We start from the raw sequence: 57671 nt of genomic DNA, 5'->3' as shown, positions 1-57671 counted from the left end.
AGGCACCGTCGGTCGCTTTACAAAGCACCCATGTATCATCTTGGGTCGCGTACAAACCAATCAATCCTTGGTTATCTGCCGATGCCATCGCCGACCAAACGGTCGTTGCGGCGTCGAGTCCACCCGAACTCACTTCGCATTCGAACATGCCAGCCAATTGGGCGATAATTTGTGCGGATGAGAACCGTGTCGTGCCGCGAAGCAAACGATGCGTCGGCAATACGATCATCCCTGGATCGCTCATTCCGACTAGCATCGTCATCACGTAGTTGCCGGGGTGATCGGCGGGCAACTCTCCCATCTCTTCGGTTAGAAATTCTTTATAGTTGCATGCGGTTTCGTAACGATGGTGTCCGTCGGCAACGAACATCGGTTTATCTTCCATCAACTTGCTAACCTTGGCGACTACTGCCTCGTCGGTCACGGGCCAAAGCACATGCTTGACATCGAGATGGTCGATTGCTTCGACAGGCGTGACTCCCTTGGTCGCTTCGTCCAGCAAAGTGATGACTTCGTTTTCAGGGTCGGGATAAAGGCCAAAGATCTGGCTGTTGTTTTGCTTGGTCGCTTTTGTCAATTTTAGGCGATCGACTTTCGCCTTGGGGTGCGTTTCCTCGTGAGGATAAATGTTGCCTTGGCCGAACGGCTGCAACCTCACGCGGGCCATGAATCCACGACGGTTGAAAGTCTGTCCATCGATGGTGAATTGTTGATGATAGACGTAGTAAGCCGGCGCTTCGTCTTGCTTGAGCACCCCTTCGCTTTTCCACTGCTGGACGAACTTGGCTGCACGCTCGTATTTTTCGTCGCCGCTGTCGCCGGGTTCTGGGCGATTAAGAATGATGCGAATGACGTTGGCGGCATGTCGCTTATACAGTTGATCTTGCAGCTCCGGGTCGATCACGTCGTAGGGCGGCGCGATGACGTCCGAAATCGATCCAACGTGGTCCATGTTATAGCGAACGGCGGAAAAGGGGGCGGTTTGTGGCATTTTGATTCAAAACATTAGGGCTGGGGAAGTTAGGTGCAGTAGGATACGAAAAAGGGGGCGTTGATAACAGGAGTGCTGGCGCGAGTCGCCGAGTTATTGCTGGTCACGCCATGGGCGACTTGTTGTATAACCGGCGTCATTGCCCCCTTTTTGTAACATGTTCAAAGCAGCCACTGACGCGACGAGTTAAACGAGATGCGAAACTTTTTCAACTACCTCGTCGACGCGGTTCGCCAGCCTCGTGAAGAACTGACTCGTCGACAACACCAACTTCGTTATGCCTGGGAATTGACGGCACACTGTATTCGGCAATTGATCCATCATCGTGCGGAAGGGATGGCGGCCGAATTGACCTACCGGACCATCTTTTCGTTGATTCCGGTCGTCGTACTGGGGTTGGTGATGTTTCGGATCGTCGGAGGGCTCAGCGATGTGCGACAGGAAGTCGAAGACGGTCTCTATTCGTTCTTTGGCGTCCCCGAGATTCCCGGTGCCTACCAGAGTACCGAGGATATTCTTGACGAATCGGCGTCGGAGGCAATGGATGAATCGGAGGGTATACCGTTTGCCAACGCAGAGCCGGCCGAATTAGCAGAGCCGGCCGAATTAGCAGAGCCGGCCGAATTAGCAGAGCCGGCCGAATTAGCAGAGCCCGCCGAACTAGCAGAGCCCGCCGAATCAATAGAGCCGGCTGGCTCTGCTGAATCGGATAGCGTACCAGTGGATCCGTCGTCGTCATTGGAAGAGATCAACCATGAGTCAAACAGTAGCGAGGCCAACGACATCGCCGCGGAGTCCAGACGGCAAGCGCGTGCCGGAATTCGCCGGGCGCTTCATGAAGCAACTGTGAAGATTGCATCATTGGACTTCGCATCCATCGGCGTGATCGGGTTGCTGCTGTTTATTTACGCTGCGATAGCGTTAGCCAACGCAACGGAATCGATTTTCAATTTGATCTTCGAAGCACCCACGCATCGACCGATTCACATTCGCATCGCGATTCATTGGTCGATCATTACGCTTGGCGGCGGATTGTTAGCGATCAGTTTGTATTTGTCTGGGCAAGCAGTCCAGTGGGTCGCTGCGATCGGTTTGGGGACGAATGTGCAAGTGTTCTTAAGTCATTGTTTGTCGATTTTAGCTGGTTGGGTGTTGTTGTTCTTGCTCTATGCGTTGATGCCTAACACGCATGTGTCAGTCCGCGCTGCGGCAATCGGGTCGTTTGTCGGTGCGTTGCTTTGGGAAGCGGCCAAGTTCGGGTTCCAGATCTATGTGGTCACTGCACTGCCGTATGCGGCTCTCTATGCGTCACTCGGACTGATTCCGTTGTTTCTGTTTTGGATTTATGTCACATGGTGGATTTTCTTATTCGGGTTGATCTTGACCCATACGCTACAAACGCTCCGGGGGCGTCGACCGAGCCGGAATCAATGGAACGAAGGGGGGATATTGCCGGGTGATCCTGATTGGATGTTGCCGATCATGATCGAGGCAGCCGAGGCGTTTGAGAAAGGAGAGACGATCGATTTTCAAGAATTGGCGGATCGATTGGGGCTTGGCGGTGGGGTGGTCAAAGAAATGGTCCAAAAGTTGGTTGACGCTGAAATGCTTCGCCACGTTTCCAAGGGGGCCGATCAGGACGATTCGTTGACGTTGGCCCGACCAGCGGACAAGATTGATTTGGGCGAGATTCTACTTTTGGCACACCGAGCCAGCCCGATCAGCGATCATCCGGCATGGAAAGCAATGGAGACGCTCAAACAGGCCGAACGAGACGCGGCAACTGGGAAAACATTGGCTTCCACGATGAGCTGACGAGCTGGTGACCTAGTGAGGCGTTTCAAAAAGAGGGCTAATCCGCTCTTGGAATGCGGTCGGAGTCGAAAACAGAAGCGTCCAGAGTCCAAATCAATGGGTTGAGAACGACTTCATGTAAATTCCCCACAGGCATCCCACAACGCCTCGGACGCCTTTTGAACCAAGGGCCCCTTTTGTAACACGGGCCCCATCCAAAACGCAGGCTCCATCCAAAACACGGGCTCCATCCAAAACACGGGCTCCATCCAAAACACGGGCTCCATCCAAAACACGGGCCCCATCCAAAACACGGGCCAATGGTGGCCACAATACTTGCACGCACCGTCGGAGGCTCTATGATCAAGGGTTCCCGCGGTTGTTTCATTCATCGGGCCCGATCAATCCACTGGAACGCGACACCATGATGCTCCCCGAAATCCTACTGGCTAGCTCACTTGCTTCGGTTACTTCCTTCACTCTTTCGCTTGTCGGTCAAACGGGGCCGATGCAGGTGGTCACGTTGGCTGGCCTCTTGTTCGTCCTGTTTCTCTTAGCGATTTTAGGGTTCTTTTTCGTTCGCTACGGAAAACTTTGGTTCCAAGCTTACATGTCGGTGGCCGACGTTAGTTTGGTCAGTTTGATTCGGATGCATTTTACCAAAGTGAGTCCGCAAGTAATTGTGCAGGCGAAGGTCATGTCCGCCCAGGCTGGATTGAGCATTGATCGTCGCGATGGCATTAGCACGCGGCGTCTAGAGGCTCACTACTTGGCTGGTGGCAATGTGATGAACGTGATCCATGCGATCATCGCAGCTCATCGGGCTGAGATTCCCCTTGACTTTGACCAAGCCGCCGCAATTGATTTGGCTGGCCGCGACGTGCTTGACGCAGTGCAAACGAGTGTCTATCCAAAAGTGATCGATTGCCCCGACCCAAGCCGAAGTGGGAAGACAACCCTCAGTGCAATCACTCGAAACGGAATTGAACTCCGCGTGCGTGCTCGGGTCACGGTGAGGACCAACATTGAACAATTGATCGGCGGTGCCACCGAAGACACGGTGATCGCGCGAGTAGGCGAAGCGATCATCAGTTCGATCGGTTCGGCGGAAGATCACTTTAAAGTGCTTGAGAATCCCGACCTGATCACGCGAGTGGTCTTGTCACGGGGCCTTGATGCTCAAACCGCTTTCGAAATTGTGTCGATCGACATCGCGGATATTGATGTTGGCGAAAACATTGGTGCTCGATTGCAAAGTGATCAAGCGGAAGCGGACACGCGAGTCGCCCGGGCTCAGGCCGAACGACGGCGTGCCGAAGCGATCGCCGAAGAACAACAGATGAAAGCCAAAGTGGCCGATAACCGCTCGCAATTAGTTTTGGCCGAAGCGAAAGTGCCAATGGCGATGGCCGAAGCGTTTCGCGGCGGGCGGATCACCGCTCCGGGTAGTCGCTCGTAGACGTCGCTCGCAATGATTCGAAAATCGTATCGCGTCAAGTTTTCCAGTGGCGTCGGTGAAGACTTGGCGGGGATCGTTGATCGTCCTGATACGTCCCAGTCGGTTCCGGTGGTTGTGTTGAGTCATTGTTTCACTTGTAGCAAAGACTTAAAGGCAATTGTTCGTATCGCGCGCGGGCTTTCCGAGCATGGTATCGCGGTGCTGCGATACGACATGACGGGGCTTGGTGGCAGTCGTGGCGACTTTTCGCAAACCAATTTCTTGACCAATCTTGATGATTTGCGGGCAGCAATTGAGTTTGCCCAGTCAGAATTGGGCATGGTCACGACTCTGTTTGGTCATAGTTTTGGTGGTGCCGCTTCGCTGGCGATCGCTGGTTCGGATTTGGATATTGACCAACCGACGCGATCCAATCTTCGTAGTCTCATCTCGCTTGCCGCTCCGAGTGATACGGATCACTTGGCAGACCGTTTGGTGCGGATGAATCCGGCAATTGACAGCGAAGGGGTTGGCGATGTGGTGATTGGCGGCCTCACTTGGTCAATCCGCAAGCAAATGGTTGACAACTACCGCCACTACGATCTGACTCGCCTGATTGCGCGGGTTGCCATTCCGACGATGTTGTTTCAATCGCCGCAAGACGACATTGTTGGTTTTGAACATGCCATTCGGATCATGAGCTTGATCAATGTGCCGGATAGCAACGTGCCGGATAGCAATGTGCCGGATAGCAATGTGCCGGATAGCAATGTGCCGGATAGCAATGTGCCGGATAGCAATGTGCCGGATAGCGAGACAAGGCAAAGTGGAGTGGATGGGGAGTCGTTGGCCTCGTTGGTATCGCTGCCGGGCGCCGATCATTTGCTCACCAGCGATCCACGAGACATCGATTTTGTGATTGGCGTCGCTGCGACAATGATTCAACGGTATGCGTAGTTGGCAGTCACAAACGGCGAGAATCCGGAAATCCCCTGCGCTATCGTCAAAGCGACGACGCGTCTCTTTTAGTGGTCCGATGACGTTTCGGCTGGGTATCTCCGGAAAATTCAATTGGGGATTTGCGAAAGCATTTGCAAAAATCCGGCCCTTGAAGGCAATCTATGATGCTCCGTGCGTCAGATCTCGATAATCTGTAGATACCTCACTATGACGAGGTGAGGTGAAGTCTTTATGATAGTGTTGGACAAGCACGCGACGATCGCGGGCGGGTTGGCTCGGAGGGGGGAGTTTTCGATGATGTTAGCATCACACCCTCAATCGTCATTCCGCTAGCTTTTCCACGAGGTTTCCCCGGTGGGAGAAGATCGATGAATCGATCAACACAATCAACACAGAACATAGTGACGCCGCGCAAAGTAATTTGTATCGGCGATCCGATGACGTTACCGGCGGACATCCCCGAAGAGGATCTTGTTCTAGTCGATGGCTCCACAGCAGTCGTCGACCAACTTGAAGACCCCGCAATTGACGGCGTCTGGATCTCTCGCGAACAATTACCTCAGGTCAGTGAGCTTCGGGGAATCTCGCAAAGTGGAATCATGCTCCGCGATATGCCCGAAGGAGTTGCCCTTCTTGACTCGGACTTGAGAGTTTTGTGGGCGAATCGGCGGCTTTTGAAGTGGGCTGCCCGAACGGAGTCGCCGATTGGGATGAACTTCTACGAAATGCTTTCGAATCCCGAGATCATGGGGCCTGATTTTTGCCCTTTCCACACAGCACTGGCGACTGGAGACGAGAGCAACAGTACACTGCACACCGAAGATAGCCGCTATTTCCAAGTCCACGCGGCACCGATGATGCATCCCGACCACAGCCGCCAATTGGTCGTTACGGTGAACGACATCACCGAAGAGATCCTTCAGCAACAGAAGTTGGCGGCAATCCATCAAGCCGGTCGTGAGTTGGCGGATTTACGCCCCTCCGAAATTTTCATGATGGAAGTCGACGAGCGAATTGATCTTCTCAAAGAAAACATCCGACATTATTTGAGCGACCTGCTGAACTTTGATGTCATCGAGATTCGCCTGCTCGAACAAGCCACGGGCACCTTGATGCCACTTCTTAGTGTCGGAATTGATCAAGACGCAGCCGACCGCCAGCTCTTTGCTCATCCTCAAGGCAATGGTGTGACCGGCTACGTGGCGGCCAGTGGTGTCAGTTATATATGTCACGATGTCGTCAACGATCCATTGTTTATTCCGGGCGTTGCCAATTCACGCAGTTCTTTGACAGTGCCGCTGATCCTGAACGACCAAGTCCTTGGCACGGTGAACATCGAGAGTCCCGAAGTCGACGCGTTCGGGGATAGCGATCTGCAATTCCTCGAAATCTTTGCTCGTGATATCGCGTTCGCACTGAACACGCTGGAATTGTTGGTAGCACAAAAAGCGAATACAGCCCAGCAAAGCTGTGACGCGATTCATAGCGCGGTGGCGTTGCCAGTTGACGAAATTTTGAACGACGCCGTCAACGTGATGGAACAATACATCGGTCACAGCAGCGAAGTAACAGACCGGCTTCGCCGCGTACTTCGAAATGCTCGTGACATCAAGCAAACCATCCAACAAATCGGCCAACGGATGACGCCATTGGAAGCGGTCCCGGTTGGCGTTCATTCGCCTAATCATACGGCACTTCGTGGCAAACACATCTTGGTGGTCGACGCGGACGACCAAGTTCGCGAGGATGCCCATGAGTTACTCGAACGGTACGGCTGTATCGTTGAAACAGCTCACGAGGGTGACGAAGCGGTCTTGATGGTTCGTGGCAGCGACGATCCAAGTCACTACGACGTGATCATTAGTGACATCAAGCTGCCCGATTATAGTGGCTATCAATTGATGCTGCGTTTAGGCGAATTGATGAAGTACGTGCCGATGGTTTTGATGACCGGATTCGGTTACGACCCAGGCCATTCGATCGTAAAAGCGCGCCAAAACGGTCTTCATGCCAAAGGGGTGCTGTTCAAGCCGTTCCGACTTGACCAACTTGTCGACGTCGTTAAGACCATTCTTGAAGACACTGCCGAAAAGAAGAATTGTTCCAAACCGACCGAGTAAAAACTCACTCTTAGTCGGCTCAAATGAGCCACTGGAACACGCTTTCACGGTGCTTTCACGGTGCTTTTGCGGGGCTTTTGCGGGGCGATCAATGCCACGGCAGTGCCGGTGTTTTCGATATCGCCATCTTCTCGCGGACGTCATCAGGAATTTCAATGACCTTGTGATTGCGAAGGTCAACGTAAACCCAACGTGTTTGAACCTTGGCTAGAACCGCATTGTCTGCTGGCCGGCAAATCAGTGTTTTTCGCGTCGATGCGTAGCGTTGAATCTGGCTTACCCATGTTCGTACAATCAACTCGTCGTTCGCGAATGCCGCAGCCCGGTAGGTGATTTCGTGTTGCCGAACGACCCAACCGAGGCCCTCGGCGGCCGCTTCTTTGGCGTCCCATCCGATCGCCGCGGAATGTTTGCCGGCCGCCCAAAGCGTCCATTGCAAGTACCGCAAATTATGCACGTGTTGTTGGGAATCGATCTCGTTGGGATCGACTGTGTGGGAAAGGTCAAAAAACGATAACATTCGAGAAGGCAGTCCAATTGAGGGAAAAAGAGAGTTTTACCCCCCCCTGGTCGAGTGGCTATGATAGGGAGGGTGAAGCAATTCAATAAACGAGGTATGCAGTTCAATGAAAACAAACTCAACAATATCGTCACCCTCCGTGCACCGTACAGGTCGCAACCCTAACGGTATAATTCGCCATGTGGGGATGTTGATCGGTGCTTTGGCCTTACCTGTTCTTTTGTCGTCCTGCGGTTTTGCAGATCAACCCAATCCATCAAAGCCAATTCAAGGAGCATCAACTTTGTCTCAGACGAATCAGCCGACTCAATCGGTTGCTACGGTAGCCGGTGGTTGTTTTTGGTGTACTGAAGCAGTCTATGAACGGATCGCGGGTGTTGGTGATGTGGTTTCCGGCTATATCGGCGGCCAGGTTCCCAAGCCTAATTACACCCAAGTCTGCACGGGCCGAACAGGGCATGCCGAGGCAGTTGAAGTTTACTACGATCCGAGCGTTCGATCTTACGAGGAGATCCTAGAGATCTTTTTCAAAACACATGATCCAACCTCGCTCAATAGGCAAGGAAACGATAAGGGGACTCAGTACCGTAGCGCTATCTTCTATCACGATGAAAAGCAAAAAGAGATTGCCGAGAAGTACATTCAAAAACTGAACGATTCAGGTGACTTTGACCGTGACATCGTAACAACGCTTGAGCCAGCCACCAAATTTTACCCCGCCGAAGAGTATCACCAAGATTACTTTCGTCGAAATCCAAACGCGGGTTACTGCCGAGCGGTGGTACGGAACAAGGTTCGCAAAACAAATCGAACCTTCGGTGATATGCTGAAGAAGTGAGTTATTGAGTGGATGAATCCACCCAGTAAACTTTCGCGGTGGAATGCCTGTTACCCCCTAAGGGGAGTGAACGGTTGTGCGAACGCGATGCGGTGTAATTCAATACTGGACGCATTTGTGAATGTTTACTGCGTTTTGTCGCAGAAGCGCCACCGCAATCGTCCGAAATGGGCCGATAAGTTTACTGTCAGGGAGTCGACAAGCGTTTGGGGCAAACGCTTGCGGACATCCTGAACCTCTTCTCGTTTCAGTGTGGGGCGAACAGATTCGGAACCATTTTCGCTAGACGAAGATGGAATCCTGGATCTGCGAGAATGAGGAATTGACCGATCCGTTTCTTATTTAGGAAGCGGCTCGGTTTTTTTTTTTCAGCCCACCAGCTTCAGGTTTTTCTGCCATGTGCTGCCTTTCCGACGTTAAAATGAAGGGGATTGCCCACGATTTAGCTAGGAAGATGCGGATGACGAAACCTCTTGTATGTATCGTTGATGATGAACGAGCTGTGCTCGATGTAGTCAAACGGATGATTCAATCGGGGGGTTATGATTGTCGTTGTTATCAAACGGCTAACGAGCTACTTGATGCTTTTGATGAGTCGGTTGACTGTGTGGTGACCGATCTCAAGATGCCAGAGATGGATGGCGCGGAGCTTCTTGAAAAAATTCGTGAACTGGATCGGTTGGTGTCGGTCGTTGTGCTAACTGCACATGCCGATATTCCGACGACGGTAAATCTGATGCAGCAAGGTGCCGTCTCGCTGATCGAAAAACCGGTGGATGCGAATCAATTGCTCTCGACCGTCGACAAAGCAATTGAGCTGACGCGAGCTCAGCGACGGTTGCGGAGCGAAGCCAACGATGCTCGACGTCGTATTCACAGTTTATCGGCAAATGAACTCGACGTGCTTCGCGAAATGATCTCGGGTGCGCCGAACAAAGCGATCGCAATGAGACTTCAAATCAGTTCACGAACACTCGACCGTCGCCGTCAACACATCCTCGAAGTGATGAAACTTGACTCGGTTGCCGAATTAGCGACCGTCGTTGCACGCTACAACTTGCTTGATGACTGACACTCTTTGTCGCGTTTCCCCCTTTTTTGAGTCAGGAACACTTGTAGCATCGTTCCAGTATCAGTCGATGAGGCACGGACGACACCGTGGTATTGTTCGACAAGGCCGTGAACCACTGCCAATCCAAGCCCCGTCCCTTGCCCAACAGGCTTGGTGGTGAAGAATGGCTCAAACATCTTTGTCCGCTTGCACAGGATCGAGCCCCTGCCCAATATCGGTAATGGACACAACGGCATACCCATCTTGGCAAGGTGCAAGTCGCATGCATTTGGCTTGCTCACCGGTCAACGTTTGCGTGTTGATCGTGATCTTTCCTCCCTCGGGCATCGCATCGCTTGCATTGGAAACGAGGTTAAAAACGATTTGTTCCAATTGAGTTGGATCGCTTTGGACCCAAATGGGATCGGCGTGGAAACAAAACGGAATTTGGGTCTTCTTCGGTACCATTCTCCTTAACAGGTTTTCAATCTCGCCAATCCCTTTTATTCAGATCGATCGTATCTGCGGCCAGGGGAACTCGGCCACTGAATGTCAGGAGTTGCATTGGTCAATGCCGAGGCACGTTCACCCGCGTCGCGAATCGCTCGTAGTGACCCTAAAGATTGTTCAATATCCACTGGTTCTTTGCTCGTGTTTTTACCTCTCTGTTCGGCTTGTGTGAGCAGTTGGCTGCATTCGCCCAGGATCACCATCAGCAGGTTATTAAAATTGTGGGCAACACCGCCCGCTAAACGGCCGATCGCTTCCATCTTTTTGACTGACAATTCTTATCACGTTGTTCGATCAGATTCGTCTCGCCATCTTTCAGTTCTTGAATATCGGTCGATGTCCCGTACCAACACTCGATTTGGTCGTCCTCGTCGCGAATCGGGATGCCACGTGAAAGGAACCAACGATACTCGCCATGGATAGTCGGTAGCCGATGTTCGCGTTCATACACCGTTCGATCTTCCATACATTCCTGCCAAACCGTCGCTTCTGCGACAAAATCATCGGGGTGGACGAATTTTTTCGGGATGATCAAACGACAGCGATTCAAGCAACTCCAGACCTTGCTTATGGCGGTACAGCAAATGGCCTACCGGGTCGGTGATCCAGACGACTTGGTGCATGGCGTCGGCAGGACTTCGGAGTCGCGAAGCACTGGCTTGTACCGCTTTTTGAACTTGCTTTCTCACAGGCCAATTACCCGTTTTTACTACAGGGGTCAAAAATATCGAAAAACTCCTCACTTTCGCTCAAGTTTTTCTCTTTCGTCATGTCGTTCATTTTTGTTATTGACGGCCTATCTGCTAAGAGTCCCTAGTTCGTTCCTCGCCCGGAAAAAGGCAAATGCTTACTTCGAAACGCATTTCAATCACATTGACGTTCTGTTTTTGCGCCCTTTCGATTCCATCCGTGACGGCCGCGCCCCCAGAATTTCTCCGCATGTTTCGTCCTTCACCGAAAGTCGAAGCGGATGCATCGGCCGAGTACTTGCTCAGCGAAGAAGATGGGCCATGGATGATACTGGCATCCACTTGTGTCGGCGAAGGCTCCAAAGCAAGAGCCAAGCGATTGGCATTGGAGATTCGCAGCGAGCTAGGCCTGCCTGCTTACATTTATCTTGAACGATTCGACTTCACCGGCGAGGTCAATAAGCACAATTCTGGCAATCGTCATCAACGCTATGCAAACTCGTACCAATATGAAGCTTACGCGGTCTTGGTGGGCGAATATGACCGAGTTGAAAACGAAAACATCGACAAAGACCTGCAAACACTCAAAACAGCACGATTGCCGATTTTCTCCGACAAAGAAGAAGTGGAAAAGGAAACCAGCGGCATCAATCCAGTGACTTCCGTTAAGGCGATGAGCCAAAAGCTGCTATCCATCCGCAAAGACAAAACACTTGGTCCGATGGCGAGTGCCTTTGTGACGCGCAATCCGATGTTGCCCGCGGAGTACTTTGATGCTCCCGAAGTCGATTCCTTTGTTCGTCAACTGAACGAAGACAAAGACTACAGCCTGCTCGACTGTAAAGCCAAGTACACCGTTGTGGTCGGAACCTTTGAGGGTCTCGGCACGATCGTTGATGGCAAGAAAGAAAAGGAGTTCGAGCCGAGCGGCAAACGGCTCGATAAATTCGCCGCCGATGCGGACAAAATGTGCAAAAAACTTCGCGCCGACGGCGTTGAAGCATACCAATTCCACGATCGTACTCGGTCGCTCGTTACGGTAGGTGGTTTTGCATCGCTCGGCCGCGAGCTTCCCGACGGGCGTTTCGAGTATGCGATGGACATTCGTCAAACGATCGAAAAATATCGAGCCTTCAATTCGCGTGTTGCTCGCTACGTTCCCGAGCGAAACGGCGTTGCCGTCAATCATGCCGCGATGATCCCCTTCGACATCAACCCCGCCCCGATCGCCGTCCCACGCGTTTCCAAACGTAGTTTGTACAACGGTGCTCTAGGAATGCGATAAGCTCACCAAGTCGAATCGGCAATCGATTTCCGCATGTGGAGTTTTCACATGCGGATTTTTCGTATGCTAAGATAAGTGACGGGCTCTGGTCGGTTAGCCAAATATCACTCGGGGAGCATGTCGTGTCACGATTCACAACGCGTATACTCTTTGCCATCGCAGCGGTTTACGACTTTGCGATTGGCTTGGTTTTCCTTTTGGCTGGGAAACAACTCTTCGACGCCTCTGGTATCCCTCATCCTAGTCATTGGGGCTACGTTCAATTCTGTTCGCTGATGCTAATGGTTTTTGGAACCATGTTCTTTAGCATTGCCAAAGATCCCCATCGCAATCGCAATCTCATGCCTTATGGGATGCTGCTAAAAATTAGCTATGTTAGCATCGTTAGCTATTACTGGGTAATGATTGGTTGTCCCTTTTTGTTCAAGCCATTTGTTCTGATTGATTTTGTGATGCTCATTCTCTTTGCAGTTGCCTATTATCGCCCTGCGGAAAAGGATGCTGCAGCCACTTTCACTACGGACGTCCTTTGACAACACTCAATTGGTATTTCGGATGGGCCCTTATTGCTTCCGCTTTCGGCACCGGGGCCATTATTGGTCTCTTTTTCCATCGCGAGGACTTTTTCGGCGGATACGGTTCGTTTCGTAGACGTCTCCTTCGACTCGGGCATATCGCCCAAGCTGCACTCGGGATGATGAATGTCCTCTTTAGCGTTTCGACGCCGACGACCGGATTATTGGAAACGCAAATTGCCTCGTGGGCGTTCATTATCGGCGGCATTGCGATGCCGACGGTCTGCTTTTTGACCGCTTGGAAGAAGCCGTTTCGGCACTTGTTCTTTATTCCCGTCGTCGCTCTTTTCATCGGCGTCATCCAAACCTTACAAAATGGGCCACCATGAAGATTGGATTCCTAGCATTGAGTGGCTTACGGGCACACGATGCGAAACTGTTGAAACTTGGACTGACCCTTCCCGGTGTGATCGAACGAGGGAAAGTGCTCTCGGCATTGCCAAGCTTGGGACTCCTGTACTTAGCAGCGGCGACTCCCGCAGGCCACGAATTGCATTATTTCGAAGCGGAGCGAGATGGAAGCGAGCCGACCGAAGTCTACGACTGTGACCTAGTTGCCATTAGTACGTTCTCAGCCCAGGTCTTTGAAGCCTACGCGATTGCGGATCGCTTACGAGCTAAGGGGGTGAAGGTTGCGATGGGGGGATTACACGTCACCGTGGAACAAGGGGAAGCACTTGAGCATGCGGATTTTGTCTTTCTGGGCGAAGGCGAACAAATGTGGAGCGAAGCGGTCCCCGAAATCGAGGCCTCAACAACGCGGCGGGTTTGGGACGCACGGGATTCACCGCCAATCAGGGTCAGTTCGCTCCCCGTTCCTCGCTATGATTTGTTGGCCAACCGCCCTTACACTCGCTTTCCCGTCCAAACGACACGCGGTTGTCCGTGGCGCTGCGATTTTTGTGCGTCCAACGTCATGCTGTCGCAACCGTATCGCAAACGTCCGGTGGCAGATGTCATACGGGATATCCGAGCGATCAAGCAAATTCAACGTCGACCATTCGTCGAGTTTGCAGATGACAACACTTTCGTCGACCACCAATGGGGCAAGCGTCTATGCCGCGAATTGATTCCTGAGCGAATCAAGTGGTTTACGGAAACGGATATTTCGGTGGCCGACGACGATGAACTTCTCGCGTTGATGCGTCAGGCGGGTTGCAAACAAGTTCTGATTGGATTGGAAAGCCCGGAACCAAAGTCCCTTGACGGTATTGAGCTACGCGCCAATTTTAAATCGCGTTACCAGGGTGACCCGCGAGAAGCGGTTAAACGAATCCAATCGCATGGAATCACCGTCAATGGCTGCTTCATTCTCGGGCTTGATAGTCAAAGCCCTGCGATATTTGAACAGGTTTTGCAGTTCGCTAACGAAACCGGAATTTGGGATGTGCAAATAACAATACTGACGGCCTTCCCAGGCACCCCGCTCTACGACCGATTGCTAAAGGATGGCCGGATTTTGCAACCGAGACGATGGGATCGATGTACTTTGTTTGACGTGAACTTCGAACCTTTGCAAATGTCAGTCGACGAGCTTCGAAATGGGATCTACTGGTTAGCCGAGCAATTGTACACACGGGAAGCGATTACTCGCCGTCGTCGATCCTTTCTCAATGCACCTGCCCCGCAAACGTGACGGTCGGGGATTTGAAAACAATCGATAGCGAGGCGGGCAAATTTGGGTCACGGATCAAAACGAGGTGCTGAATGTTTGGCCGAGCGAATCGATTTTAGCCTCGCTTGCATTGACCGAACGCGATCGGGATGATGGCTAGCGACATTGTGGCGTTGCCCGATGTCAATCGACAAATCATACAACTCAACGGCTTGGTCATCATCGGCATTGTAGAGGTGCTTGGTTTCCCATTTTTGATTTGGTTTTCGGTGGTATCCCGTTTTCGAATCAATCAACAACCAGTTTTCTTCGCGGATTGCATAAGCATTCTTGTAAGTGTTATGTACGTGAGCGGTTCGAACCAAATTCGAATCGCCTCGGATGATTGGCAGAAGGCTATGGGAATCTTCCGCTGCATCCTCGGGCAACGCGTAGTCAATCGCATCGGCTAAGGTCGCCATGATGTCGATTTGTGACGCCAAACTATCCGATACCGTTCCTGGTTTGGTGACGCCGGGCCAGCGAATCAAAAACGGAACGTGATGCCCTCCTTCGTAAATGTCGCGTTTGAGTCCACGGAAAGGTTCCGCTGACCAATGGTCGTAGGTTGCATCGCGAACGTATGCGTAATTCTCGGGCCCATTGTCGGCACTAAAGATGACGATGGTGTCGTCGGCTTGGCCCGATTCACGCAGTGCATCTAGCAGTTGACCGCACGCATTGTCGGTTTCGACAACAAAATCGCCATAGGGGCCCGCTTCTGATTGCCCGTCAAAAGCATCGTTGGGAATGATTGGCGCGTGAGGTGATGGAAACGCAAAATAGAGAAAGAACGGTTTGTCATTGTCCTTTTGAGCATGAATAAATTCGACACCACGATGTGTGATTGTAGGGAGGCATTGGTAAGGATCCCAATCCGAAGCCATTGGGCCTGGGCGACATTCCCAGCTACCTTCTTTGATGGGTCTCCATTTGCTTGTGTCCAGCATCGCGTCGGGAGCTTTGATAACCCGATCATTTTGGATCCAGCAATACGGAGGAAAGTTGATGACGGTGTCACCAAAGTACGAATGAAAACCGTGAGCCAGTGGTCCACCGGGGATTGCCTTGTCCCAATCAAACGCTTCGGGCGGATAGCTTTTCTGCTTTGATCCGCTCACCGTGATCGGCTTGGCATTGGGTTTTTTTATTGCATCCCAATCCCAACCAAGATGCCATTTGCCAATCGCGGCGGTCGTATATCCGTAGGCCGTCATCATCTCAGGCAAAGTTAACCGTTTGTCGTCAAAAACGGACTTGCCAAATGGGCCGACAATTTCATGAAAGTCACGCCAATGATACCGCCCCGTCAACAAGGCATATCGGCTTGGCGTGCAGATGCCCGAGGATGAGTGGCCATTGGAGAACCGCATCGATTGCCGTGCCAAATCATCCAAATTCGGTGTTGGAATTTTTGAAGCAGGATTCTGAATACTCAGGTCTCCGAATCCCATGTCATCGGCGTACAAGACAAGCACGTTCGGAGTTGATTTTGTCTGTCGGGCAAACGGCGGTCGATAGACACGCACTGCGGTAATTGGCGTGTCGGAGTCTGCGATAAGGGTCAACGTATGCTGACCATTGGAAATACCTTGGATCAACCGAACCGTTGATTCCCGAGTCGGATCCGGATTCGCTTTTGCTATGAAGTGGTCATTGAATTGGGGAACCACATCGAATTGAATGACGGCGTCAACGGTAAGTGGCTTTTCAAAAACCTTTCGGCAATAGGCGAGGTTCCAATCTCGCGGTTCAATTTTCAATCGACCCGAATTGGAGACAAACGTCTCTGTCGCAGTCCCTTCGCCATCATCGCCTGAGACCGAACCCGTCACCGTGAAACGAAATTGGTTGTAGTCGTCTGAAGCTTCGGTGATTCGGATCGACCATGTTTCGGGGATGACCGGTGATGGGCCACGTTGTATCTGCAAAAGGCATGGCCAATTCGTGCCGAGATATCCGCTCGTTTTGGTCATGCAGTATGCATTGGGAAAGTCACTCGGATTTCGGTTGTCTACCAAGACTTGAACTTCTCTTGGTTCGCCTTGATTTGCAGTAATCACGTCGACTCGATTGCCCTCGAACGGAATCGTAAGTTGACCTCCGGTCCAATCGTTTGAGTTGATCGGAATCGTTGTCACTCGATCATCCTCTACCACCGTGGTCCCAGGCGTATACTGCAAGCCTGAGTTGACTATCTCGGCCATAAGATGGTTTCCGTGTTCGTTAAGATGTACACCATCGCGCAGCAAGTCGCGGGGTGTGAGTTGGTTGTCCTCTAAGTACGTTTTCCATACTGATCGTTGGTCAAGCAAGCCAACATCGTATTTCTCGGCCAACCCAGGCAAAAATACATGATTGAACCACGGAGCCCAATTCGCAGGTGTTAAGTTTGCAGGGTCTTTTTCTTCATCCAATTTTCCGTTGCGTTGAAAGTGATCGTTTTGAAGCAGAATGTCAGCGGTGGTTTGTTCACGCACTCGACGTATGATCGCTTCATAATCGCGATGATCCCCGTAAACGTGAAAGACCAAAAGATCAGGATAGAAAGGATACAGATCGGCTTCAGCAGTCTTGCTAAGAATCTGGGATGAATGGCCTCCTATCGCACGGTTCTCGATCTCCAAGTCCGCATGAGGGAAACGCTTCCGAAGATCATCGGCAACCGCGTGTGACCAATCTTGTTCGGTAATCGATTGACCATAGAACAATACTTTGACGTGGTTCCGTTTTTCAGCTGTGCTTTCAGCCATTAATGACAAACTGCGCTGTAGCGTTGACGCTGCTCCGCGGACAGTTTGCAGGTTCGTTGGATTGGGGAACTCTTGCGATTGTGCCGGATTCTTTCCAACGAACGAAACAGCAAGCATTAGAAGCAGAAACGCAGTTTTTTTCATCAGTTGGAATCCAAATTCATGTGGAAACAAAAGGTTCTTGGTATGATGATACTCGGATCACTCACGCTAAGCACCTGCCCCCCTCTCCTGCCTCATGCTCTCTGCTATGAACCGATCATTGATTGCTTTTTTACTTGCCGTACTTTCTTGCACGATTGCTTATTCTGAATCGATTGGCACCAGCGACTTGTCGGCTTGGCGCCAAAGCAAGAGTCCTTTGAGCAAGCAATGGCAGCTAGCCAAAAACGTGCATTTGAATCCTGACGATTCGTCTCAACTCGTTGCCGAGGCGGGAACCGGTGTCCTCTATAGCAGTGGACGAGCAGACTACTTGCTTTCAAAAGCGGACTATGGCGATGTCCAATTGCATGTTGAGTTCTATATCCCCAAAGGATCGAATTCGGGGGTCTACATGATGGGACGCTACGAAATTCAAATCTATGACAGCTTTGGCGTTGCCAAAGCTGCGTACCCAGGGATCGAATGCGGGGGAATTTATCCCCGACACGATGGGCAACGTGGAGCATACGAAGGACATTCCCCAGCCAAGAATGTAAGCCGAGTCACAGGCCAATGGCAAAGTTTCGACATCACGTTTCGTGCACCTCGATTCAACGATTCAGGAGAAAAAATCGCTAATGCCTGTTTTGTGAAAGTCGTTCATAACGGTGAACTCATTCACGAAAATGTGGAAGTTACCGGTATGACGAGATCTGGAATGTCGAAACAGGAAACAGCCACGGGACCAATACGACTGCAGGGCGATCATGGCCCGGTCGCATATCGAAATCTGAAAGTCACGCCACTGACAACCGATCAAGATGCTGCGATTCAAAAGAGTGTTTCAACTCGATTGGAATCAGTGGTTCCTGCTGATTCTTCGCTGGTGCTTCTCGAAGGACGCTCGGTGCGAAGCGAAGATGGATCTGTCAAAATTGCATACCCAGGGACGAAGATCAAAGTGGCATTCGTTGGGCCACAACTATTGATGAAGTATCAGGCGACCAGCGATTCGGTCTACGTTGATGTGATTGTCGATTCCACCGACACTCAAAGGATTCAACTCCGTAGTGGCAAGCACGAGCAAGTGCTGTTTAGTGGTTCACCAGGTGAACATACCGTTGAGATTCACAAACGTACCGAAGGTTGGCAGGGGATTTTGAAAGCAATCTCATTTGAAGCGTCGACGGGGCATTTCGTGGCACCGATGCCATTGCCGAAGCGAAAATTGTTGTTCATTGGCGACTCGATTACCGCCGGAGCCTCCATTGATATTTTGCCCGATGATCCGGCCACAGGCGACCATCATTCCAACGGGCGTCTCGCTTATGGCCGCGTTCTCGCAGACCGTCTTGGTGCCCAATGTCATTTGATCGCCTACGGTGGACGTGGGCTAATTCGTGATTGGCAAGGGATGACAGAGACAAACAATGCGCCACAGTTTTATGAGTGGGCGCTTTCGGACGACGCCAATTCTTCGTGGGATGCAACTCAATACGTGCCCGATGCTATTTCAATTTGTCTCGGTACGAATGATTTCAACCAAGGCGTTCCTGACGAAGCAACCTATGTAAAGGCGTATGTTGATTTTATTAGACAACTGCGGCGTGATGCGCCCGACGCACACTTGTTCTTGTTGAACTCGCCCATGTTCGGCGACAATGAAAACCGCAAAAAATTGAACCAGTATATCGAAAAAACAATAGCAACCTTGGGCGAATCGAACATCACAAAAATCGACGTCCGATACTACCCTGGCCGACCGGGCGTGGATGCTCACCCGGTTGCGCCAGAGCATGTCAAGATCGCGGACGAACTTGAACCCGTGTTTCGACGTGAACTGAAATGGTGATTCGATCCATTATCGAACGATTCGCATAGCACGCTGTTTGGTTTTTCAAAAAGCGAAGCCGCCTTCATAACTCTCACCTTGCTAACGGGAATGGTCATGGTATACCGAACTGCTCGACGACAATTTGTGAAAGCCTTTTCAACGGCTGCGATCGCTCCCCTGGTTATCCCGGCTTCGGCGCTGGGACGTGACGGGCACACCGCTCCGAGCGAGCGAATCGTGATGGGCCAAATCGGTAGCGGTGACCATGGATCGGGTTGGAATATGGATCGCATGTTTGCCAACGAGGATCAGCAAGTCTTGGCTGTCTGTGATGTCGACTCTAACCACTTGGCCCATGCCGAAACGAAAGTCAACAAACACTACTCTAGTAAGTTGGGCAGTGACTACCGTTGTAAGGCGTATTCCGATTTCCGGGATCTCGTCAATGACAAAGATATCGATGCAGTGCATGTTGGCACGCCCGATCATTGGCACGTTATCGCTGCACTTGCTGCACTGAAAGCTGGAAAGCACGTTATCTGTGAAAAGCCATTGTCCCTAACGTTAAGCGAAGGTCGTATCTTGGCGGACGTCGCCAAGCAATCGGGAAAAGTTTTTCAAACGGCTTCAGAAAACCGGTCGATCGAGTCCTACATTCGGATGGTCGAACTTGTCAAAGCAGGAGTATTTGGCGAGATCAAGCATGTCAAAATTTTGTTGCCACCGAGCAATCGCCATCGGCAAGCAGTCGATCCGACCTTGGGCAAGCCACCATCGGGACTCGATTACGAGATGTGGCAAGGGCAAGCCACCGAGATGCCGTATTGTGAGTCTCGTGTCCATTACAATTTCCGTTGGCATCTTGCGTATTCGGGAGGTGTCATCACGGATTGGGGTGCCCATATGATTGACCTCGCTCATTGGGCAACCGGCAACGAATTGACCGGTCCGGTAGAGATCGAAGGCAAAGGCGAATTTCCGCCCCGCGATGGGATATGGAACACGGCAACATCGTTCAAAGTCAACTATCGTTATCCTTCGGGGCTTACGACCGAGCTATTCACAGACGCTCCGGGGTTAAAGTTTGAAGGTACCAATGGTTGGATCCTATCACGAGGTTGGCGAGGTCCCGTGAAGTCGAACCGGCCTGAGTTGCTGGAAACCGTGCTGCCAGAAGAAAAGCGGCTACGGCGACCTCGAACCGACGGCCAAGGGGGGGAACACATGGACTTTTCCGATGCGATCAAAGAAGGCCGACAAGCTTACGCACCGGCAGAAATTGGACACCGCACCATCTCGGTCGCACACCTTGGTAACATTGCGATGCAGCTTGGTCGCAGGCTGCGGTGGGATCCTGACCAAGAAAAATTCGCTGATGGCGATGCAGCGGCTACAGCGATGCTTCGTCGTGAACAGCGTGAACCTTGGACGATCGACAATGTTGATTCGTGGATCAATGTCGGATGATAGCAGGATGCTTTGCTGATTCCGTCATCAAGCAAATTGGGCGTTAAGACGCTGCGTTGAGTTCTCGGGAACAGTGTCAGCGTTGATCATGTAGGCACAATGTTTGCACGCAATTTGATGCGTAAAACCGATTTGGGTTTTACGTGCGTTTGTCCTATTCGTGTGCTATGTCGGATTTAAAGTGTGCGGCATTAGCGCGCAGAGTGGTTGCGGAAAACCATGACTAGTTCATACAACGACGTCTTATTGAGGGGCTTGATTTCAACAGAGAAGCTCATTGAGGCTCTTTGTGATTCGAGTTCCTACTCTCGTGGCGATGGTGAGTTGGTTGTGGTTCACCAAACGCACATTTCGTGGGTCTTCTTGGTTGGTCCGTATGCGTACAAGGTTAAGAAGCCGATTGCCACGGCATTCTTGGATTACACGACCCTTGAAAAGAGAGAGCACTTTTGCCATGAGGAACTGCGTCTCGATAGTCGTTATGCAAAGGATCTCTATTTGGGCGTCGTTCCGATCACGCTAACCGATGGCAAGATCAGGGTGGAAGGCGATGGCGAGCCAATCGAGTTTGCCGTGAAGATGCGTCGCTTCGCAGACGATGCTTTATTGAGTGCACAGTTGCGATTGGGAAAACTCACCTTTGCAAAGGTAAAACAGCTTGGCAGGGTTGTGGCCGAGTTCCATCATCTGGCGAAGGTGTCCGGTGCCGGTGAGCCGTGGGGGAATCCGGCTAGTGTGCGTCGTGATGCATTGGACAATTTTGATGCTTTGTGGAGACGGGAAGAATCGAGCTCCGTTCTTGGTTTGCCGGGGAAAGCCTGCGCAGGTTTGTCTCGGCAGCCGGAGATCGTAAACGAGATTTTGCAGTGGAGCGAGTCATTCTTTGATCAGTATGAGGATGAGTTTCAACAGCGTGTGGAAAACGGATTCATTCGTGAGTGCCATGGGGATTTGCACTTGAATAACGTGATCGCTTGGCATGGGCGATTGATGCCATTTGATGGTATTGAGTTCAACGATTCGTTCCGATGGATCGATGTGCTGAGCGATGCGGCGTTCTTGGCGATGGACTTTTCAGCATTTGGGCATACCGAATTTTTCCATCTATTCGTCAACACGTACTTGGAACAAACTAACGACTATGGATCACTTGCACTGTTGCGTTGGTATTTGGTCTATCGGTCGCTGGTACGTGCAAAAGTGGCATCAATTCGCGCCGATCAAGCTGGGCAATCGGATGCCCAGCGAGATGAAGAATTCAAGATTCGCGATCGCTACATTGATTTGGCCGACCAGTTTACGCACATTCAGCGTCCGACGTTGTCAATCACGCACGGAGTTAGCGGAAGTGGAAAAACGACGCTTTCCGAAAGTCTGATCACACAAGCAGGAGCGATACGAATTCGGTCGGACGTGTTTCGGAAACAAGAAGTGGGACTTAGCCCGATTTCACGCCCAGATCCCGAGCAGGTTGAAGAACTTTATTCGAATTCCGCTAGGGAGTCGACTTACTGTCGACTTCAACAAGCCGCGCGCGGTATCCTAAGAGCTGGATATAGCGTGATTGTTGATGCGACGTTTTTGAAGCGTCAACAACGTGATGCGTTTTACGAATTGGCCAGAGACCAAAACGTTGCCTTTCGCATTTTGGATTTCCCCGTTGAAGAATCAACTCTGCGACAACGTGTCGCAGAACGCGCGCAGCACAACGAGGATGCATCCGATGCCAATGAATCCGTATTGGAACAACAACTTCAATCGCAAGAGTTGCTCACGGACGAAGAACGCACTTACGCCATCAACACGCCTGCCCTTTTTAAACCCGTGTTGTAATTAAGCGGATACTCATTTTTCCCACCCCGTCTTTGGTCCGAACGAACATGCCGATTCGTAATCTAAGAAAGATTTTTGCAGCGAAAAGTGTCGCCATTATTGGTGCGAGTCAGCGCCCTATGAGTGTCGGGAACACGGTGATTCGCAATTTAATCGCGGGCGGTTATCAAGGCGAGATCTATCCAATCAATCCGCGGTTTGACCAAATTGAAGGCGTTCGGTGTTACCCATCAGTGCCGGATTTACCTTCACCCGCTGATTTGGCGGTCATTTGCACAGCCGCTGCCTCGGTTCCGGAGGTAGTCCGTCGATGTGGCAACGCAGGCGTTTTAGGGGTGGTCATTCTGTCGGCCGGTTTTCGCGAAATCGGTGAACGCGGCATCGCACTCGAACAAGAAATTCTTGAGGTAAAGAAACAGTTCGAAGGAATGCGAATCATCGGGCCAAACTGTTTGGGCATTATGTCCCCGCATTCGGGTTTAAACGCCAGTTTTGCAGCCGATTCGCCGATCAAAGGACGCGTCGCTTTTATTTCTCAATCAGGTGCACTTTGTACCGCTGTGTTGGATTGGGCCATTGAAAAGCAGATTGGTTTTTCTCACTTCGTATCGGTTGGAAATATGCTTGATGTCGGCATCGCCGATTTGATCGACTATTTCTCGATGGATCGTTGGACCGATTCGATCATTCTTTACGTCGAGTCAATCACGGATGCTCGCCAATTTATGTCGGCATCGCGAGCGTTTACACGTAGCAAACCGATCATTGCTTACAAGGCAGGCCGGTTCGCTGAATCGGCACGCGCTGCTGCATCACACACGGGTGCCATGATGGGGGTGGATAGTGTTTACGAAGCCGCGTTTGCCCGAGCGGGAATCATACGCGTTTTTGATGTGGACGACCTTTTCGATTGTGCTGGGTTACTTGCACGCCAAAAGGAATCGAAAGGACCACGGTTGGCGATCATCACCAATGCGGGTGGACCAGGCGTGATGGCAACTGACGCGCTATTGCAGCGCCAAGGGGTGCTCGCGAACCTATCCGATGCGACCATGGAATCGTTAAACAAATCGTTGCCTCGGCCTTGGTCACATGGTAATCCCATCGACGTGCTCGGGGATGCACCGCCAAAGCGATACGGAGACACCATCCAAACGGTTCTTGCCGATGGAAATGTGGACGGTGCGTTGGTCGTGTTGTCGCCACAAGCGATGACCGATCCGATGCAAACCGCCGAACAAGTCATTCAGGCAGCCAAGACTTCTAGCAAACCCGTTTTGACGGCTTGGATGGGAGGCGCAAGGGTTCGTCCGGGACGCGAGCTTTTCCATTCTGCCGGAGTGCCGGCTTACGCAACGCCAGAGAAAGCAGTGTCGGCGTTCATGCACTTAGTCGAGTACTCGCGTCGGCGTGAAATGTTATACGAGACACCGCGATCCATTCCAATCCGATTCAATTTGGATTCTCAGCGTCTCGAAAGCGTAATGAATTCGATCGAAACCGATGGCGCGAGCACGCTCAGTGAAGTCGCATCCAAGACGCTGCTTGAAGCTTACCAAATTCCTACAACGAAAACCTTCATCGCTCGAAACAAAGAGGAAGCCGTACGGCTTTCCGAGCAAGTTGGCTATCCAGTGGTCATGAAAATTTTCTCGCCCGAAATTACACACAAAAGCGATGTTGGCGGAGTCGTGTTGAATCTAAGCACGGCCGAGGACGTGACGGAAGCCTTTGATCGAATCACCACTGATGCAAAACAAAAGGTCCCCGACGCTCGGATCGATGGTGTCACGATTCAGCAGATGATGGCGCGGCCCTACGGTCGCGAATTGATTGTCGGCGCAAAACGTGATCCAGTGTTTGGCAGCGTCTTGATGGTCGGTGCCGGTGGAACGATGGCCGAGATATTACAAGACCGTGCGTTGGAGCTTCCGCCGCTAAACGAAAGACTCGCCCGGCGGATGTTGGAATCACTTCGTGCGTGGCCGATGCTTCAAGATTACCGTGGCAAGCCGAGCGTGGACGTTGATAAATTGGTGGATGTGCTGATGCGAATCAGTTATCTCGTTGCCGATCATCCCGAAATCTCGGAAATCGATGTCAATCCTCTCTTGGTCACACCCGACAATGCGATTGCGCTCGATTCACGCGTCATTCTTGATCGCGAATCCGCGAACCAGCAAACGACGCCCTATTCACACTTGGCGATTCGTCCGTATCCATCGGACTTCATTAAAGATTTATCGCTCGACGACGGGACACAGATGTGCTTGCGGCCAATCCAGCCCGAGGATGAGCCACTATGGTGCCGATTGGTGGCATCGTGTTCGCCCGAGACAATTCAGATGCGTTTTCGTTATATGTTCAAAGCGACGACTCATGAAATGGCAACGCGTTTTTGTTTCAACGATTACGATCGTGAAGTCGCAATTGCCGCCGAAACGCAGATCGATGGTGAGTCCGTGTTTGTTGGAGTCGGACGATTGGTTGCTGATGTAGATCACCGCGAAGCGGAGTATGCAGTGTTGGTCAGCGATCAGTGGCAGGGGCACGGGCTTGGCGGCATCTTGACCGACTATTGTCTTGATCTTTGCAAGTCTTGGAACATTCGCCGTGTGGTCGCAGAAATGTCGCCGTCGAACAAACGGATGATTGATATTTTCGCCCACCGCGGATTTGAACTCGACCGCACGGTCGCATCCGATGTGGTGATTGCACGAAAACAATGGACGTGAGGCATGCGATAGAGGCTTTCCCTCGTAGGGATCGGAGCTTACCAGATCATTTTGATTCCTACGTGTAAACCGTGCCAAGTGATGTCATGGTAAAAAGGTTTTTGTAGTGCTGCGTCGAACATCGATTGTTGATCGGATTGCTCTAATGCTCCGACAGCATCGGCCAGGAACAATCCTTGGTAGGCGATTCCAACTGACGCCCATGACGCGACCCAAGCGTGCGCTCCAATTTCAATGTCTACCAATGAAGTGTTGGTGTCGCCTTCGTAGTCGAAGGTAATGTTTTGGGCGATCGCTTTACCCTCGACTTCGTTGTTCAGAGCTGCGTACTTGCCGCAGAAATAGACGCGTGCACTGCCGTTGGTCCACAGGGTTCCTTCGCCGCCGACTTGAAATCCGAATGCGTCGTTGTGCGATTCTGCGTAAAATCCCAAGCGAGTGCCGGTACTCAATTCAGCGGTTCGTAACACGTCAAAGTTTTCGTCGAGTTTTAACCATCGAACACCTGCGGACAATCGCAACCGTGGGATGGGGCGATAGCCGATCATCCATTCAGCGGAATCGAGGTCCGATTCTAAAAATATCGAATAGCTTGACTGGGGACTGGTTGGCGTTCCAGCATAAAAATGGGGATATAAATTGGTCGACAAGTCCCCTGGAGTGCCGATGACTGATTCGCCAACGGTTCCTCCGACGGAGAAAAACGAAATCCCCGTGTCGAGCCCCTGAACGTGACGACTGAGATTGAATAGCGTTGCGGAAACTCGGTAGCCCAGCTTCATCTCTGGATCGAGTGCATCGCTGGTTGCAACGACTTCGGAACTATCATTGGTAACAAGAGCAAATGCATCGGAGCTCGAACGTATCAGTCCGAGAAAGCCCACGTCGGCACCAAAAACGGGCTCGTAACAGTACGGAGCTGGTAAATCGAGGTTGTGGAAATTGTTGATTGCTGGTTGGTATTTCAGTGACGAGTCGCGGTGCAATTCACCCTCGGTTTGTATTGGGCTTCGCTCTGCGTACCTCCATTGGCCAAAAACGGACGTGGAAAAGGAGGTCAAAAGTGCAAAGATAATAGCGGAAGTTAGGGTTTTGATGAGTCGATCCATCTTTGAACACCTTGGTGGATTGGACGATCCTTGTCACAACGTATACAAATGAAGGGACAGCGTTATGGTCGGTTTCGGGCAATAATACGAATGCTCTGAACGGTATTATGAAGTGGCCTGGAACAATTGCTATCATGACTGAGATTATTCACTACGACCGTCACCACTCAGCGGTTCCAACCGAGACTGGAGAACATCGTTGCACGTTGCGATGACAATCGCCGGTTCGGATCCCTCCGGAGGTGCCGGTTTACAAGCGGACCTGAAGACCTTTCACCAACATGGTGTCTACGGCATGTCAGTAGTCACCTTATTGACTGTTCAGAATACGCAAGCAGTAAAATCGGTGGAACTGCTTCACCCCGAATTCGTTCTCGCCCAACTCGACGCGGTCCTGCAAGACATTCCTCCATCGGCGGTGAAAACGGGGGCGTTGGGAAATGCGGAAATCATCCGCTCCGTCGCAGAGCGTGTCGCCAACGCAGAGTTTCCGTTGATTGTGGATCCGGTGATGATCAGCAAGCACGGTTCCGTGTTAATCGATGATCAAGCCATTGAGACGTTGCGGTCAAGCTTGCTGCCGCATGCGTGTTTGGTCACGCCCAATTGTTTTGAAGCTTCCCGATTGACCGGCATGAATGTGAGTTGCCTTGACGAAATGGAAAGAGCCGCTGAAGCGATTGTTCGAATGGGAGCCAGGAATGTTCTGGTCAAAGGCGGCATTGAAGGCGACCAATCGGTCGATCTTTTGTATGGCTTGGGAAAATCGCTTCGGTTCGCTTCGGATCGTTTAGACACAAAGAACTTGCATGGTACAGGCTGCGTTTTGTCGGCTGCTATCACGGCAGGGTTGGCCAGTGGTCTACCCTTGATTGAGGCGATCGACGCAGCCAAACAATTTGTCAGCGCGGCGATTCGGAGGGGGGCGGGCGTCGGCGAGGGAATTCAGCCGGTCGATTTTCACACAGAGACGAGGCGATTTCGAGAACATAAAACTGCTATCCAGAGTCACAATCGATGACACTTTTCTATTCCGATCCGCTTTTTCAAGAACATGAAACGGGCGACCATCCGGAGAACGCGGGGCGTATAATGCCCGTTCTTCGGTATCTGCATTTTGTGTCTCTCGATGCCATTTGTAAACGCCCTTCGTGGGATGCTGCATCGCCAAAGACGTTGATGATGGTACATACGCCCGAGCACATTCAGGCGGTCGAAAAGATGGCCATGGAAGGTGGTGGGCAACTTGATCCAGACACGGTCGTGAGCCGCCGATCATTCGACGTTGCATGTAAAGCCACCGGAGCGGTGGTCGACGCGGTCCAACGCGTCATGCAAGGGGAAAATACGAATGCGTTTTGCTTATCGCGGCCTCCGGGGCATCATGCACTCGCTGACCAAGCGATGGGATTCTGCTTGTTCAACAACATCGCTGTCGCTGCTCGCGTCGCAACCGAAAGGCTGGGACTCGACCGAGTTCTGATTGTCGACTTTGATGTTCATCATGGGAACGGAACGCAAGCGATTTTTTATGACGATCCCAAGGTCGGTTTTTTTTCGATGCACCGTTCCCCGTTCTTTCCGCATACGGGGTTGAAAGATGAAACCGGGATCGGTGCGGGTGAAGGAACCACTCGCAATTTGCCGATTGCGTTCGGTACCTCTCGCAAAGATCAACTCGAACAGTTCACCGATTCACTCAGCGATTTCGCGGACTTGATATCGCCCGAATTAGTGTTGATCAGTGCCGGTTTTGACAGCCATCGCCTCGATCCGGTCGGTTCACTGGGGCTCGAAACCGAGGATTTCACCGCTTTGACCGACGCCGTGATCCGGATCGCGCAAAAGCATTCCGAGGGGCGAATTGTGAGCGTACTGGAAGGCGGCTACAACCCGTTGGTGTTGGCGGAATGCGTTGGCCATCACGTCGAAGAATTAGTGCAAAACGATTGACTCACGATTACGGCAATGCTTGCTGCAATCGGATCCATTTGCATTCAAAGTTGAGTTCTCGTCTCTGCGAGTGGTTCATTTGTCCGCAGACATCTCGGAAAGCACGGTTAGCTCAACAGGCTTGGCATCGCGAATCTTGCGAGCCATATTGCGGATTTTTTCGTTGGGTTGGAATAGTTCTACCAATTCTTCTGTCACATCGATCGTTTCAACATCGGATCGAAGGTAATCGCATTCCCTGACAATTGCCACAAGCGAATGTTTTGTGGCAATGTCTGCCAGTTGATCTGTGACGGGCGCAAGAAGGTCGCCAACGGGCACATGGGCAAACCCTTGAAAATGCAGCAACCGTTGCCGTTTTTTTCCCCATGCGTTCAATCGCTTCACAGCTTCCTCGTCCCCGTTCTTTTTCGCAGCATCGAGTTCAACCATTTTTTCGGCGACAGGATTATGGGGTGATGCGGCGTAAGCGACCGCAATCGAGCGGTTGTCATAAGTTCCAATTCGGATCTTAGCGGCGTCAGGCTCTTGCCCCGAAACGCCTGAAACAAACGACAAATTCATGGCGAACATGGTCAACAGCATTGGCAGAAATCGCATCGAAACGTCTTTCTATAATGTGAAAGGTAAGGAAACAGTAACCGATATTTTGCGAGAGCCCAAATAGAGCAAGACGGTACGCAACATTCCATTCAAATCGTAGGAAATAATGACTTTGGCGTCTTCTATGCGAACGCCAACGCCGCCGGTTCACTCCGTTTGTGCTATTCCGGATAGCAATGTTATTGCAGATACGGATTGTACTGGACGTCTCCGCTGTTATGCCGAACATTGGTGCGTCGAACTGGTGTTGGTGACTTTGCCGGGAGCGAGACGGGGCGGATAGGATCGATGGAATCGTCGCTCTCAAGCCCTGTGTGTTTCTGAAGCCATTTCGCGGCAGTTACAAATCCGACTTGGGGGATATCGAAATGGTCTTCCGAATCGACTTCGGTGATCTCGCTTTCCGATCCAATTGCCTGACCCATTCGTTGGACCTCGGATGAACGGACGATGCGGTCATTGTGACTGTGGATCAATAGGCATGGCACCTGGATCCGATCGCTGTGTGACATAGGAACGGACCGACGGACTTCTGTCACCAATTGGTCAGGGTCTTCCACAGGCCAACTCCGTATGAGTCGTCCAATCGAACTATCCATTTTGCAGGCAGGTGCGAACGCGACACATCCGCGGATACGGGTGTCATGGGCAGCCAACAGCAACGCCTGCTTTCCGCCGCTGCTATGTCCGATCGCATACATCTTCGTTTTGTCGATCTCCTCAAAACATCGCAACGCCCATGTGATTGCATTGCGTGCATTGACTAAACCCGCCTTGGACGCAACGTATTTTCGTGCCAATTCCGCCATCTCTTTGGGCGGAGTCTGCGGTGTTAGTGCTTGGGCGCCGCCGTCGGTCTCGTAGCACACTACTGCGAACCCCATTTGAACGTAGGGCAGCATTTGCATTTCGTCCTGTTGGGTTAATTGCATTCCGGCAAACAATGGCGATCCAGCGGGCGTGTATACCAAGCACGGAAGTTTAAGCTGCGGCTTTTTCGATGGCATCAAAACGACAACCTGACTCGCCTCACCTGGTTGACCAAGTTCGACAGGAAGGGAGACGTTGAAACGCAATGCGGTTGAACCCGCCATTGCCTTGCCCGTTGGCCGTGACGGCATTTCAGGGAGTGAAACCGATTCAACGGAAAACGGTTCGATTGGTGTCGTCGGAAGGCATCCCGAAAACGTCACGATCAAGAGCCCTAAACAAGTGACTGAGATCGTATGAAGATTCCGAGTACGGTGAGAATGCGGGAAAAGCATGTTGCTAGTCTTCCGATAGCTGATGGCCCAAACATGGTCGATTACGAGTCATCAAGGCTACGTCACGCTACATTGTGCACGAGTGGTGGGCGACACCGAAAAAGTCCGTTGAGAGGGGCGTCCGTCCGATCAAGAGGATTCTCAGGATTCTGACAATTACAAATAGAGCCAAACTTGTTTCGGAGTTTGCGCAACAAGCGTCAATGTAGGGCCCTCTTATGTGTCTGTGTCGGAATTCGCGGCGGGCATCTAGAAGGAAACCGCTTTGCGTGTGACCCACAAACCAACTTTTTTGCCGGTGTATGGATGGCACCATAGGCCAATGAATCCTACACCCGTTATCGCTGGAATTGATGTTTTCATGACACGATTCTAGCGACCAACGGTAGCGGGCGAACGCACTCCGAGCGGTAGCTCGCTACGCTTGTGGTCGCACCGCACTACACCGAGTCGAGTCGTGAATCGAGCAATTGGATGTCATCTTCTTCGTCCTCGGACTGCAGATCCCGAAGGGCAAGATCAAACGCTTGCGGGGATTGGCTGACGGATGAGTTTGGATTGGTCTGCGAACGGTTCATTTCATTGATCACCATCAAAGCATCTAATGCCGTGACATGACCGTTGCCGTCAACGTCCAAATGACTCCACTTTTCTTGGGACGCTGTTTCTTCGCCTGACGTATTGTTGGTTGACCCGCTGAGATGATTGATCACCAGTAATGCGTCCATTGCCGATACGACACCGTCGGCATTGGTATCGGTTGCCTGCAACGCAGAGACGCCAACAATACTGCTGAAGTTGCTTGCACCGCTCGGAGTGATCAGTTTCAGTTCAGCCTCGGAGGTCGTTCGGCCTAGTCGAGCAAGCAGCACATCGGCGTTGGATACGATTTGATCACGATTGATATCGTAGGGACTGGTAGAGTCCACCGTGGTACCGCCAGCGGTTCGATTCAAACGAATCTTCAAAACATCCGCGTTGCTGACCGAGGTATCGTCCGTACTGTTACCGACTTCGCCAGGAGCATTGCCAAAGTAGAACACGTCGGGAGTTTCCAACGCTGTGTTCTCGTTGGCCTTGACCGTGACTTGCAACCACTTTCCTACAACGGCTTTATCGGGCAGCGTCAAGGTAATTCGGTCGCTGCTATTAGCCCCCTCACCGGTACGCCTCGAAAAACCAGGAACGATTTCCAGGTCCGTGAACGTGCTGGTGTCGCTATCGTTGCCCACACGCAATGTGAAATCATCCGCTGACAATCCACTCGCAGGCAGGTTGGCGATGTCAATTATGATCCCGTTTACGCCGCGACTGTAACTAGTGTAGTTTGCAAAGCTGGCATTTTGACCTGGTAATAACGCCTGTTTGTCTGATGCGATTGCACCTTCATCGGCGGTGTTCGCAGCGGAATCATTCCCGTCGAAATCGCTGTTGTTGTAAAACAACAATCGACTTTCTATCGTCGCGGGTGTAGGCAAATCGCCCGTTCGAGTAATGATGATACGCGTCGTTGCGAAGCGATCGTTTGTTCCCCCTTCTGCGGTGAAGGTTAATGAAAGGGATCCGTCGGATACCGCGACACCATTGGCAAATGTGTTCAAGTATTGGTTAGCGTTGGTGGACATACTTGTTGACACAACGGCACCAGCTTCGGCCGAAACGACCATGTCGTCCATCGCGTGGTTGAGGTCTCCCACCGTTACCAACACGTCATAAACGCCATCAGCAACTTTGTGTTCCAATGTCATCGAGCCACTGGTGATGAAAATTCCATCACGGTTTAGTCCATTCGCTCCAGGAGCGCTACCGTTATCGATCGATGCCACGGAACTGGTGAAATAGATATCACCATTGACCTTGTCAGTGAGCGGCACATAGGTGGAATCAAAAGTAGACAGCCCATAAGGTTGCACATCGTAGCGATAACTCGTTTGGGTCAGGTTAACGACCGTGGGATCCTCGAAAACGTCTTGTTGCGTCAACACGATTCGGGTGACCGCCCAAGCTGGATCAACTGTATCGGCGTCTCCGAATTCCAAATTCAATTGACCATCGTAGACATTGACGTCGACTGTGAACGTTGTGTTCGTGCCAATCGGCCGATCAATATCCGAGGCCAAGGTCACACCTTCGCCACGCACAAACATGTTGTCCAATGCGACGATTGGATCACTCATGTTCAATGTCACACGATATTGCCCGTTTATGACTCGGTGGTTAAATGTCGCTGGCGCTGTTCCGCTAATGAAATCTCGATTATAAGCGTTGACGCCCGAGAGATCTCCTCGGTCCACCGCGTCCACCGTTCCGCCACTAAAGTAGACTTCACCTTGGTACACTGGCGCGAGACGCGTTGCGCCCGAAAACACCGGGGATGTATCTGTGCCAGGGTCATAATTGTAGACGGTCTGTGTTAGATCAACGAAGGGATATTGCTGTGTGACGACGATTCGGGTGACCGCCCATGCGGGGTCGATTGTATCGGCATCTCCGAATTCCAAATTCAATTGACCATCCACGACATCCACTTCGACATTGAATGTCGCGTTCGTGCCAACCGGTCGATCAATGTCCGATGCCAAGGTCACGCCTTCACCACTCACGAACATGTTGTCCAGCGAGCCGGTTGGGTCACTCATGTTCAACGTCACACGATAATGTCCATTGACGACCCGATGGTTAAACGTCGCAGGGGATGTCCCGCGAATGAAGTCACGGTTGTAAGCGTTAACGCCCGAGATGTCCCCTCGGTCCACTCCGCTCACGTCACCGCCACTAAAGAAAACTTCGCCCTGGACACCAGACGTCAGGCGTGTTGCGCCCGAAAAAACCGGAGACGTGTCTGTGCCTGGATCATAATTGTAGACGGTTTGTGTCAAATCAACGGTAACGGGGTCGGGGATCGTGATGTTAACTGCCCCAAAATCGGTTTTGCCAGAGGTGTCAAAAACCGTATAGTGAAAGAAGTCTTCTCCCGTTACGCCGGCGGGCGCAGTGTAAAGAATCTCGTTTCTACCGCCGGGCCCAGTGCCAACCGAAAGACTTATGGTCCCTCCTTTTTGGCTGACCGTATCGAGCAACTGAACATCAAGCACATCGTTATTGACGTCGTAATCGTTTGCAATGACGTCTAGGATTCTCGCGGAACTGCTAACCACCGCTGTGTCATTATGACCAAATGGAGCAACTGCTCCTGGGGTATAGGGAGTCCCATACGATCGCTTTTGATTGCGTATTTTGTAGACTTCGTCCGCTTCAGCTGAGGCCAGCCTGCCGATATTGTGGTCACCGCCACCGTGCATGATGCTGACAAATACTTCAGAACCCCCTGCCTCGTCGGTGCCTGAATTATCTCTAGGTTTTGACTCATAGAAGAACCCGGAATCACTTGTGTGCCGCAAATTCCAAGAGTGACCGAATTCGTGGGCGAGGGTGCCGTCAGCCCAACTGCTGGGACCATTACTTGCGGTGAGCGCATATCGATTGCTCGTGCCGACGCTGTTGACATACGCGAGGCCTGAGGGAGACGAACGCACGTGGTACACCGCTAGGTCGTGGGTGTTTCCGACCTCCTGAGGATTGTTATTCCAGTAGTTGCGGAAGGCCGAAAGGCCGGAACTGTCATTGCCGTTGCTGACGGAAAACGGATCGCTGCCGGTACGGATAATGACCGTGCCCAAGCGGTACTTGATGCCCGCGGAACGCAGATAACGGGCATCGAGGTTGCCAGGGATCTTTTGCGCCTCGGCCATCGCGCTCGCTACCTTCTGCTCAACGGTAGTGCCGGAATAATTGTTTAATAATGCGGCCGAGCCAATCTCTACACCAATCTCATACTCAAGCACGTCCATCACTTTGGTGGGCGGAAGTGTCGCTCCTGAGCTCATAGCGGCTGACGTCGAGGGGATCGTTGAAGAGGTGACCTCGCTATAATTTGAACTCACAATCGGCGTTGCATTGGCGTCAACGCTGGGGTCTACAGCCATTGCAGCAGCTACTTCATCATCATGATTTTCATCGTGATCACATTCGTCATCAAAATCCACTCCTTCGGCTACGGAGATTTTGTGGATTCCGCTCGGAGACGAATTCTCCAATGGCTCAATGGTAAGAGAATTTTGATTCGGCCGAATAATATTGGCCTTGAGACCCTCGGCAGTAAGCAGTGCACTGACATCGAATTCCGGATGTTCTACAACTTTGCCAAGGTAAGAACGATCCGCACCAGCATCGACTTGAACCAAGGTGCCGCTGCCATTATCAACCAGAAACCTCGTGTTCTCTCCAAAGATCGAATTCTTTTCAAGATGAAGTGTCAGCCTTTCACCGGAATACTCAATCGACACAGAGAAACTTGATGGCAAATCACTCGGCAATGCCAGTGCATCGACTTGATCGTTCGAGTCTTTCTTGTCGGTACTAACAACCGATTGAGATTCAAGCGATTGCTCTATCGCGTCGTTATTCGAAACCGATACGACCAGATCGCTTGCGGGTATCGTGACACTTTCGACGCCAGCTTGGATCGTCTCAATCTCGGGACAATTCACTGCGAATCCGTCAACCAAAAGCGTTGTCAGTAGTTGCCGCGCCTCTAACGCTTGGAAATATCCAAATTTCCTTTTTCGAAGTCGCTGAGATTGTCCAGATTCAGCTTTACGAAACGCAGAAGAAGAGTGACGATTGTTACGAGGGTTAAGCATGAACATGTTTGGGGTGTAGCGCACGCAAGTGCAATGACTAGCGTTGTTGGGATTGAATGAATGGACGAGTTGGCGACAACAACATGAACGCTGGAAGTGTGAAATAGTGGAAAGTTAAAATGTAGCCATGACGGCAATCAAAATAGCGTTGGCACAGGACCAGCAAGGCGAGGAAAGAAGAGGGTAACTTGTTCTGTTGTCAGATAAGATCGTCGCTTTCTTTTTGCACAGGCAATTCAACCCACCACGGCGACTACTCAACGTCTTCACCAATGCCACTATTGTCGTGGGAGGCACGGTATTGGTCAATCCAATTTGTTGACAATGTGAGGAAAGAGGAAACCCTATGCCAGCCGTATTCGTTGCCTTTCGCCGTTTCACGTTGTTCAAGTGGTTATTTGATGACAGTTGGAACCCGAGTGCGGCAACTTGACGCATTGTTTCGCGTCCGCATGTCTCGAACAGTTAATGAATCCTACACCCGTTATCGCTGGAATTGGTGTTTTCATGACACGATTCTAGCGACCAACGGTAGCGGGCGAACGCACTCCGAGCGGTAGCTCGCTACGCTTGTGGTCGCACCGCACTACACCGAGTCGAGTCGTGAATCGAGCAATTGGATGTCATCTTCTTCGTCCTCGGACTGCAGATCCCGAAGGGCAAGATCAAACGCTTGCGGGGATTGGCTGACGGATGAGTTTGGATTGGTCTGCGAACGGTTCATTTCATTGATCACCATCAAAGCATCTAATGCCGTGACATGACCGTTGCCGTCAACGTCCAAATGACTCCACTTTTCTTGGGACGCTGTTTCTTCGCCTGACGTATTGTTGGTTGACCCGCTGAGATGATTGATCACCAGTAATGCGTCCATTGCCGATACGACACCGTCGGCATTGGTATCGGTTGCCTGCAACGCAGAGACGCCAACAATACTGCTGAAGTTGCTTGCACCGCTCGGAGTGATCAGTTTCAGTTCAGCCTCGGAGGTCGTTCGGCCTAGTCGAGCAAGCAGCACATCGGCGTTGGATACGATTTGATCACGATTGATATCGTAGGGACTGGTAGAGTCCACCGTGGTACCGCCAGCGGTTCGATTCAAACGAATCTTCAAAACATCCGCGTTGCTGACCGAGGTATCGTCCGTACTGTTACCGACTTCGCCAGGAGCATTGCCAAAGTAGAACACGTCGGGAGTTTCCAACGCTGTGTTCTCGTTGGCCTTGACCGTGACTTGCAACCACTTTCCTACAACGGCTTTATCGGGCAGCGTCAAGGTAATTCGGTCGCTGCTATTAGCCCCCTCACCGGTACGCCTCGAAAAACCAGGAACGATTTCCAGGTCCGTGAACGTGCTGGTGTCGCTATCGTTGCCCACACGCAATGTGAAATCATCCGCTGACAATCCACTCGCAGGCAGGTTGGCGATGTCAATTATGATCCCGTTTACGCCGCGACTGTAACTAGTGTAGTTTGCAAAGCTGGCATTTTGACCTGGTAATAACGCCTGTTTGTCTGATGCGATTGCACCTTCATCGGCGGTGTTCGCAGCGGAATCATTCCCGTCGAAATCGCTGTTGTTGTAAAACAACAATCGACTTTCTATCGTCGCGGGTTGCGTCAACGCAAACGACGCCTGAGCGGTACCGGACCAAACGTTGCCAATCAAAGTTCGCGCGGTGATCGTCATGTCCTCGGTAATTGCAACGGTACCTGGGAACATCTCTTCAACGGTTTGCTCAATGGTATCGATCGCCCAAGCACTACCAGCCACAATATTGTCTGAGCCAAACCGCCAGCGAAGTTGCACATCCGAACCAACTGCTGTCGCTGGGAGATTGACGACGGTATCAATGAATCCATTCGAGTTGCCGCTCCAAGCCTGACGTCCTGCAAGCGGATTGCCATAACTCGCATTGATCGTTTGGTTGTAACTACCTTCCACGAAGCTCCCGCCCGCTGCCAGGATGTCAACAAACGTTCCCGAGTCGATGGAAATCTCCAACACCCCACCGTCGTATGTGCTTTCGACATTGTAAGAATTGCGGAAGCTGATTTGCCTGCTATTCGCTTCGACCGCGAACGGGGCGGATGTCAAACGCACATCGGCCGTTTGACTGGTGTTGTTTACCGAAACACCGTTGAGTCCACCATCACTCGCAGACGAATTGGTCGTCCAATTGCTTGCGGAATTGGTTGTCGTTGCTGTCCATTGTGAGGGGATTGCCGGTGCCGTTACGCCATCAAAGTCTTGGAGATTCACAATCGTTGTGACTGTGCCTCCGGCCATCGCCGCATTGGGGTTGATGTTGCCGTCGGGCAACTTGGGGTCCGAACCATCGGTGGTGTAGTAGATGGTGCCTACGTCGTCAGGGTTGGTAAACGTGGCTTCGGTTCCCTCATCAACCACGCCACCGTTGGGGTCGATTGCAGGCGATCCGTTCGGGATCCGAGTCAAAACGATTCGGTTGACTACCCATAGGGGATTGACCGTGTCGGCATCGCCAAATTCCAAATTTAGCTGACCGTCAGTGACATCGACCTCCAAGGACATCGTTCCGTTTTGGCCGATTGGGCGATCAATGTTGGTTGCTAGGACAACACCTTCACCTTGCACATACATGTTGTCCAATGAAACGCTCGGATCACTCATGTTCAGGGTTACGCGATAACGTCCATTGGCGATTCGATGATTGAAAATCGCGGGTGTCGTTCCGCGAACGAAATCGCGATTATAGGCGTTACCCGACGAGCTGCCTCGATCGACAGCGTCCACGGTTCCTGTGAAAGAGATGTCTCCGGTGACATTGGGCGCAAGAAGTTGCGAGCCGGGGAAGATTGCTGCGGAGGTGCCAGGATCGTAATTGTATTGGAGTGCATTGGCGTCAATAACGGTGCCAGCTTTCCACACTTGGACTTCTACGAGCGACAAGAAGTTCGATCCCGTGAGTTGTACTCGTACGAATTGCCCGTCAGTCACTTCATCGAGTCGTGTGCCACCACTGGTAACACTACCGTCAATCAACAGCCCGCCACCGGGGCCAATGGAAGTCGTGGATAAGGCTGGGGCGCTGCTTGAATACGAGTAGTTCTTCCCCCAAACCTCGGTCCCACCAGACGTTGGATCGCCGTTCCAAACAGACACTCGGAAGGTGCCAAGTCGGTCCGCTGCATCTTGGCGATTGTACAGGACGATCTGATCGATCTCGGTTGTTTGCTCAAGGTCGACTTGCCACCACGGTTGCGACGAGTTTTGCGTGGTAGTGAATTCAGCTGCCGGGTCTACCGTGCCGTTGATCGCAGTGTCGGCGAATCCGTGTGTGTAGTAGTGGTTGCTCGATTGGGTTGCTGTTCCTGACAGCGCGACGTTGGCAATCGGATTGGCCTTGTCGCTGCTTACAACCCGTACATCCGCAAGCGACAATGTTCCGTTGCCGTCATTGTTATGCCCATTGAGTTGCACACGGACGACCCGTCCAAGTACCGTCGCCAAGTGTAACGTCGAGCCGTCAGCAATTTCCCCGCCGGTGATCCGTAATGATCCACCACGGTTCACACTGCCATTGCTTAAGTACGATTTTTCCCAGAGTTTGCTACCACCATTGTCGGGGTCTTCGTTCCAGATCGAAACGGTGAAGTTGCTGAGTTCGGTGTAGGAGGCATTGTCGCGATTGAACAGCTCAATCTCGCCGATGGAAAAATCTTTGGGGAACCGCACTTGCCACCAACTGTTATTGTCGGTTGCTAGCGTTTGCGACTGAGTCAACGGATCTTGGTCGGTTGCATTGGACGCCGACATGCTGACTTCAGTCGTCGATTGCGAGGCAATTCCGTCGGTATACGCTAGATTGATGCCCGTACGAAGTTCGCCCTCGATTAAAAAAAGTCGGTCGAGATAAGCGTTGATGCGACCGTTATTTGAAAAAGTAATGGTCGCGCTAGTCGCACTCGGCCCGGTCTTGAAGGCAAACGTCTCGTAACCGAGTTGCCAGTCGGTCCATCCGATCGGCGAGCTCACTGTCGGTGTGCCACTGGACTGGGCGGTCGCGGTAAGCTTATCACTTGCAGGAGGCGTCTCCTTGAGCAGCCTTACGGGGCCGACCGCCAGATTGACGGAGTTGCTCCCGCTTGCAGAAATATAAATCGAGTGGCTTCCCGAAATGGTAGGCAAGTCGCCTCGATTTCGAAACCAATTTTGGCCCGGGTCGTCTTTCGGATCGACGAACTCACCCAATAATTGTCCCGTTGGGCTGTCGAGGCGAATTTGGATTTCTACATCTGCAATCGAGTCGTTCAATGCCGCTCGGGTATAAAGCACCTCGATCAGATCAAATTGACCAGCATCCCCGAAATCGATGTTGTCGTAGCGGACCCACTCGCCGCTGGACAGTCCGGTTGCAAATCGTTCGTCGCGGTAGATTCCCGTCGATACCGAACCGGAGGAAGCGTCAAATTGACTGCCTACCGTGACTTGGTTGATGATTCTGGCACCAGCCCCAACGGTATAGGTGGTGTTCGGTGTTAGGCCCGTAAATTCGCGGCTCATTGCCTCACCAGGCGTAAATTCGACGCTCTGGGTGCGGATGAATCCAGTCAGAGAATTGCCTTCCCTACTGAGGTTCCACGAGTTGCGATCAGCGGAATTGGGCGAACCGGAAACGATCGTCCAGTCGGCGATGCCCTGATTGAATTGACTGTTTGTGTAAATATTCGTGCCGGGGAGGGCTTCCCATGCATAGATGGGTGTGGGCTTGTTAACGAAGTCATGCCCGACGGCCCACATGCTCTCACCGAACTCAAGAGCCCCAGCATCAGGCGCGGCCCCGGAGTAACCATCGTTGACACCGGGCAGCACGACACCGATATCGATTGCATCGGACCCTGCGGCTAGGCGAAAGTCCTTACCATTAAAGTTAACAAAGTCGGACGAGGAATAGTTGTGATTGCCTCGCATATCAACGCCAAGAGCCTCCATGTCACTTAGCGATATCTGCAGGTTGTTGTTGTACCGAGTTTGGATGATGGCATCAGGGTCGGGGGAATCCGAGCGAAGACCGTCCGGAGGTGAGGTGTTGATGATGGTGTTGTGGTAGACCTGGCGGAAATCCGAGCCATTCGCGGTAAAACTGCGGCTGCCGTTTTGGAAGTCGTAGATGATGTTGTGGTGAATTACCGCATTGTTATTATTCCCGTAGAAGGCCTCCATAATCCCGCGAGAGTCCGTGTTGCGAAACACGTTGTGGTGGAAGATCGAGAAACTGTTATTTCCATTTCCACCGTCGCTGTCGAAAACGCCCGTGTCGTAGGACAATCGTCCGCCGTCTTCAAAAACGTTGTAAGCGATCTCGCTGCGCGATGGGTAGCCGTCGAAAACACTCCTCGCGAATTTGCTCACGGTATTGTGGCTAAATAGATGCTCCGCGCCGCTCATCACGATTGTACGCGCCGTTCCGTTGTAGCCGATATCGTGAATGTAGTTGTTGATCAGTGAGTTGCGTTCGCCATTGATGGTAATGCCGCTGATCCAGGTGTGCGAGACTTCGTTGTCGCGGAAAATGTTATCGTCGCCCGTGATATAGAACCTGCCGACATTGGCCCGGTCATAGGCGTAGAACGTGTTGCCCTGGTAAATGTTGGAATCGGTGTTGGAATCGGTGTCGATACTGACGCCGCGAAAGGTGATCCCTTCGATGTGAATGTGGTCGCGGCTGTCGGCGTCAAACCCGTAGCCACGCAGTTTGAATTCGATATCAAGCGAGTTGGGATCCTGGCCTGATGCGGCTTGGTAGTACAACGTGTCGCCATCCTTAAACCACTCGCCTTCTTGGTCGACCGTCTTGAGCGTGTCGTAGATGAAAAAACCTTGAACTTGTTTCTGCGAAATCGTGCCAACGTCCGCGTACGATATCTTTCCCGAAGAGGATGCGTAGTCGGTGATCAACTCATCTTCGATGATCCAGTCCTTGGTATGGAAGCGGACTCTCGCTCCATTCCAGTAGTCGTCTCCCCAGCCTTTTGCATCGTTGGAGGTGAAGCTGGTAGGCGTCACAGCTCCTTGGGGGATCTGCCCCCACTCGTTAATGTCAAGCAGGTCACCCTCGTTGCTGGTGCGAGACGCAAAGGAAGAGTACTCGCGTCCTTCCTGTTGCATCACACCGCCAACAAACAGAGTGTTGCCATCCGCGTTACCGCCAGCATCCCAATTGACATTGGCTTGCCAAATATCGCCACTGTACTGGGTCCATCCAGTCACTAGCTCGCCACCTGATATGACGACATCTTCGTTGTTGTACGGTTTGAAGACGATTGGGGCCGCACTGCTACCGGACCGAGGTAGCGTGACGGTTTCACGATAAGTACCACCTCGAATTTGAACCGTGTCGCCCGGTTGGGCTTGATTGGCGGCTCGCTGAATGGTGCCAAATGAGGCGCCCAAACTCAGTCCGTTGTTCGTGTCGCTTCCGCCGGTGTTGTCAACAAAATAGACAGCCAATAGCCGACGTTCTTCCAGGGGTTCGACTAGCAAGCGACGCCGATGTCGCGAGTTGAAAGAGCGTCGTGATTCAGCACCGCTACGTCGAATTTTCACCTTGAACATTCCCTTGCTAGATGCGGAGACACCTCGTGAAGATAAACCGCCTAAAACATCGAGAGGCAATTCCGTTTTTTGGCGAACACAGCAACTCTAATTGGATGATCTAAGCTCAAAGTTCCCGCGAAACTTTAATCATGCTCGATTCAATTAAACGCTCTCAGCGGTTGTGCGATAGGCTTCGACGCCTTCGTCGCAACAACATCGCGGGAACGGCAACGACTGTGAAGAAGGCTGCCGATCCTGGTTCAGGAACGGAGCTGATAGAGAACGATCCAATGGGTGCGGAGGATGGGACCGCCGCGGCGGATTGATCAATGAAGGCAGCCCGGGTTGCGACGAGTTGATAGTCGCCATCTGCTAGCCCGTTTGTATCTACAAAAAACTTGATCAGCGATCCATTGGCTGCGACCGAATCAATAGTAGACAGCAAGATTGCTACATCTGCTACGCCTCCTTGCTTATCTCCAACGCGATCAAAATCAGCAGGCTGACCATCGAAAACAAAACCTGGACCATTTCGTTCTGCGCCGCCAGTAATGGGGCCGCTGCCAAGGCCACCAATTCCGCCGCCTTGAATATTGAAAAAATTTGTCGCAAGCACGGTATTGGAGGAATCACGTGCCTCTACGGTCAAGTCAACGCCTGCGAACAAGTCGCCGCCGGAGAGGCTGAAGATCATTTCTTGGTTGTCTTGATTGGCAACCAAGTCACGATTTCCCAAGTTCAAGACGATGCCTTGGGCGGTTGCGCTGGCTTGAGCGAGGAACAGGACAAGTAACGAAACGGAGAAATAATGAAGGAAGCGAGTCACGGAATGCCTTTTTCAAGTTAAGCGGATTAACGCGAACACAACGACTCGATTGTAGTTGCGGCGAGCATTAATTTTCTAGGCTTCGGTGCAAATTTCTTAGATTTTTTGTCTCCTTTGGGCGCTGTTATCTCTAGCTAAAAGCACACGACAATCCCATTCACGCTATCCCAGTACCCCTGGGGGACGGGTATATCTGACGACAGAACGAGAATCGAGCCACTAGACCTTGGATAGACTTACGTCATCCCGAACCATCTTTTGTCGGTCGAGTTGCCGTTTCGTCTTTTCATGAATGGCACGGAATTCATGTCCTTACTCCGTAAGTATGTGGCAACACGTGATGAGATGCCAATCGCATAAAGATACATTGCGGCATCAATTTGACGACACGCATGTGTCCCTGCTTCGATGTGACTCAGCAAGCAATCCCAATCGAACTAGATCCGACTGTTTGTGTCCGTAAGTCTTTAATGGTTAATGCTTTACCGTGTTGTCTTGGCGTGTTTATGGCGGGATGTCGAGTCGCATCGTTGGCGGAAATGTTTCATGGTTCTGTTTCACGGCCCGTCGTTAGCACCTTAGGGGAGTGAAGCACTTGCCTCAGCGGTTTGTTAGGTAATGTGCCATTTTCCTTTCATAAGAACACCAAAGGTTTTTACATGATGACAACTATCGCTAAATGGATGACGGCTCCGATCTTGGTCGCAAGCATGGCATTGGTTTCGGATGCTCCGAGTGCCGAAGCAGGTAATCGCATTTTCGGACGCAGCGGCATACAGATTTCTTTCGGCGGCTACGGCTCAAGCTTCGGTTCCACGTACGGGTCAAACTACGGTTATCGAAGTGGATACCCTTCTTCGCACTATTTTGGGCCTGGGATTCAACGAAGCTACCACAGTTACCGATCGAGTTATCGACCTAGTTACCGATCGAATTACGGCCACAGTTATCGATCCGGTGGATATCATGATACGAGCCACTACGATTGGCATCCGACGGAAGTCCGCCGCCATGGCAACCATTATCACGTTCAGCCTGGCCACTATGATTGGCACCAGAGCGGCCATCATCACTAGGCGACCGAGAGACGACTAGGCTTTCTGTATCAAGATTCCTGGGATGTCTTCCGCTTGCTCTTTCAATTCTCCGTCGTCCATCACTTGGGCGACTTTCTTGAATCGGATTGCCTGAGTCTTTTCACAACCGGTGCATTGCAGCACTTCGGCATCGAGTCGCGGGTATTCGGATTTGTCGACTTCTTCCAGGCCGAGTAGTTGCAAGTGGTCGAGTTCCGAAGGGTCCTTTGCAGCCAATTCCGGTGTCAATTTCAAGTGCATTGTCTCGAACGGATTGCACCACGTGCTACAGTCTTCGCAAAACGCTTCACGGGAAATACTCGACGACGTGAATAGTGCGATGCCGCCAACAATCACGGCTGCTTCAATCGCAACGAGTGCCCATTGTGCGATCCCGCTTGGCCCCCACCAACCATTTGCGTTAATTTCTTTTGCCACCTCCAAAATCCCCAGCGGACTCAAGGCGACAGCGATTGCAGAGACATCTTCACCGAAGAGCGCTTTGATGAAGAACACCCAGGAAAAATAGAGTCCAACGAGTCCACCGAGGGTTCCAAGAGCCAACAGAACACTGGGACTTCGACATTTCGACATTTTGGCAATCATGGCCAGCGCTATCCCAGCTGCGAATACATATCCACCGAGAAAGAGCACGTTGACGTAGCCGACGACTGGGCAATAAACGACGATATATGCATAGATCGCTGACAGCAGAATGACTACCGGAATCCCAATCAACAAGATCGCTGGAACGGAAAGCCCCAATCGGCCGGAGTGTTTGTAGAACATGTTGCTGCTTGAATTGGACATTTTGTAAATCACTTCGTTAGGTGAAAAAAGAGACAACTCACCAGCTCGATTATAGCGAATGGCCCGGCATCAATGGGCAAGATCGGCTACGCAACATTCACCGCTGGACGGCCCATGTTTCAATGGCGCGGCGATACAGATCGACACCACGATTGAGTTGGTCAATCGAAATCCATTCGTCGGTCGTATGGGCTTGGGCGATATCGCCGGGACCACAAACGAGCCGTTGCCGAAGTTCTGTAAATTGGCCCCCATCGGTAGAATAGCATTCCGTTTTCGGTTCGCATTTTGCCAATTCGCACATCGTTCGAACACAAGACGCGTGGGCGTCAACCCAGACTGGATCACCGCCATCGTAGCGTTTGAATTCTAACCCAAGCGATTCGGCATAGTCTTTCGCTTCGGCGATCAAATCTTCACCATCAATTTCGGGCATCGTCCGCAAGCTGACCCACGCTTCGCTCAGTGGTGCGGTGACATTGATCGCCGTACCGTGATCCGTAAAACCAAAATTCCATGACAACGTTGGCGGGTCAAAACGATCATCGTGGTAGCGATTATCATTGACCGTTCGCCAGTATAATTCGGCAATTTTTTCAAGCATTGGTACCATTGCGACGTTCGCATTGACGCCATCCGAACGACTGCTGTGCGCGGCGCGACCGTGGCTGCGGATGCCAAAGCCAACGATTCCTTTATGAGCATGAATCACGCTCAGTTTGGTTGGTTCACCGATAATCGCCAGCGGCTGTGCAGCGACAAGATCTCGATAACCCGTCGAGGAACTCAGCAAATGTTTTGCACCATCGAAACCGATCTCTTCGTCCGCGGTGGCAATGATCCACACCGGAGCCATTTGTTTTTCGATGGGGACCTGTTCGATAGCCAAAAGGAACGCCGCAAGCGATCCCTTCATGTCACATGAACCACGACCGTAGACGCGGTCTCCTTCTGTGGTCGCCACAAATGGATCGCCCCCAGGTCCTGTCCATTGGTTGGCTGGAACAACATCCGTGTGACAGAAATAGGCGATACCACCGGTTGATTGTCCCCCCGGTGGCATGCGTTTGGCTAACACATTCGCTTTTTCTGTACCGGACTTGTCGATATAGCGGACGGTTTCCACATCGAAACCGAGCAATCCAACCTGTTCTTTTACGTAATCCGAGATCGAAACGTTGCTGGTCGAACTGACCGATGGAAAGGCGATCAGTCGTTTTAATTGTTCGATGAGAGAAGTCATAAATTGTCGCTGTTAGCTTTTAACTAATCGCTATCCAGCGAAACGCTGATAGCACATTTATGGAATTAACCAAAACGCCCCAGTCATTACGGCTGCTTGCGTTAAACCGCCTCGGACACTGATTGGTACTGGCGGCTTGATCCAAGGTGCGCAGTTCCCCGGACGGTAGTACCCCAAAGCATATTGGCATTCGTGTGGCGTATGGACACCCATCTTATAGGGTAGCACGGCAATGTTGGCAAAGAAGTGAGCTGAGGAAACGACAGGTTCCCAGAGCGGTCCGCGAGTATGCCCGTAGCGTTCAAGATTCACATCTTCAAAGTACAGCGGTTTGTGGCACAAATTGGATGCTTTCCAAGTCATCGTTGTGCTTTGCCACGAACGAGGTACGTAGGCAACTTGCTCGATCAGGCACTCTTTTGGCAACCCCCAATTTTGGGAAATGTAAGCCAAGTCCGGTTCGCTGAGACGATTGATTGAAACTTCTTCGGTCGTCCCGTAACTGGTTTGAATCAAGGCCTTTTCGTAAGCCAAATCAACAAGTCGGCCTGACGCCAACGGGCGACCATCGATCGAACGCCATTGGCGGTCGGTTTGATTCTGGTCAAATTTTGTTTTCAGTTTTTGGTATTCCGATTCGCTGATCACGTCAGGCCGGAATGGAGGACTGATGTCGAGCGAGACTTTGTCGATTGTTTGCCCCGCAATGCGGCTCCGGAAGTCTTCGCAAGTCAAACCCATATCTTTTTTGAGTTCATCTTGGCTGGATTCTTCATCCCCCCAGTCGTCTTCCTTGTTGTCTTCGAAACGGTTTCGGTTGGAATCCATTTTTCGATCGCGGCCAAACGGGCTTTCGAACGGGCCCGAACGATCCGAAGGTGATTCGATTGGTTCGCCGCGCAAATCAGGCAGCGATTCGAGATCATCATCGCGGTCTTGTTTTGGCGATGGTGGTTGCTCTCGAAGCATTTCCCCAAGCGATGGTCCACTGTCGTTTGGGGCATTCGATTTGGGGTCCGGAAGTTTTGGAGGAGCCAACTCGTTTCCTGCGCCGCCACGAAGTTGGTTCATCGAACGCGATTCACTCGGACGAACAGGATCGGCCGGAATTTTGAGCTCACCACCGGATTGACTGCTGCTTTCTTTGGGCTGGGGTGTTTGAGTCTTAGGCGATGCACTGCCGAAAGGGTTTTCAAAGAAATCGGGTTCGCCCGTTTGAGTATCGCGCAGACCATTGCCGTGGTCGGTTGGGAGATTCTCCTGCGGCAATTCAAATCCACCACCTTGTTGGGGAGTGTTCCATGCTGCCTGTGAAACCGTTGTTTGCGAAGCGGCAATGGGCTGAACCAATGGATCCGGTGCAGCGACCTGTATCGCGTTGGATAGCGAACTAGCGGTAGCAACAATCGCTGGTTGTGCTGATTGAGGACGAGGCAGATCCTCGGCAAACGGGTCTTGATTGGCCAACTCGCGGTCGGCTGGATCGCGATGCAGCGGTGTTATACTATCGCTCCGTCGCCACTTCAAATTCCATCCATCGTGCTGGGGATTGTGTACGGGTGCTGCGGCAGACGTTGGGTCTTCAAAACCCATTTTGGGCACGGGGCGAAGAGTGCCGGGTTGTTGACTCCACAATGGGTTCGAATGGAATGCCGTGGACAAGCCGGTGCTTGCAATAAGAATTGCTAAGCTAACACGTCGCACCATCTTGATTTGGCCGTATCGAGAACGTGTAACCGACGGCGTTGAGATTTCTGCCGACGGCAACATGTGTGAATCCGAAGTCTCTGCGCCTACGGCAACCGTCGCTGTGACTTCGGTCACGGGGTCGCTACAGCGTCTCGCCCGCTTGAACGTCGGGACTATAATTTGGCGCTTCTTGGGTGATCGCAATGTCATGCGGGTGGTTCTCCCTAACCGTAGCGGCCGAGACACGAGTGAACCTCGCATCACGACGTAATTCGTCAATCGTCCGTGTTCCGACATATCCCATCCCCGCTCGCAAACCGCCGACCAATTGGTAAACGTAATCGCTAAGGGGACCTTTGAACGGTACTCGACCTTCGACACCTTCGGGAACAAGTTTGTCCGTGGGTGTCCCTTTTTGCCGATACCGATCGCTACTTCCTTTGCCCATCGCGCCGATCGATCCCATCCCTCGGTACGACTTGAACGTTCGCCCTTGGTACAAAATCTTCTTACCGGGGCTTTCGGTTAGACCAGCAAACAAACTGCCGATCATCACGGTACTAGCCCCGGCCGCAATGGCCTTTGTCACATCACCGCTGAAGCGAATACCGCCGTCTGCGATGATGGGAATGTTTCGTTCTTCCGCGACCTTGACTGCTTCAAGGATCGCTGTGATCTGAGGAACGCCGACGCCACTAATCACACGCGTGGTGCAAATCGAGCCAGGTCCGATGCCGACTTTTACCGCATCTGCACCTGCTTCGATCAAATCACGCGTCGCTTCGCCCGTGGCAACATTCCCTGCCACGACATCAATGTCCCAATCACGTTGTTGTTTGATTTCTCGGACGGTCTCAATCACGTTTTTGCTGTGCCCGTGAGCTGAATCGACCACCAACAAATCGACGCCTTGTCGTATCAAGCTTTCCGCTCGATCAAAATCGCCGACTCCGATGGCCGCTCCGACCCGCAATCGCCCCTGTGGGTCTTTGCAAGCACGCGGGAATCGTTTCATCATGTCGATGTCACGAATCGTTATTAACCCCGTCAGTCTTCTATCTTCGTCAATCAGGAGAAGTTTCTCGATCCTTTTTGCCGTTAAAATCCTCTCAGCTTCCTCAAGCGTCACATTCCCTACTGCCGTCACTAAGTTCTCACGGGTCATGACTTCGCTAACGGGGAGGTCTGGGTCCTCTAGGAAGCGAAGGTCTCGGCGGGTCAAAATGCCAGCAAGTGTACGGTCGGCCAGTACGATTGGGATGCCTGAAACATTGGCCTGGTCCATCAATTCGGCTGCCCGGCCCACTTTTTCCTCCGGCGGCAGCGTTACTGGATCGACGATAATGCCGTTGGCCGACCGTTTGACCTTCAGCACTTGCTGGGTCTGACTACGAGGTGAAAGATTTTTGTGGACAATCCCAATTCCTCCTTCTTTGGCCAGTGCGATCGCCATTTCGGATTCGGTGACGGTATCCATCGGCGAGGAAAGCAGGGGGATTTGGAGCGTGATGCGGTTGGTCAGCTGGCTAGTGACGTCGACTTCGCTAGGGACCACCTCGCTATATCGGGGCATCAGCAGCACATCGTCGAAGGTCACCCCCATGATCCCAAGTTTCTCATCCATCTTTTTGCCTCACCGCAGACGCGTGTCATTCGTTGTTGAAAAGCCCGTAATTATGCCCGAGACAACGGGATTCGAGTAGGGACCGTCTTGGGAACTTCTGTTTTTGGCAGACTCAAAACGGCCCAAATCGAAATTCTCGTATTTCCGTCGCCCCGCCAGAAGCTCGCTGCTTCGTGACCTCCTTGGGCGGGCCGGTCTGGTGGCCGTTTCACCGTTCATGGCCGTTTCACCGTTCATGGCATTCGAATCATGGTATTCGAACGAGACCAGCGGCGTTTGCAGGGCGTGTCGCAGCGTTTGCAGGATCAATGGGCGATCGTCGTGGGGACCAAAGCTGGCTAAGCCAGGTCCTTTTTCCAGGCCTCTGCGAGAAGCGGTACGGACATCAGCTCGATTACTTCCGCCCGATCGCTACGGCGGCCGAACATCACATCATTCGCTCGAGCGACGGTCCACGTCGGGCACGGACGCTCAAGCACGGTGACCTCGTCGCCGACTTGAAGTTCTCCTTCAACCACAACGCGGACGTACCAACCTGTCCGGCCGGTTTGTGTCGTTTCCTTGACCAATGATTTCACTCCCCATCTCCGTGCGATTTTCCAGCACGGTTGACGTGGTTGGCTCACCTCAATTTCGCAGCTCCCGATTCGGTAGCGGTCGCCGAGGCAAACCGTTTGCTCGTCCATTTCTGCCATCGTCAAGTTTTCGGCAAAACCACCAAAGCCGATGGCCAGTTCGGGATGCTCTGCAGCCCAGGCGTCGTAATGGACTGCTGCGTAACAGAGCACCGCTTTGTCGATTCCGCCGTGGTTCTTCGTGTTGGCGACATGGTCCCCGGCGATCCCCATGGCAGTCATTTTCACCCGGTCCGAAATCGGCATTTTGTAGAACCCGGTTGTCCAATGACGCGACAGCGTATCGGTCGAATTGGAATCCCCTTCGGAAACCAGCTTCCCTATTTGAACACCTGCAACGCGAATCATCGTGAAAGCCCTCGAGTCATTCTGGGAGAAGGAAATCTGGATGCTCTAAGTATCGTCCAGGAAACACTTTGCGGCAACGGGGTAAAACCGCCGTCCCGTTGTGAAGGAAAGCTAAAACCGGTAAACTATTGCCCTTCCATTTACAGCATTTCTTGCTTAGGACATCACGTTGGCTGACGACGATAACAACAACGAAAACGGCGAAACTGAGGGCGCGGCACCCGCTGAGGATAACGGCAACAATAATGGCGGGCTTCCTCCTAGCGGAGGTGATATCGGTGGTGCCGGCGCTTTCCGGATGATCGATTTACCGATCGAGGACGAGCTTCGAGAAAGCTATTTGACATATGCGATGAGCGTTATCGTCAGCCGGGCTTTGCCGGATGTTCGCGACGGATTGAAACCGTCACAGCGGCGAATTTTGGTCGCGATGAACGACTTGAACCTCGGTCCGGGTAGCAAGCGAGTCAAATGTGCGAAAATTTCGGGGGACACCTCCGGTAACTATCACCCGCACGGTGAAAGTGTCATTTATCCGACGCTGGTTCGGATGGCCCAAGAATGGAACATGCGGTCGCTGCTTATCGACAAGCAAGGGAATTTCGGCTCCGTCGCGGGGCTTCCCCCCGCGGCGATGCGATATACCGAAGCTCGCTTGAGTGCGGTTTCCGCGGCGATGCTCGACGACTTGAAGCTCGACACCGTCGACTACATCCCAACTTACGATGAAGTTCGCACCGAACCGACGGTGTTGCCGAGCCGATTCCCAAACCTGTTGATCAACGGTAGCGGCGGGATTGCGGTCGGTATGGCGACAAGTATCCCGCCACACAATCCGACTGAAGTATGTGAAGCGTTAATTCGCTTGGTCGATCATCCCGATACGTCGATCGATGAAATTTGTGAGATCATTCCAGGTCCTGATTTCCCGACCGGTGGCATCATTTGTGGCCGAGCCGGTATACGACGCGGCTATAAAACGGGCCGAAGTACCGTGATCGTCCGAGCACGTTGCCGAATCGAAGAGATGAAAGGCAATCGATCGCGAATCGTCGTGACAGAGATCCCGTACCAGCAATACCGCGACCGAGTGATCGAAAAGATCGCGGCATTGGTCAACGGAGACCGAATCAAAGGCATCTCAGGTATTCGCGACGAAAGCGATTTGAAAGAGCCGGTTCGTTTGGTAATCGAGCTCAAACGCGACGCTGATCCAGACGTGGTGTTGAACCAGCTTTACCAATTTTCGCCTTTGCAAGATACTTTCTCGCTGATCTTCTTGGCGCTGGTCGATGGCAAACCACGCGAATTAACAATCAAGGAAATTTTGCAAGAGTTTCTTCGTCACCGTGTGACTGTGATCCGCCGACGAACGCAATTCTTGTTGGCTCGCGCGCGTCGCCGAAAGCATACTGTCGAAGGTTTGCTATTGGCGCTCACCGATATCGATAAAATTATCAAGACGATTCGCCAGAGCAAGACGCAGCCCGAAGCGAAGCAGCGTTTGATGGAAATCGAGTGTCCATCTTCAATGCTTAAACGAGCGCTCGGCGATGATGGTTTCCAGCAATTCGTTCTTGAGCGAGGCGAAGAAGAGAATTACCGACTGACCAGCGTTCAAACCGATGCGATCCTTCGCATGACGCTTGGCCAATTGGTGAACCTCGAACAGGAGAAACTGCTCAACGAACACACTTCGCTGTTGGCTGAGATCACAGACTATCTCGATATTTTGTCAAGCCAAGAACGGATCAATGGCATCATCAAAGAAGATCTCGAGGAGATGAAACGGCGCTTTGGTAACAAGCGGCGTACCGAGATCAGCATGGAAGAACTCGGCAACATTGACCTCGAAGATTTGATTACCGAAGAAACGATGGTCGTGTCGATCAGCCATCGTGGATACATCAAACGAACTCCGACGAGCGTCTACAACACTCAGCGTCGCGGTGGTAAGGGACTGAAAGGTGCAAAGACGGACGACGAGGATCCGATCGAGCATTTGTTTGTCGCAAGCACGCATGCATACTTGCTCTTCCTGACCACGGCCGGAAAAGTTCGTTGGCAAAAGGTTTACGACTTGCCGCAATTGGCTCGCGACAGTAAGGGCCGCGCGATCGTGAACTTGTTAAACCTACAAGAGGACGAAAAGATCGCAGAATGCTTGGTGATCCGTGACTTTGATCAAGAAGGTTACTTTGTCGTGATGGCCACTCGAAGTGGATTGATCAAAAAGACGCCTCTGGAACAATACAGTCGTCCGAAAAAGGGTGGCATCATTGCGATCAAATTGCGAGAAGAGGACGAGCTTGTTGATGCCGCCGTGATTGGACCGGGCGATGAAGTCGTTCTGGTCACCGCATCAGGCATGGCCATTCGGTTCCGCGAATCGGACGCGCGTCCAATGGGCCGCAACACCTCGGGCGTTAAAGGTATTCGATTAGTCGGGGACGATACGGTCGTCGGGATGGTGGTCGCTGATCCAGATGCAACGCTGTTAACCGTTTGCGAAAACGGATACGGCAAGCGAACTTTCTTTGGCCCGAACGCCGCCGTCATGGGTGGTGGCGATGAATCCGAAGAAGGTGGCGAAGATGACTCGAATGATGAAGAGGGCAGTCCGTCTAGTGCTCGCTATCGAACCCAAAAACGGGGCGGTAAGGGCGTTCGTGATATTCGCACCAGTGAGCGGAACGGCAAGGTAATCGGGATCGCACATGTGACCGATGAAGACGAACTCTTTATGATGACCGCAAAAGGTAAGCTGCAACGCATCAAAGCCGCGGATATCAACGTGATCGGACGGAATACCCAAGGGGTCCGGATCATGAACGTTGACGAAGGCGATAGCTTGGTAGGGGTTGTCCGTGTTCCACCAGAAGAAGAATCCGAAGAGGGCGTCGTCGCACCAGTGACGGTTGAAGGTGAGGTTGTTGATTCTTCGACCGAGCCCGCCGAAACGGGTAGCGACACGACTGAATCATCGGACGAGCCAACTTCCGAAGAGTAGGGAAAGAGCCCGTAGCGTAGTGGACGAATGGTCCGTCGGTTCGGCCGATGGAAACACACGTTATTTGGTTCGGCTAAATCGTGCACATAGTCCAACAAGCACTATGCCGCGTCATCAGCGTTCAGGAAAGTGCTGACCGCTTCACTGGGACTGCCGAGCGTTTTCCTAGGAATCCCCTTTTCCGCTACTGGTCAGACCTAATTGCAATCGTTCCTTTTCGGGAACAATGCGATCAAACTGTTCGGCCACGCCCCGATTGAGGTTTTGATAAATCGTTTGCAGTTGAGTCTGGGTTGGAGTCAACTCTTTGGATGCTCCAAGTTTGCCGAGCACTTCGCATTGTTGGACAAGCGCGAGGGCTCGGTAAAGCCGATCGATACGCGGGTCGCGGATCAATTCGTCAAGCACATGGCCCGCTTGCCGCCACTGCTGCTCCGATGCCAAAAAGCGGGCCAATTGCAGTCTGCTCTTTGCGTAGTACCCGGTGTTAAGTGAATTGTTTTCATCCGGCGGAAAATACTCTGAAACCGCCAACCATCCGGGTTCATCATTTCGTGTTGCGGCAATCAAGTATTGTTCTTGAACCGATTCCGCCAGTGGAACTTGATCGGGTCGCAAAACACGTGTAACGCTCTTGGCTGGCCGGGACATCCATATTCCGGCCGTTGCAACGATACAAATCGTTGGCGCCAAAAACAAAGCCAGCCCTCGCTTAATCGTGTTATTCCGATCGCGCCGAACCTCATCCGTGATCCGTTGAAGCCGAATGGTTGCCGCGGCCGTCCCAATCGTGGCGGCACTTGAGTATCCCGAATCGAATGCTTTGGAGCGGACCGCGTCGAGAAGTTCTGTTGGTGATTGAAAACGATTTTCGGGGCGTTTGCGGATCAATTTTGAGACGATCGCAATCAACCATTCGGGCAAATCGTCGGTGCCACGCGCTCGATCCAGTGGCATTGGCGTATCGTGTAAGTGCATGACCGCCAGCGCCAACGGGTCATCCGCCTCAAACGGTGGACGCCCGGCTAGCAGGTGGTACATGGTGACTCCGAGCGAATACAGGTCACTTCGAGCGTCGACGGTGTGGCCTTGCACCTGTTCAGGGCTCATGTAGCGAGGGGTCCCGAGTGTCAGCCCCGCCTGAGTCAAATCGGCTCTCGTTGCATCCACATCGGGACCGAGACGTGCAAGCCCAAAGTCGGCGACCTTAATGATCCCACGCTCGGACCGCATGATATTCTCAGGCTTGATGTCGCGATGCGTGATGCTTGCTTCTGCGGCGACTTCAAGTGCCGAGCCAACGGCAACAAGGACCTCGATTGCTTCGTCAGCGGACAATGATCCGCTTACCGACAAAATGTGACGTAGGTTATCGCCATCGATCAATTCTTGAGCGATGTAGTGAAACAAGTTGACGCTGCCGACTTCGTAAACTTGAACAATGTTGGGATGGTTCAACTTAGCTGCGGCCTTTGCTTCCCGGCGAAAGCGAGCGACGTAATCGTCGTCACGAGCGAAATCACTTCTCAACACTTTCATCGCGACGTCGCGCCCGAGCGACAAATGGCGTGCCGCATAGACATCCGCCATCCCTCCTCGACCTAGTTTTCGCAGCACTTGGTAATCGCCCAAACGACAACCTACCAATTTCGATGACGAAATTTCTGAATCGTCTCGCGAAGAGCCTTGGGGGGGAATCGAATTGAAATCAGGAGACTGCGACATAAAAGTACGTTCTTAAAGAGAAATTCCTTTGCGAGATTCGCTTGTTTCAATGGACACTAACGCTCGATTTAAACTGCCTGACTGTAAGCCTTGTGTGTCCACCGTAACGTAGCGGAAGCCAAGGGAGCGATACGTCTTGTTCATTTCAGCGGCAAGTGACGCATCAAACAGCCGGTATAGTTCATCCACTGGCACTTCGACGCGAGCCAATTCGTCGGCATGGATTCGCACTCGCAGATCGCTAAAACCACGGTCGCGAAGCCAATTCTCGGCTTGCTCGATTCGCGCCAATCGTTCCGGCGTCACATCCACACCATAAGCAACGCGGCTCGCTAGGCAAGGGGAAGCGGGCAGCTCCGCGTTTTCGAGATTGAACCATCGTGCCAATGCACGGACTTCTATTTTGCCGAAGCCGAGATCAGCCAAGGGCGTCTTTACCGATGCAAGTTTTCCCGCTTCGATGCCGGGCCGATAATCTCCTAAGTCGTCTGCGTTGGTTCCTGAAATCAGCACAGTCTGGTCGCATTGGTCTGCAATCTGAGCAAGCGTTCGATAGAGGGATTCTTTGCAGTAGAAACATCGCTTGGCATCGTTTCGGATATAGTTCGGCTGCGATCCTTCCTCGGTCTTGACGACCCGGTGATCGATCCCGATTTGATCGGCAATCCGTTCGGACCAATCAATTTGCCACTGCGAAACACTTGGTGACCATCCGGTAACGGCGACTGCCGAGTCAAGCCCGGCTTGCATTGCAGCAGCAGCAACCACGCTGCTGTCAACGCCGCCCGAAAAAGCGATTGTCACGCGATCGAATTGGCGCAGATAATCAATGAGTCGTTTCGTATTTTCCTTCGTGGTTTTCGTTTCGACTAGATTCATTATTCCGACTCACTTCGGTTACTCAAACATCGGATTTCATCACCCACTCGCAGAACCAAGTAGCCATCGGAAAAGGCTGGTGTTGCACCGACCGAACCACCAAGGTCCACTTTACCAAGCGGTTCGAATTTGTCGCCGGTGCCCATTAGGGTCGCAATGCCATCGAGGTTGATTGCCAATAGTGTGTCGCCAACAATGATCGGTGAAGCACTATAGTTTCCTCCAAGTCGTTTGGTCCAAACCGGCGTTCCCGTTTCGATTTCTCGGCACGACGCGATGCCTTTGTCGTCGACCATGAAAAATTGGTTTCCTTTGACCGCTAACGTTGGAACATAGGGCGCGCTACGGTCAATCCGGTAAACCTCTTCTGGTTTTTCCGCGTCTGACGTTGGGATGCGCACGGCAACCAGTTCGTTTCCGCCACCGCCACTTCCGGTTGATGCCAATGCCAAATTTCCATACAGAACGGGTGTGCTGCAACAACGCTTTGAAAATACCGGAAGGTTCCACAACATCCTACCATCTTGGCTGTCGAGTCCAAACATGCCATTGCCGGTATTGGCCGCAATGATTTGTGTGGTTCCATCGGGAGCAACGAAAATCGCAGGTACACCGTAACAAGTTCGCGTTGTTTCGAGCGGTGTTTCCCAGAGGGTTTCACCTGTGTCGCGACTAACGGCGATCATGCGGCTTTGACCGGGTTCTTCCCCAGGACGCAATTGGTCCGCTTGTTGAGAATTGAACAGCAACACCATTGAACCAAACAGTCGAGGTGAGGTCCCGAAACCATGTTGGCTTTGCCAAGTTCCGAAGTCGCGAGACCATTGCTCATTCCCATCAATGTCAAATGATTTTAGGAAGGTGTGCTCGGAATCGCTCCACGCAACGACGATGCCTTTGTCGTCCACGGCCGGAGTGCTAGACGCAAACGAGTTCCGGCTATGAACGTGAAAAGCTGATTGGGGGAAAGACTTTTTGAAGACAGGGCTACCCGTTGCGAGCTGAACAGCTTCCAGTGAGATTGTTTTGGCTTCACGGTCCGTGGTGAGGAAATAGATTATGCCACCTGCTATGACGGGCGACCCCACATCGGATGCAGCAAGGGGATATCGCCAAACATATTCCTGGTCGGTCCAGTTTTTCGGCAAACTTCCTTCCGAGACAAAACCAGTCCCAGCGGGGCCATGAAATTCGCTCCATCCCACTTTGACTTCTGCCACATTAGAATTCGGATCGGTTGAGCCCGATTCGGCAATGACCAATCGACCGTTAGATCCGGCAATGGTGATGGTAAGGGCGATACAGACCGCGGACTTTATAGACGAAATTCTCAAATTCGGACCTTTGAGTGAGAAGATGGCTGACCCAGAGTCTTGTTGGAGCGAGTCTTTATGGTACATCGAAACCGCCGATTGTGACACGTAGCAACTGATCAGACCCAATTGCTGCGGTTTTTGGCAATCGTTCGGATTATGCCGCATGGATAGAGGTTCGCGGGCAAGGTAGGGGCGTAATTTCGGTTTCCTTACCCGGCTGCGCGTCATCTAAAGAGCTACGTTTACGATGTAACGGGATGACAAAAATCGCCAAAAACGCTCGGGGGGCTTCCGGGCATTCCAAATCCTTTGACCTTTGAACTGTTTCATGCAAGGCCTGCAGCTCACCTTCAATCAACTCGCCGAATCGCTCAATACTGCTGCTGTCGATCTGTTGATAGACACCGCAGGTGCTACCGATCCATCGATGCGGTTAATGGCAATGGAAGCACTTCTAAAACGCTCGGAACCGGAATGCGGCGACGTGGTTTTGACCAGTTGGGAAACGCTTGATCTGCACTGCCGTCGTTTGCTTCGCAAGAAGAAGCAATGGCTTTACCCCGCAATCGAAAAAGCAATTCAGGAACGCACCTCCAATTTGGCTCGCGCGATCTCCGCCACCGAAGCCCTTGGTATCAACAATGTCATTTGCCTTTTGGTTCCGATCGTTGAAACTCATCCGTCGGAAGTGATTCGTGTCTCCGCGATGGAAGCGATCTTGGAATTGGCACGTGAAGTTGGTCGCGACGCCAGGGCCGAACGAGGGCAATCATCCGATCGAACGCGGATTGTTGCAGCATTGGCGGAATCCGTTCAGCGATACAATAAGCATCGCAACGACAGATTGGTTGACGCATTCTTAATGGTTTGCACTTGGTCCGACCGCGAACTTCGCGCACTGGTCGCTCCTGATAGTCCCGTTGAAAGTTTACTTGCCGATCGATTTCGAACGACTCAGCGAGTCGGTATCGTCGAACTGTTGACAGGGTTTCTGGGGCGACGGAATGTTCCAATGTTTATGAAGGAAATCCTCGCTTCGCGGACTGACGAAGTGTACCGCGACTTCTTTTTGCGAATGATAGGGCA

Annotated in this window: 41 protein-coding genes (2 of these 41 only partly in view); 20 read left to right on the top strand and 21 right to left on the bottom strand. The window is 52.0% G+C overall.

What is annotated here, in order from left to right; all coding sequences use genetic code 11:
* A protein-coding gene (locus tag CA13_RS17410; RefSeq protein WP_146398721.1) for a DUF1015 domain-containing protein crosses the window boundary here: on the bottom strand, window positions 1-991 show its 5' portion. 341 nt of this gene lie to the left of the window's left edge; 991 of the gene's 1332 nt are visible here — the first part of the coding sequence; it begins with the start codon at window positions 989-991; its stop codon lies off the left edge, out of view.
* Between the two features lie 195 nt (window positions 992-1186).
* Here CA13_RS17410 and CA13_RS17405 point away from each other — a divergent pair, with 195 nt between their 5' ends.
* From CA13_RS17405 to CA13_RS17390, 4 genes are all read left to right on the top strand, one after another.
* On the top strand, window positions 1187-2806 hold the full coding sequence (locus CA13_RS17405; RefSeq protein WP_146398719.1) for a YihY/virulence factor BrkB family protein: 1620 nt from the start codon (window positions 1187-1189) through the stop codon (window positions 2804-2806).
* Between the two features lie 487 nt (window positions 2807-3293).
* Window positions 3294-4244: a flotillin-like protein FloA gene (floA, locus tag CA13_RS17400; RefSeq protein WP_146403735.1), complete on the top strand. Its 951-nt coding sequence runs from the start codon at window positions 3294-3296 to the stop codon at window positions 4242-4244.
* A gap of 12 nt (window positions 4245-4256) precedes the next feature.
* Complete coding sequence (locus tag CA13_RS17395; RefSeq protein ID WP_146398717.1) at window positions 4257-5180, top strand: alpha/beta hydrolase family protein; 924 nt, start codon at window positions 4257-4259, stop codon at window positions 5178-5180.
* 371 nt (window positions 5181-5551) lie between these two features.
* Window positions 5552-7303 carry a hybrid sensor histidine kinase/response regulator gene (locus CA13_RS17390; protein WP_146398715.1) on the top strand — a complete coding sequence of 584 codons (1752 nt, stop codon included), beginning with the start codon at window positions 5552-5554 and terminating at the stop codon, window positions 7301-7303.
* 88 nt (window positions 7304-7391) lie between these two features.
* Here CA13_RS17390 and CA13_RS17385 read toward each other — a convergent pair whose 3' ends face one another.
* On the bottom strand, window positions 7392-7823 hold the full coding sequence (locus CA13_RS17385) for an acyl-CoA thioesterase (protein ID WP_146398713.1): 432 nt from the start codon (window positions 7821-7823) through the stop codon (window positions 7392-7394).
* A 283-nt stretch (window positions 7824-8106) separates the two neighbouring features.
* Here CA13_RS17385 and msrA point away from each other — a divergent pair, with 283 nt between their 5' ends.
* Both msrA and CA13_RS17375 read left to right on the top strand, forming a co-directional pair.
* Window positions 8107-8661 (top strand): peptide-methionine (S)-S-oxide reductase MsrA, encoded by a 555-nt coding sequence (gene msrA / locus CA13_RS17380; protein ID WP_473087466.1) that lies wholly within the window; start codon window positions 8107-8109, stop codon window positions 8659-8661.
* A gap of 460 nt (window positions 8662-9121) precedes the next feature.
* On the top strand, window positions 9122-9733 hold the full coding sequence (locus CA13_RS17375; RefSeq protein ID WP_419194501.1) for a response regulator transcription factor: 612 nt from the start codon (window positions 9122-9124) through the stop codon (window positions 9731-9733).
* Here the strand turns inward: CA13_RS17375 and CA13_RS17370 are convergent.
* Genes CA13_RS17370 through CA13_RS17355 form a run of 4 tightly spaced genes read right to left on the bottom strand, consistent with a single transcriptional unit; the run spans window position 9712 to window position 10772 of the window.
* Window positions 9712-9909 carry an ATP-binding protein gene (locus CA13_RS17370; RefSeq protein ID WP_419194500.1) on the bottom strand — a complete coding sequence of 66 codons (198 nt, stop codon included), beginning with the start codon at window positions 9907-9909 and terminating at the stop codon, window positions 9712-9714. The two genes, CA13_RS17375 and CA13_RS17370, sit on opposite strands and share 22 nt — an antisense overlap.
* Window positions 9902-10180: an ATP-binding protein gene (locus CA13_RS17365; RefSeq protein ID WP_146398709.1), complete on the bottom strand. Its 279-nt coding sequence runs from the start codon at window positions 10178-10180 to the stop codon at window positions 9902-9904. The genes CA13_RS17370 and CA13_RS17365 overlap by 8 nt, the downstream gene beginning before the upstream one ends.
* 35 nt (window positions 10181-10215) lie before the next feature.
* Window positions 10216-10482, bottom strand: coding sequence for a hypothetical protein (locus tag CA13_RS17360; protein WP_146398707.1), 267 nt, complete (start codon window positions 10480-10482; stop codon window positions 10216-10218).
* Complete coding sequence (locus CA13_RS17355) at window positions 10461-10772, bottom strand: PAS domain-containing protein (RefSeq protein WP_419194499.1); 312 nt, start codon at window positions 10770-10772, stop codon at window positions 10461-10463. The genes CA13_RS17360 and CA13_RS17355 overlap by 22 nt, the downstream gene beginning before the upstream one ends.
* A gap of 389 nt (window positions 10773-11161) precedes the next feature.
* On the opposite strand from CA13_RS17355, the gene CA13_RS17350 reads away from it, so the two are divergent.
* The 4 genes from CA13_RS17350 to CA13_RS17335 all read left to right on the top strand — a co-directional run bounded on the left by CA13_RS17350 (window position 11162) and on the right by CA13_RS17335 (window position 14407).
* Entirely contained in the window at window positions 11162-12196 is a 1035-nt protein-coding gene (locus CA13_RS17350) for a hypothetical protein (RefSeq protein ID WP_419194498.1), read from the top strand.
* A 122-nt stretch (window positions 12197-12318) separates the two neighbouring features.
* Entirely contained in the window at window positions 12319-12729 is a 411-nt protein-coding gene (locus tag CA13_RS17345; protein ID WP_146398703.1) for a hypothetical protein, read from the top strand.
* Window positions 12726-13100, top strand: a complete 375-nt coding sequence (locus tag CA13_RS17340; protein WP_146398701.1) for a hypothetical protein — start codon at window positions 12726-12728, stop codon at window positions 13098-13100. The genes CA13_RS17345 and CA13_RS17340 overlap by 4 nt, the downstream gene beginning before the upstream one ends.
* Window positions 13097-14407, top strand: coding sequence for a B12-binding domain-containing radical SAM protein (locus CA13_RS17335; RefSeq protein WP_146398699.1), 1311 nt, complete (start codon window positions 13097-13099; stop codon window positions 14405-14407). The genes CA13_RS17340 and CA13_RS17335 overlap by 4 nt, the downstream gene beginning before the upstream one ends.
* 47 nt (window positions 14408-14454) lie before the next feature.
* Here the strand turns inward: CA13_RS17335 and CA13_RS17330 are convergent, their stop codons facing one another.
* Entirely contained in the window at window positions 14455-17322 is a 2868-nt protein-coding gene (locus CA13_RS17330; RefSeq protein WP_419194497.1) for a sulfatase-like hydrolase/transferase, read from the bottom strand.
* 106 nt (window positions 17323-17428) lie between these two features.
* On the opposite strand from CA13_RS17330, the gene CA13_RS17325 reads away from it, so the two are divergent.
* From CA13_RS17325 to CA13_RS17310, 4 genes are all read left to right on the top strand, one after another.
* Window positions 17429-19174, top strand: coding sequence for a 3-keto-alpha-glucoside-1,2-lyase-like domain-containing protein (locus CA13_RS17325; RefSeq protein ID WP_419194496.1), 1746 nt, complete (start codon window positions 17429-17431; stop codon window positions 19172-19174).
* A 96-nt stretch (window positions 19175-19270) separates the two neighbouring features.
* Complete coding sequence (locus CA13_RS17320; protein WP_419194495.1) at window positions 19271-20623, top strand: Gfo/Idh/MocA family protein; 1353 nt, start codon at window positions 19271-19273, stop codon at window positions 20621-20623.
* Window positions 20624-20842: 219 nt separating this feature from the next.
* The gene (locus CA13_RS17315) at window positions 20843-22456 is read left to right on the top strand and encodes a bifunctional aminoglycoside phosphotransferase/ATP-binding protein (RefSeq protein WP_146398694.1); all 1614 of its coding nucleotides are present in this window, start codon (window positions 20843-20845) and stop codon (window positions 22454-22456) included.
* A gap of 47 nt (window positions 22457-22503) precedes the next feature.
* Window positions 22504-25191 (top strand): bifunctional acetate--CoA ligase family protein/GNAT family N-acetyltransferase, encoded by a 2688-nt coding sequence (locus CA13_RS17310; protein WP_146398692.1) that lies wholly within the window; start codon window positions 22504-22506, stop codon window positions 25189-25191.
* A 38-nt stretch (window positions 25192-25229) separates the two neighbouring features.
* Here CA13_RS17310 and CA13_RS17305 read toward each other — a convergent pair whose 3' ends face one another.
* The gene (locus CA13_RS17305) at window positions 25230-26300 is read right to left on the bottom strand and encodes a hypothetical protein (protein ID WP_146398690.1); all 1071 of its coding nucleotides are present in this window, start codon (window positions 26298-26300) and stop codon (window positions 25230-25232) included.
* A 211-nt stretch (window positions 26301-26511) separates the two neighbouring features.
* Here CA13_RS17305 and thiD point away from each other — a divergent pair, with 211 nt between their 5' ends.
* Together thiD and CA13_RS17295 are read left to right on the top strand one after the other, a co-directional pair.
* Window positions 26512-27321, top strand: a complete 810-nt coding sequence (gene thiD / locus CA13_RS17300; RefSeq protein ID WP_146398688.1) for a bifunctional hydroxymethylpyrimidine kinase/phosphomethylpyrimidine kinase — start codon at window positions 26512-26514, stop codon at window positions 27319-27321.
* The gene (locus CA13_RS17295; RefSeq protein ID WP_146398686.1) at window positions 27318-28253 is read left to right on the top strand and encodes a histone deacetylase family protein; all 936 of its coding nucleotides are present in this window, start codon (window positions 27318-27320) and stop codon (window positions 28251-28253) included. The genes thiD and CA13_RS17295 overlap by 4 nt, the downstream gene beginning before the upstream one ends.
* A gap of 75 nt (window positions 28254-28328) precedes the next feature.
* Here CA13_RS17295 and CA13_RS17290 read toward each other — a convergent pair whose 3' ends face one another.
* The 3 genes from CA13_RS17290 to CA13_RS17280 all read right to left on the bottom strand — a co-directional run bounded on the left by CA13_RS17290 (window position 28329) and on the right by CA13_RS17280 (window position 34824).
* The gene (locus CA13_RS17290) at window positions 28329-28853 is read right to left on the bottom strand and encodes a hypothetical protein (protein WP_146398684.1); all 525 of its coding nucleotides are present in this window, start codon (window positions 28851-28853) and stop codon (window positions 28329-28331) included.
* Between the two features lie 182 nt (window positions 28854-29035).
* Entirely contained in the window at window positions 29036-30121 is a 1086-nt protein-coding gene (locus CA13_RS17285) for an alpha/beta hydrolase family protein (protein WP_146398682.1), read from the bottom strand.
* 440 nt (window positions 30122-30561) lie between these two features.
* Window positions 30562-34824 carry a dockerin type I domain-containing protein gene (locus CA13_RS17280; protein WP_419194494.1) on the bottom strand — a complete coding sequence of 1421 codons (4263 nt, stop codon included), beginning with the start codon at window positions 34822-34824 and terminating at the stop codon, window positions 30562-30564.
* Window positions 34825-35225: 401 nt separating this feature from the next.
* On the opposite strand from CA13_RS17280, the gene CA13_RS35320 reads away from it, so the two are divergent.
* Window positions 35226-35384, top strand: coding sequence for a hypothetical protein (locus CA13_RS35320; RefSeq protein WP_419194493.1), 159 nt, complete (start codon window positions 35226-35228; stop codon window positions 35382-35384).
* A 26-nt stretch (window positions 35385-35410) separates the two neighbouring features.
* On the opposite strand, the gene CA13_RS17275 is transcribed toward CA13_RS35320, so the two are convergent.
* Window positions 35411-41413, bottom strand: a complete 6003-nt coding sequence (locus CA13_RS17275; RefSeq protein WP_419194492.1) for a galactose-binding domain-containing protein — start codon at window positions 41411-41413, stop codon at window positions 35411-35413.
* A 163-nt stretch (window positions 41414-41576) separates the two neighbouring features.
* Entirely contained in the window at window positions 41577-42230 is a 654-nt protein-coding gene (locus CA13_RS17270; protein WP_146398676.1) for a hypothetical protein, read from the bottom strand.
* Between the two features lie 659 nt (window positions 42231-42889).
* Between CA13_RS17270 and CA13_RS35315 the strand changes: the two genes are divergently transcribed.
* The gene (locus tag CA13_RS35315; RefSeq protein ID WP_419194491.1) at window positions 42890-43306 is read left to right on the top strand and encodes a hypothetical protein; all 417 of its coding nucleotides are present in this window, start codon (window positions 42890-42892) and stop codon (window positions 43304-43306) included.
* 15 nt (window positions 43307-43321) lie between these two features.
* On the opposite strand, the gene CA13_RS17260 is transcribed toward CA13_RS35315, so the two are convergent.
* The 5 genes from CA13_RS17260 to CA13_RS17240 form a co-directional block, all read right to left on the bottom strand.
* Window positions 43322-44116: a hypothetical protein gene (locus tag CA13_RS17260; RefSeq protein ID WP_146398674.1), complete on the bottom strand. Its 795-nt coding sequence runs from the start codon at window positions 44114-44116 to the stop codon at window positions 43322-43324.
* Window positions 44117-44213: 97 nt separating this feature from the next.
* Entirely contained in the window at window positions 44214-45359 is a 1146-nt protein-coding gene (locus tag CA13_RS17255; protein ID WP_146398672.1) for a M20 family metallopeptidase, read from the bottom strand.
* A 57-nt stretch (window positions 45360-45416) separates the two neighbouring features.
* The gene (locus CA13_RS17250; protein ID WP_419194490.1) at window positions 45417-47183 is read right to left on the bottom strand and encodes a hypothetical protein; all 1767 of its coding nucleotides are present in this window, start codon (window positions 47181-47183) and stop codon (window positions 45417-45419) included.
* 7 nt (window positions 47184-47190) lie between these two features.
* Complete coding sequence (gene guaB, locus CA13_RS17245) at window positions 47191-48672, bottom strand: IMP dehydrogenase (RefSeq protein ID WP_146398670.1); 1482 nt, start codon at window positions 48670-48672, stop codon at window positions 47191-47193.
* A gap of 338 nt (window positions 48673-49010) precedes the next feature.
* Complete coding sequence (locus CA13_RS17240; RefSeq protein ID WP_146398668.1) at window positions 49011-49655, bottom strand: MOSC domain-containing protein; 645 nt, start codon at window positions 49653-49655, stop codon at window positions 49011-49013.
* Window positions 49656-49953: 298 nt separating this feature from the next.
* Here CA13_RS17240 and gyrA point away from each other — a divergent pair, with 298 nt between their 5' ends.
* Entirely contained in the window at window positions 49954-52665 is a 2712-nt protein-coding gene (gene gyrA, locus CA13_RS17235; protein WP_419195120.1) for a DNA gyrase subunit A, read from the top strand.
* A 165-nt stretch (window positions 52666-52830) separates the two neighbouring features.
* On the opposite strand, the gene CA13_RS17230 is transcribed toward gyrA, so the two are convergent.
* Genes CA13_RS17230 through CA13_RS17220 form a run of 3 tightly spaced genes read right to left on the bottom strand, consistent with a single transcriptional unit; the run spans window position 52831 to window position 56603 of the window.
* Complete coding sequence (locus tag CA13_RS17230; protein WP_146398664.1) at window positions 52831-54390, bottom strand: serine/threonine-protein kinase; 1560 nt, start codon at window positions 54388-54390, stop codon at window positions 52831-52833.
* 12 nt (window positions 54391-54402) lie between these two features.
* Window positions 54403-55269: an ATP-dependent sacrificial sulfur transferase LarE gene (gene larE, locus CA13_RS17225; protein WP_146398662.1), complete on the bottom strand. Its 867-nt coding sequence runs from the start codon at window positions 55267-55269 to the stop codon at window positions 54403-54405.
* The gene (locus tag CA13_RS17220; protein ID WP_419194489.1) at window positions 55269-56603 is read right to left on the bottom strand and encodes an outer membrane protein assembly factor BamB family protein; all 1335 of its coding nucleotides are present in this window, start codon (window positions 56601-56603) and stop codon (window positions 55269-55271) included. Before CA13_RS17220 ends, larE begins: the two co-directional genes overlap by 1 nt.
* Window positions 56604-56913: 310 nt before the next feature.
* Between CA13_RS17220 and CA13_RS17215 the strand changes: the two genes are divergently transcribed.
* Window positions 56914-57671: the start of a hypothetical protein gene (locus tag CA13_RS17215; RefSeq protein WP_146398660.1), read on the top strand. Its footprint extends 781 nt past the window's final position; 758 of the gene's 1539 nt are visible here — the first part of the coding sequence; the start codon lies at window positions 56914-56916; the stop codon falls past the right edge of the window.

This window comes from Novipirellula herctigrandis (assembly GCA_007859835.1).
GTDB classification, from domain to species: Bacteria; Planctomycetota; Planctomycetia; order Pirellulales; family Pirellulaceae; genus Novipirellula_A; species Novipirellula_A herctigrandis.
This window is presented reverse-complemented; position numbering and strand designations above follow the sequence as displayed.

What these genes read in the sequence shown, in the direction of transcription:
- CA13_RS35315 (WP_419194491.1), top strand. Translation starts at nt 42,890, where the DNA reads ATGATGACAACTATCGCTAAATGGATGACGGCTCCGATCTTGGTCGCA.
- CA13_RS17280 (WP_419194494.1), bottom strand. Translation starts at nt 34,824, where the DNA reads ATGCTTAACCCTCGTAACAATCGTCACTCTTCTTCTGCGTTTCGTAAA.
- CA13_RS17310 (WP_146398692.1), top strand. Translation starts at nt 22,504, where the DNA reads ATGCCGATTCGTAATCTAAGAAAGATTTTTGCAGCGAAAAGTGTCGCC.
- CA13_RS17360 (WP_146398707.1), bottom strand. Translation starts at nt 10,482, where the DNA reads ATGGAAGCGATCGGCCGTTTAGCGGGCGGTGTTGCCCACAATTTTAAT.
- CA13_RS17305 (WP_146398690.1), bottom strand. Translation starts at nt 26,300, where the DNA reads ATGGATCGACTCATCAAAACCCTAACTTCCGCTATTATCTTTGCACTT.
- CA13_RS17255 (WP_146398672.1), bottom strand. Translation starts at nt 45,359, where the DNA reads ATGACTTCTCTCATCGAACAATTAAAACGACTGATCGCCTTTCCATCG.
- CA13_RS17375 (WP_419194501.1), top strand. Translation starts at nt 9,122, where the DNA reads ATGACGAAACCTCTTGTATGTATCGTTGATGATGAACGAGCTGTGCTC.
- CA13_RS17370 (WP_419194500.1), bottom strand. Translation starts at nt 9,909, where the DNA reads ATGTTTGAGCCATTCTTCACCACCAAGCCTGTTGGGCAAGGGACGGGG.
- larE (WP_146398662.1), bottom strand. Translation starts at nt 55,269, where the DNA reads ATGAATCTAGTCGAAACGAAAACCACGAAGGAAAATACGAAACGACTC.
- CA13_RS17320 (WP_419194495.1), top strand. Translation starts at nt 19,271, where the DNA reads ATGGTATACCGAACTGCTCGACGACAATTTGTGAAAGCCTTTTCAACG.
- CA13_RS17350 (WP_419194498.1), top strand. Translation starts at nt 11,162, where the DNA reads ATGTTTCGTCCTTCACCGAAAGTCGAAGCGGATGCATCGGCCGAGTAC.
- guaB (WP_146398670.1), bottom strand. Translation starts at nt 48,672, where the DNA reads ATGGATGAGAAACTTGGGATCATGGGGGTGACCTTCGACGATGTGCTG.
- CA13_RS17230 (WP_146398664.1), bottom strand. Translation starts at nt 54,390, where the DNA reads ATGTCGCAGTCTCCTGATTTCAATTCGATTCCCCCCCAAGGCTCTTCG.
- thiD (WP_146398688.1), top strand. Translation starts at nt 26,512, where the DNA reads ATGACAATCGCCGGTTCGGATCCCTCCGGAGGTGCCGGTTTACAAGCG.
- floA (WP_146403735.1), top strand. Translation starts at nt 3,294, where the DNA reads ATGCAGGTGGTCACGTTGGCTGGCCTCTTGTTCGTCCTGTTTCTCTTA.
- CA13_RS17385 (WP_146398713.1), bottom strand. Translation starts at nt 7,823, where the DNA reads ATGTTATCGTTTTTTGACCTTTCCCACACAGTCGATCCCAACGAGATC.
- CA13_RS17365 (WP_146398709.1), bottom strand. Translation starts at nt 10,180, where the DNA reads ATGGTACCGAAGAAGACCCAAATTCCGTTTTGTTTCCACGCCGATCCC.
- CA13_RS17295 (WP_146398686.1), top strand. Translation starts at nt 27,318, where the DNA reads ATGACACTTTTCTATTCCGATCCGCTTTTTCAAGAACATGAAACGGGC.
- CA13_RS17315 (WP_146398694.1), top strand. Translation starts at nt 20,843, where the DNA reads ATGACTAGTTCATACAACGACGTCTTATTGAGGGGCTTGATTTCAACA.
- CA13_RS17240 (WP_146398668.1), bottom strand. Translation starts at nt 49,655, where the DNA reads ATGATTCGCGTTGCAGGTGTTCAAATAGGGAAGCTGGTTTCCGAAGGG.
- gyrA (WP_419195120.1), top strand. Translation starts at nt 49,954, where the DNA reads ATGATCGATTTACCGATCGAGGACGAGCTTCGAGAAAGCTATTTGACA.
- CA13_RS17395 (WP_146398717.1), top strand. Translation starts at nt 4,257, where the DNA reads ATGATTCGAAAATCGTATCGCGTCAAGTTTTCCAGTGGCGTCGGTGAA.
- CA13_RS17325 (WP_419194496.1), top strand. Translation starts at nt 17,429, where the DNA reads ATGAACCGATCATTGATTGCTTTTTTACTTGCCGTACTTTCTTGCACG.
- CA13_RS17330 (WP_419194497.1), bottom strand. Translation starts at nt 17,322, where the DNA reads ATGAAAAAAACTGCGTTTCTGCTTCTAATGCTTGCTGTTTCGTTCGTT.
- CA13_RS17260 (WP_146398674.1), bottom strand. Translation starts at nt 44,116, where the DNA reads ATGTCCAATTCAAGCAGCAACATGTTCTACAAACACTCCGGCCGATTG.
- CA13_RS17405 (WP_146398719.1), top strand. Translation starts at nt 1,187, where the DNA reads ATGCGAAACTTTTTCAACTACCTCGTCGACGCGGTTCGCCAGCCTCGT.
- CA13_RS35320 (WP_419194493.1), top strand. Translation starts at nt 35,226, where the DNA reads ATGACAGTTGGAACCCGAGTGCGGCAACTTGACGCATTGTTTCGCGTC.
- CA13_RS17335 (WP_146398699.1), top strand. Translation starts at nt 13,097, where the DNA reads ATGAAGATTGGATTCCTAGCATTGAGTGGCTTACGGGCACACGATGCG.
- CA13_RS17285 (WP_146398682.1), bottom strand. Translation starts at nt 30,121, where the DNA reads ATGCTTTTCCCGCATTCTCACCGTACTCGGAATCTTCATACGATCTCA.
- CA13_RS17290 (WP_146398684.1), bottom strand. Translation starts at nt 28,853, where the DNA reads ATGCGATTTCTGCCAATGCTGTTGACCATGTTCGCCATGAATTTGTCG.
- CA13_RS17390 (WP_146398715.1), top strand. Translation starts at nt 5,552, where the DNA reads ATGAATCGATCAACACAATCAACACAGAACATAGTGACGCCGCGCAAA.